This is a genomic window from Salmonella sp. SAL04213 (genome assembly GCF_046550535.1).
Taxonomy (GTDB): Bacteria; Pseudomonadota; Gammaproteobacteria; order Enterobacterales; family Enterobacteriaceae; genus Salmonella; species Salmonella enterica.
In genome coordinates, this window is the sequence record NZ_JBGDXS010000001.1 from 284,638 (window position 1) to 342,308 (window position 57,671).

The window sequence follows — 57,671 nt, forward strand, 5'->3', positions numbered from 1 at the left end:
ATCGTCGACCATCAGGGAAAGTGGTTAGCACGCGGCGCCTGGTCGCCAGCATCTCAGATCCGCGCGCGCGTCTGGACATTTGATAAAGCAGAATCCATTGATATTGCGTTTTTCACCCGCCGCCTGCGCCAGGCGCAGCAGTGGCGCGACTGGCTGGCGAAAAAAGACGGCCTGGATAGCTATCGTCTGATCGCCGGTGAGTCCGATGGCCTGCCTGGCGTCACTATCGATCGTTTTGGTCATTTTTTGGTGCTGCAACTGCTCAGCGCCGGGGCCGAATATCAACGCGCCGCATTAATTAGCGCTCTGCAAACATGCTATCCGGATTGCGCTATTTACGATCGCAGCGACGTCGCCGTGCGGAAAAAAGAAGGGATGGCGCTGACGCAAGGCCCGGTCACTGGCGAACTGCCGCCTGCGCTTCTGCCAATTGAAGAACACGGTATGAAATTGCTGGTCGATATCCAGGGCGGCCACAAAACCGGTTATTATCTTGATCAGCGCGACAGTCGTCTGGCGACGCGCCGCTACGTGGAAAATCAGCGGGTACTGAACTGCTTCTCTTATACCGGCGGTTTTGCCGTGTCGGCGTTAATGGGCGGTTGTCGCCAGGTTGTCAGCGTGGATACCTCACAGGATGCGCTGGATATCGCCAGGCAAAACGTTGAACTGAACCAACTGGACTTGAGCAAAGCCGAATTCGTGCGCGATGACGTGTTTAAGTTGCTGCGCGCTTACCGTGAACACGGCGAAAAATTCGACGTCATCATCATGGACCCGCCCAAATTCGTCGAAAATAAAAGCCAGTTAATGGGTGCCTGCCGGGGCTATAAAGACATTAACATGTTAGCGATTCAACTGCTCAATCCGGGCGGCATACTGCTGACATTCTCTTGCTCCGGACTGATGACCAGCGATTTATTTCAGAAAATCATTGCCGATGCCGCAATAGATGCCGGTCGTGATGTACAATTTATAGAGCAGTTCCGTCAGGCCGCCGATCACCCGGTGATCGCCACCTACCCGGAAGGGCTGTATCTGAAAGGGTTTGCCTGTCGCGTCATGTAACTTGAAAAGTGGAATAGTATCCTCATATAAAGGGTATCTATTTCCCGGGAGGTGACTATGATAGCCAGCAAATTCGGTATCGGCCAACAGGTCCGCCATTCCCTGTTAGGTTACCTCGGAGTGGTCGTCGATATCGACCCGGAATATTCGCTTGATGAGCCGTCGCCTGATGAACTGGCGGTTAACGACGAACTTCGCGCCGCTCCGTGGTACCACGTGGTAATGGAAGATGATGATGGTCAGCCAGTGCATACTTATCTGGCCGAGGCCCAGTTGCGAAGCGAAATGCGGGACGAGCATCCAGAACAGCCATCGATGGATGAACTGGCGCGTACCATTCGCAAGCAGCTTCAGGCGCCGCGACTACGTAACTGATTGTATTTAAAAGGCCGGAGAGCGATATCCGGCCATTTAAACTTTTATTTCGCCAGCCCCAGGCGAGGGATCTCAATCGCCGGGCAGCGATCCATCACCACGGTCATGCCTGCATCCCGCGCCAGTACCGCCGCCTGTTCGTTGATCACGCCAAGCTGTAGCCACAGCGTTTTTGCGCCGATGGCGATAGCTTCCTGCGCGACGCCCCATGCAGCTTCAGAGTTGCGAAAAACATCCACCATATCGACTTTTTCGGGAATGTCCGCCAGCGTGGCATACCCCTGTTGCCCCAGCAATGTCTTTCCCGCGACTTTTGGCGCAACCGGAATCACATGGTAGCCCTGTTCAAGCAGGTATTTCATTACCCGATAACTTGGACGATCGGGTTTATCGCTCGCACCTACCAACGCGATAGTGCGAGTGGACGTCAAAACATCAGCAATATCGGTCTCTTTCATCATCTTTCTCCTGGCTGTTTTGCAAAGTGTACGACAAACCTGACATAGCAACCATTCATCCCATACCGATGTATGAGAGCAAAACGCCAAAATATGTCTATATGTTAGTAAACATGATCTAAGAAAAATTTCGATACATTATTAGCCAGACGGCCTTTGGACAGGAGAACCTTATGAAAACCGGCGCGCTAACCACCTTCCTTGCTCTCTGTTTGCCGGTGACTGTTTTTGCCACAACGCTCCGTTTGTCTAATGAGGTTGATCTGCTGGTGCTGGACGGCAAAAAGGTATCCAGCTCTTTATTACGCGGTGCAGAGAGCATTGAACTGGAAAACGGGCCGCATCAGCTTGTTTTCCGGGTGGAAAAAACCATCCGCCTGCCCGGTAATGAAGAGCGGCTTTATATTTCTCCGCCGCTGGTGATAAGTTTCGATACCCAACTGATAAGTCAGGTCAATTTCCAGCTCCCGCGGCTGGAAAACGAGCGCGAAGCCTCGCATTTTAACGCGGCGCCGCGTCTGGCGCTTTTGGACGGCGACGCCATGCCCATTCCGGTAAAACTCGATATTCTGGCCATTACTTCTACGGCTAAAGTGGTCGATTATGAAATAGAGACCGAGCGTTATAATAAATCGGCGAAACGCGCCTCGCTTCCTCAGTTCGCCACGATGATGGCAGACGACAGCACATTACTTTCCGACGTCTCAGAGCTTGATACCGTACCGCCGCAATCACAAACTCTGACAGAACAGCGGCTGAAATATTGGTTCCGACTGGCCGACCCGCAGACACGCAATCATTTTCTGCAATGGGCGGAAAAACAGCCGCCCTCTTGATATGAGTTGTCCCAGCGCGCAATTTTTTTGTCTTTCTCTTGCAGCATCAAGCGCTTCCAGTAATCTGTAGACAGGTTAACTACGGAATCGAATTATGGAACTGACGACTCGCACCTTGCCGACGCGCAAACATATCGCGTTGGTTGCTCACGACCACTGCAAACAGATGTTAATGAACTGGGTGGAACGCCATCAGCCGTTGCTGGAAAAACACGTTCTTTATGCAACCGGCACCACGGGGAATCTGATCCAGCGCGCAACCGGTATGGACGTTAATGCGATGCTGAGCGGCCCGATGGGCGGCGACCAGCAGGTTGGCGCGCTCATTTCAGAAGGGAAAATCGACGTGTTGATTTTCTTCTGGGACCCGCTTAACGCGGTACCGCACGACCCCGATGTCAAAGCGCTACTGCGTCTGGCCACCGTATGGAATATCCCTGTCGCCACTAACGTCTCAACGGCGGACTTTATCATCCAGTCCCCGCATTTTAATGACGCTGTAGATATTCTTATTCCGGATTATGCGCGTTATCTGGCCGAGCGCCTGAAATAACCGCTACGCGGGCGGGATGCTGTACCGCCCGCGCTTTAGGGCTTCCTCGCCACCGGCACATCCAGCTGTTTAAGCGCCTCCACAAAGCGCGAGGGATTATCTTTATTAAAAAGCAGCCAGACCCGCGCACGCGCGCGCGTCAACGCCACATATAACAAACGCCGCTCTTCAGCGTCCGGAAAATCCTCAACCTGAGGAAGAAGCGCACTTTCCATAATGGATTCGCGCGCCGGGGCGGGGAAACCGTCGTTACCCTCCTGCAATCCGACAAGAATCACGTAATCGGCCTGTTGGCCTTTGCTGGCATGGATAGTCATGAAGTCTATCTGTAACTTCGGCCAGCGAGTCGCCGCTTTTTGTAGACTCGCGGGTTTCAGATGGTGATAGCGCGCCAGCACCAGGATACGTTCATCTTCCTTCGCATAGCCGGATAATTTATCCAGTAACGCATCCAACTGGCTTTCATCCAATAACGTCACCGCTTTTTTATCGCCTGGGGTCAGACTATTTAACGGTTTTTTAAGCTGGTGCGGATTCTGCTGTACAAAGCGATTGGCAATATCGCCAATCCGACTGTTAAAGCGGTACGTGGTGTCCAGGTGGCAATGCTCGCCCTCGCCGAACGTCTGATGAAACGCCGTCGTTAAGGAGAGCTGCGCCCCGCTAAAACGGTAAATCGCCTGCCAGTCATCGCCAACGGCAAACAGCGTAGTCTGGCTATTCTGCTTGCGCAGCGCCTCTAACAGCGCCGCCCGTTGCGGGGAAATATCCTGAAATTCATCGACCAGAATATGCTTCCACGGGCTGATAAAACGCCCTTTTTCGAGGATCACCATTGCCTGATGGATCAGCCCGGAGAAATCAACGGCATTTTCCGCTTTCAACGCGCTTTTCCAGGCCTTTAGCAGCGGCGCCATCAGCTTAATGCGTTTGCCAAACAGCTCGCGGCACTCCTCTGGCGCGCCAGCAATCATTTCTGCCTGCGCGCCGCCGTGCATACGCATCAAACTGACCCAACGATCCAGGCGAGGGGCCAGACGCCGCTGCAATGTCTCATCGTCCCAGAAATTACCTTCCGGCACTACCCACTGCATCTCCTCTTCCAGCCACTGACGCCAGCCTTTGGCCTGCGCTTTTTTCTCGCTACACTGCTGACGCCAGGTGCGCAGAAATAGCTGATGCCGCGCGGTGGCGTCACTTTCCAGCTTACTGACAACCGGCGCTTTTTTACTGCCTTGCTGAATAATATACAGCGCCAGCGAATGGAACGTACGGGCAGTAATCTCTTCCGTATGTAAGCGCTCGCGGATACGCTCATCCATCTCCTCTGCCGCCTTGCGACCAAACGCCAGTAAAAGAATTTGCCCCGCATCTGCTTGTCCGCGCGCCAACAGCCAACCCGCGCGCGCCACCAGCACCGAGGTCTTACCGCTTCCCGCGCCCGCCAGTACCAGTAACGATGATTCGCCGTTAACCACCGCCCTGGCCTGGGAAGGATTAAGCGGAGAAGATTCTATCTGCGTAAAAAAGTCGGCATGCGCTTCCAGCATGGCATCAGCATACGCCTGATTATGCTGCTGCCGACTTCCCTCGCTATCCTGTAACCATGCCAGACATTTACGCCATATCTCGCGACAGTGAGCAAACTCCTCCAGACGTGAGACCGGCAGCGGCAAGGCGGCAAACGTCTGGCGAATTTCGTGTTCCAGCCCCCGAACGCGTTCACGGGTAAGCCATTGGTTTTCGCCCGTTCGCTCACTAATACGCGCCCATTGCTCTTGTAATGCCTGCGCGGCGACATCACTCATCTCCTGGCTCCAGCGACGCCAGTGCGCGTCCAGATAGCGATGGAATTGCTGGGTTTCCGACCACTCGGTACCGTGCAAACGCACGACTTTATCCTCCGGGAGGACAAACTCCAGCTCGCCCCATACCAGCCCACGCTTACAGTGAATCGCCAATAACTGATTGAATGGAATAAGATATTCATGCCTGTCGCCAGACACTTTCACCCCAGCGTTGAGGATCACGGCACGATCATACGGGTGTTGCGCCAGACGTTTTCCAAGAGAAGTTGCTTTCAGTTCCATGACTCAGCGAATCCAGACGTAAAGATGTGCTTATCAGTGTAACCGCCAGAGAAAACGTGCTCCAGTCTAAAAAAACGTTACAATTGCCCGCAGTGATAGAAAACCGGAATGAACTGAGGGTTTATGCGTACCGTTCTGAATATTTTAAACTTTGTACTGGGCGGCTTTGCCACTACGCTGGCCTGGCTGCTGGCGACGCTGGTCAGTATTGTGCTTATTTTTACCCTGCCGTTGACCCGCTCCTGCTGGGAGATAACCAAACTGTCCCTGTTCCCTTACGGTAATGAAGCCATTCACGTTGACGAACTTAATCCGGCGGCGAAAAGCGTATTAATGAATACTGGCGGTACCTTGCTGAATATTTTCTGGTTACTTTTTTTCGGCTGGTGGCTATGCCTGATGCACATTGCCTCCGGTATCGCGCAGTGTGTCACTATCATCGGGATACCTGTCGGTATTGCGAACTTTAAAATTGCCGCGATTGCGCTTTGGCCTGTCGGTCGCCGCGTCGTCTCTGTAGAAACCGCTCGCGCCGCGCGAGAAGCTAACGCGCGCCGCCGTTTTGAATGATCGGGACAAATAGCCTTTATGTTAAGTCCGTTGATTCGCCGTTATACCTGGAACAGTACCTGGCTGTATTACATCCGCATTTTTATCGCTCTGTGCGGCACCACCGCCCTGCCCTGGTGGCTGGGCGACGTCAAACTGACCATCCCGCTCACGCTCGGTATGGTTGCCGCGGCGCTAACCGATCTCGACGATCGCCTTGCCGGACGCTTGCGTAATTTAATCATTACCTTAATTTGCTTTTTTATCGCGTCTGCTTCTGTGGAGCTGCTCTTTCCCTGGCCGTGGCTATTTGCGTTGGGCTTAACGTTATCCACCAGCGGATTTATTCTGTTGGGAGGACTAGGGCAACGCTATGCCACCATCGCGTTCGGCGCGTTACTCATTGCCATCTATACGATGCTGGGTACCTCTTTATATGCGCACTGGTATCAGCAACCACTGCTCCTGCTGGCAGGCGCAGTATGGTATAACCTACTGACGCTAACCGGGCATCTGCTATTTCCGATCCGCCCGTTGCAGGATAATCTGGCACGCAGTTACGAACAGTTGGCGCACTATCTGGAACTGAAATCACGTCTGTTTGATCCTGATATTGAAGATGAAAGCCAGGCGCCGCTCTATGATTTAGCGTTAGCGAACGGGCAGTTAATGGCGACGCTGAACCAAACGAAGGTGTCGTTGTTGACTCGACTGCGCGGCGATCGCGGTCAACGCGGTACGCGCCGCACCCTCCATTACTATTTTGTGGCGCAGGATATTCATGAACGCGCCAGTTCTTCGCATATTCAATACCAGACGCTGCGCGATTATTTTCGCCATAGCGACGTCATGTTCCGCTTTCAGCGTCTGATGTCGATGCAGGCGCAGGCCTGTACGCAGCTGGCGCGCTGTATCTTACTGCGTACGCCGTACCAGCATGATCCGCGCTTTGAACGCGTCTTTACCCACATTGACGCCGCGCTTGAACGTATGCGCGCCAGCGGCGCTTCTTTAGAGCTGTTAAATACGCTTGGGTTCTTATTAACCAACCTACGCGCTATTGATGCGCAACTGGCGACGATCGAGTCGGAGCAGGCCCAGGCAATGCCGCGCAATGAGTCAGAAAACCAGTTGGCTGACGATAGCCTGCACGGGTTTAGCGACATCTGGCTGCGTCTGAGCCGTAATTTTACCCCGGAGTCCGCTCTCTTTCGCCATGCGGTACGCATGTCGCTGGTATTGTGCATCGGTTATGCTCTCATCCAAATTACCGGGATGCGCCACGGGTACTGGATATTGCTCACCAGCCTGTTTGTTTGCCAGCCTAACTATAACGCGACCCGCCATCGCCTTGCGCTCAGGATTATCGGTACGTTGGTAGGCGTTGCGATCGGCCTGCCGATTTTATGGTTTGTCCCTTCGCTTGAAGGACAGTTAGTTCTGCTGGTGATTACCGGCGTGCTTTTCTTCGCATTCCGTAATGTGCAGTATGCCCATGCGACGATGTTCATCACCCTGCTGGTATTACTCTGCTTTAACCTCCTGGGCGAAGGCTTTGAGGTAGCGTTACCGCGCGTCGTCGACACGTTAATTGGCTGCGCTATCGCCTGGGCTGCGGTCAGCTTTATTTGGCCGGACTGGCGCTTTCGCAACCTTCCCCGGGTACTCCAGCGCGCCACCGATGCTAATTGCCGCTACCTTGATGCGATCCTTGAGCAATATCACCAGGGACGGGATAACCGCCTGGCCTATCGCATTGCCAGACGCGACGCGCACAACCGCGATGCAGAACTGGCATCCGTGGTTTCTAATATGTCGAGCGAACCCGACGTCACGGCTGAAACCCGGGAGGCGGCGTTCAGGCTGCTTTGCCTCAATCACACTTTTACCAGCTATATCTCCGCCCTCGGCGCGCACCGCGAAAAGCTCAGTAATCCGGACGTGTTGGGGCTTCTGGATGACGCGGTCTGCTACGTTGATGATGCGCTTCATCATCAACCTGAAGACGAACAGCGCGTACACCAGGCGCTGGAGGGTTTAAAGCAGCGAGTTCAGTCGCTGGAAACACGTCCGGACAGCAAAGAACCTCTGGTTGTTCAACAAATTGGTTTGCTCATTGCCTTACTGCCCGAGATTGGACGCTTGCAACGGCAAATTTCACCGCCGACTTCTACATTAATTACCCAGCCGTAAGCGAATGAGCCCAGTCGGCAAGCTCCTGGCGACGACTCGCCGGGAGCGCCGCTTCATGTACGCCGACAATTGCGCCTTCCAGGGCATACAAAACTTTCACCGTCAGCAAGGGATTGCTTTGTCGCAACCTTAGCCAGCACATTTTCGCGCCCAGTATGCGTAACATATTTTCGTCCTTTATCCCTGACTCATTGAGCAATGTTTCCAGATGGAAGGTCATATTGGGGAGATCTTTGAGTCTGTGCTGTAAAATACGGCTGTGTTTTTCCTTCATTGCCGCGTCAAGAGAATACTTCGATAAACGCACCAGCTGCTGCTGATCGCGCCACAGGCTTTCATCCACCCGGTAATAGTTGAGCATAACGGGACGTCCACATTTCATAAACATGAGCCAGGCGGGAGGATGCTTCACACAGTAGGGTACGCTTTCTTCACAGGCGCGGAGATAAAGCTCGCCATTAGCCACCATCGCAAAGACGGTATCCTCCACGGTCAGACTATAGCTACCGAATAAAGATCGATACTGGATCGTCCCCAAAGAGGCCAAATATTCTTGCGATTTATAGATCCTGTCATAAGAGAGTGCTCTCATAAAATTCCTTTTAAATCATAAAGTAAAAGAATGATTTGCAGTAACGGATCCGTTAATGACGAAAATAGGCAACTTATACTCCGCGAGCAAGATGATTTTTATTTTTGACGCCACTAAGAATAAAAATTGCGAGACAGTTTCCGAAAATAGAGTTGATCTTTCATCGCCACAGGGGTACTGTATGAATATACAGTAACTCACAGGGCTGGATTGATTATGTACACTTCAGGTTATGCAAATCGTTCTTCGTCATTTCCTACCACTACCCACAACGCTGCGCGCACCGCTACGGAAAATGCCGCGGCAGGACTGGTCAGTGAAGTTGTCTACCACGAAGACCAGCCCATGATGGCGCAACTCCTGCTTTTGCCTTTACTCCGTCAGTTAGGCCAACAATCACGCTGGCAGCTCTGGCTCACGCCGCAGCAAAAGCTCAGCCGTGAATGGGTACAGTCTTCAGGTTTGCCATTAACGAAAGTGATGCAAATTAGCCAGCTTGCGCCTCGTCATACGCTGGAGTCGATGATCCGCGCTTTGCGTACAGGAAATTACAGCGTGGTAATTGGTTGGATGACTGAAGAACTGACAGAAGAAGAACATGCCAGCCTGGTTGAAGCAGCGAAGGTAGGTAATGCGGTAGGGTTTATCATGCGCCCTGTACGTGCGCACGCTTTACCCAGGAGACAGCATTCCGGGCTAAAAATTCACTCTAATTTGTATCATTAAGTAAAATTAGGATTTATCCTGGACTTTTTTTTACGCGAACGTATCTCCTTTGAGTGCTAACGTTTTTTTTGCGAGAACGCTTGTCAGAAGCGGTTTCCGCAATTTTTGCTGTACGATTTATCATCTGAAACTGTTAAATGATGTGTATATCCGTCATGTTTTTTTCACATGTCTGACGGAGTTCACACTTGTAAGTTTCCAACTACGTTGTAGACTTTACATCGCCAGGGGTGCTCAGCATAAGCCGTAGATATCGGTAGAGTAACTATTGAGCAGATCCCCCGGTGAAGGATTTAACCGTGTTATCTCGTTGGAGATATTCATGGCGTATTTTGGATGATAACGAGGCGCAAAAAATGAAAAAGACAGCTATCGCGATTGCAGTGGCACTGGCTGGTTTCGCTACCGTAGCGCAGGCCGCTCCGAAAGATAACACCTGGTACGCTGGTGCTAAACTGGGCTGGTCTCAGTACCATGACACCGGCTTCATTAACAATGATGGCCCGACTCATGAAAACCAACTGGGCGCAGGTGCTTTTGGTGGTTACCAGGTTAACCCGTACGTTGGCTTTGAAATGGGCTACGACTGGTTAGGCCGTATGCCGTACAAAGGCGACAACATCAATGGCGCTTATAAAGCTCAGGGCGTTCAGTTGACCGCTAAACTGGGTTATCCAATCACTGACGATCTGGACGTTTATACCCGTCTGGGTGGTATGGTATGGCGTGCAGACACCAAGTCTAACGTCCCTGGCGGCCCGTCTACTAAAGACCACGACACCGGCGTTTCCCCGGTATTCGCGGGCGGTATCGAGTATGCCATCACCCCTGAAATCGCAACCCGTCTGGAATACCAGTGGACTAACAACATCGGTGATGCCAACACCATCGGCACCCGTCCGGACAACGGCCTGCTGAGCGTAGGTGTTTCCTACCGTTTCGGCCAGCAAGAAGCTGCTCCGGTAGTAGCTCCGGCACCGGCACCGGCTCCGGAAGTACAGACCAAGCACTTCACTCTGAAGTCTGACGTACTGTTCAACTTCAACAAATCTACCCTGAAGCCGGAAGGCCAGCAGGCTCTGGATCAGCTGTACAGCCAGCTGAGCAACCTGGATCCGAAAGACGGTTCCGTTGTCGTTCTGGGCTTCACTGACCGTATCGGTTCTGACGCTTACAACCAGGGTCTGTCCGAGAAACGTGCTCAGTCTGTTGTTGATTACCTGATCTCCAAAGGTATTCCGTCTGACAAAATCTCCGCACGTGGTATGGGCGAATCTAACCCGGTTACCGGCAACACCTGTGACAACGTGAAACCTCGCGCTGCCCTGATCGATTGCCTGGCTCCGGATCGTCGCGTAGAGATCGAAGTTAAAGGCGTTAAAGACGTGGTAACTCAGCCGCAGGCTTAAGTTTCCGTCTGATAAAAAACCCCGCGTCGCGGGGTTTTTTGCTCTGGTCTGGATGACAACGCCTTTCAGCGTTACTTCTTGCCTAATAACGCCTGTAAATCCTGCTTTAACGTGGTCATTTGCGTGGCATATTTCTCTTTATGCTCCGCGTCTTCTATCAGTTGCACTATCGTTTCGGATAATGTTTTACCGCGTCGCTGCGCAAGGCCCGCCAGACGCTGCCAGACCATAAACTCTAAATCGATAGATTTTTTGCGCGTATGCTGATGTTCCGCATTGAAGTGTCGTTTGCGTCTTGCCCGAATGGTTTGTTTCATCCGATTAAGCAAGGCAGGATTCATATGCCTGTCTATCCAGACGTTTACCCGCACCGGTTCATTTTCGAGGGCCAACAACAAATTGACGGCTTCCTGGGCAGCACTGGCTTCCACGTAGCGGGTGATCAACTCCCCTTCGCGATGCTTTTTCACCAGATATTTCCATTTCCAACCGCTTTCAAGATTTTCAAGTTGTTGATATTTCATTGCGATCCCAATGTTACCGTGTAACTGTTATCAGAATATCAGTTTTTTAGCCATCTGAAGAAAAGAATCTCGAACCTGTGAATGGTTACACGTCTTCATATTACTTTGCATTCGCTTTCCGCGTGTGCAGCGTGACGGGTTAGGCTATAATCCCCCCTTTTACAACAGACTAAAAAACCTCAACTTTGACCATTACGAAACTTGCATGGCGTGATCTGGTTCCGGATAGCGAAAGCTATCAGGAGATATTTGCACAGCCACACGCGACTGACGAAAACGACACCTTACTCAGTGATACTCAGCCACGACTGCAATTTGCGCTTGAGCAACTTATACAGCCGTGGGCATCATCCTCTTTTATGCTGACTAAAGCGCCTGAAGAGCAAGAGTATCTCACTTTACTTTCAGATGCCGTCCGCGCTCTGCAAACCGATGCCGGACAATTAACCGGCGGACATTATGACGTTTCCGGGCATACTGTTCATTACCGCGCCGCGCAGAATGCGCAAGACAACTTTGCCACCGTCACACAAGTCGTCAGCGCGGACTGGGTCGAAGCCGAGCAGCTCTTTGGTTGCCTGCGGCAGTATAACGGCGACATTACCCTGCAGCCGGGACTGGTTCATCAGGCGAACGGCGGCGTGCTGATTATTTCCTTACGAACCCTTCTGGCGCAGCCGTTACTGTGGATGCGTCTGAAAGCCATCGTTAGCCGCGAGCGTTTTGACTGGGTGGCCTTTGACGAGTCGCGTCCATTACCGATCTCCGTGCCATCAATGCCGCTCAAACTGAAGGTGATTCTGGTTGGCGAACGTGAATCACTGGCTGATTTTCAGGAGATGGAACCGGAGCTCGCGGAGCAGGCTATCTACAGTGAATTTGAAGACAATTTACAGATAGCGGACGCAGAAGCTATGACCCTGTGGTGTCAATGGGTGACGCGTATCGCTTTACGCGATAATTTGCCCCCTCCGGCTCTGGACGCCTGGCCCGTTCTGATACGCGAGGCTGTGCGCTATACCGGCGAACAGGATACGCTGCCTCTTTGCCCACTGTGGATAGCCCGCCAGTTTAAGGAGGCGTCGCCTTTATGCGAAGGCGATACCTGCGGCGCAGAAGCGCTCAGCCTGATGTTTGCCCGACGCGAATGGCGAGAAGGCTTTCTGGCGGAGCGGATGCAAGACGAGATTCTGCAAGAGCAGATCCTGATTGAAACCGAAGGCGAACGTGTTGGACAAATCAATGCGCTTTCCGTCATTGAGTTTCCCGGACATCCGCGCGCCTTTGGCGAACCGTCGCGAATTAGCTGTGTTGTGCATATCGGCGATGGCGAATTTAACGATATTGAGCGCAAGGCCGAACTTGGCGGGAATATCCACGCTAAGGGAATGATGATTATGCAGGCCTTCCTGATGTCGGAGTTGCAGCTGGAGCAACAAATTCCCTTCTCTGCCTCGTTAACCTTTGAGCAGTCCTACAGCGAAGTGGATGGCGATAGCGCCTCAATGGCGGAATTATGTGCGCTCATCAGCGCGCTGGCCAATGTGCCAGTGAATCAAAACATTGCGATTACTGGCTCGGTCGATCAGTTTGGTCGCGCGCAACCGGTGGGCGGGCTAAACGAAAAAATTGAAGGTTTCTTCGCCATCTGCGAGCAGCGGGAATTAAACGGTAAACAGGGCGTAATTATCCCTGCAGCCAATGTCCGCCATCTCAGTCTTAAATCTGAACTGCTGCAAGCGGTTAAAGAAGAGAAGTTCACTATCTGGGCGGTAGACGACGTGACCGACGCCTTACCGTTACTGTTAAATCTGGTGTGGGATGGCGAAGGTCAAACGACGTTGATGCAGACTATCCAGGAGCGTATCGCGCAGGCGACGCAACAGGAAGGCCGTCATCGTTTCCCGTGGCCATTACGTTGGCTGAACGCTTTTATTCCGAACTGATCGGACTTGTTCAGCGTACACGTGTTAGCTATCCTGCGTGCTTCAATAAAATAAGGTTTACATAAAACATGGTAGATAAACGCGAATCCTATACAAAAGAAGACCTTCTTGCCTCTGGTCGTGGTGAACTGTTTGGCGCTAAAGGGCCGCAACTCCCTGCGCCGAACATGCTGATGATGGACCGCGTCGTTAAGATGACCGAAACGGGCGGCAATTTCGACAAAGGCTATGTCGAAGCCGAGCTGGATATCAATCCGGATCTATGGTTCTTCGGATGCCACTTTATCGGCGATCCGGTGATGCCCGGTTGTCTGGGTCTGGATGCTATGTGGCAATTGGTGGGATTCTACCTGGGCTGGTTGGGCGGCGAAGGCAAAGGCCGCGCTCTGGGCGTGGGCGAAGTGAAATTTACCGGCCAGGTTCTGCCGACAGCCAGGAAAGTCACCTATCGCATTCATTTCAAACGTATCGTAAACCGTCGCCTGATCATGGGTCTGGCGGACGGTGAGGTTCTGGTGGATGGTCGTCTGATCTATACCGCTCACGATTTGAAAGTCGGTTTGTTCCAGGATACTTCCGCGTTCTAAGTGTTGAATTGATATTCCGCGCTATCGGTATCATGCTTGCAAAGCCAATAAAGGCGAAACCTCCGCACTGCGGAGGTTTCTTTTTCTAAAGAGACAGAATCAGGCCATTACCGCCCTGTCCTCCATGGCTTGTCGCCAACCTCCCAACCAGTATGACCGTTGATTCAGCGTCTGATAGGGACACATTTCTTTTGATCGTCCGGCGATGCCGGCCTGATATCCACGTTGATGTGCCCGTTCCAGGCGATCTCGTTTTTGTCTCTTCATGCCTCGTTTCCCTCATATTTGTATCTGGTGGAAAAGAAAACAGTGATTACAAAATGTGCAATCACACTACACGAATACCTCTAAATGGATCGCCCGTCAATGCGCAAAATTCACACCAATGTCATATTTGTGAGCTATACGGTAAATCATTTGTACAAAAAATGTGAGCCATAACAACTATTTTTCCGGTGTCAAAAATAAAAAAACCGCCTCAGGCGCACGACCTGAAGCGGTTAAATTTACATTACTTTTATCTCAGGGAAGGCGCTTTATCTCATCTGCGATAGCGGCTGCTTCCTGACTCCATGCGCTTGCCAGTACTTTGACCATCTCATCATAGCCATCTTTCTGCTGGCTGGCTTCGATATGGAAAGGCCGCTTAATCAGTTGTCCGTTGTGGTTTAATAACCACTCCCCGCTGACGATAACCTTACCATCGTAACGTCCATGGAATCCGGTTACGGTAACGTTCAACGTATCCTGGGTGGTTCCCAACGGCTGGGAAGCGACGACCCAGCCAGGAAGCCGGGCGCTAAGATTCGCCACCAGCGTGTTACGCAATTGCTGATCCAGCGGGCTGGCCCACAGATTGTTATTGGCAATCACATACTGGACATCACTGGTTTGATACACCACGCCGTTACCTGCCAGATAGTCAGGTACGGAAACCTGCTCTACCCATAAGAGACGGTTGCCCTGGCTTGCGGTGCTTTGCACACCGCTTTGCGCTATCGGGAGCTGATAATAGCTTTTATTCTCTCCGCCGGAGCTACATGACGCCAGCCAGAACGCCATTATCACGACTAGCCATTTTTTCATTGTTTCGCCCTCTTAGGCTCAGGATCTTTTTTATCCTTCGCTTCAAATACCAGCGCGTTGCTCTTCTCGTTCAGAGTTTTCAACACCGGTTGTAACTCACGAAGCACCTGATCGAGACGCTGCATATCCGCCACCATTTTGTTATACGCCGCCGATCCAGGCTGGAAGCCTTGCATACTGCGGTTAAGTTCGCGTAACGTCGTTTGCATATCTGCCGGAAGCTGCTGCATCGACTGACTGGAGGTAATCTTGTTCATATTATCCAGCGTGGTTTGCAGCCGACGCATAGTACGCTGGCTTTCAGACAGCGTATTGGTCGCTTGTTCAATCATCGGATTCAACGGCAGGTTGTTGATTTTATCCAACGTTTCCACCAGTCGCTGTTGAATTTGCGCCAGACCGCTGCTGACGGTGGGAATAATTTCATAACCATCAAATTCGCGTAGCCCGGTAATCGGCGGCTCCTTAGGATAAAAGTCCAGATCGACATACAGCGCCCCGGTCACCAGGTTACCGGTTTTAAGCGAAGCGCGTAAACCGCGCTTAAGCAGTTCCGTCAAATGCGCGCCAACATCCGCATTTTCTCCCAGTTGCGCTTTCAGACGCTCCGGTTCAATGCGCACCAGCACAGGAATACGGTAATCGTCGTTAAATACCTGGCGCATTTTAGACGCAAAGAAAGGCACTTTGCTTACCGTCCCCAGACGAATACCGCGGAACTCCAGCGGCGCGCCGGGTTGTAATCCGCGCACCGAATCTTTAAAGAACATCAGGTAATCGATATGATCGGTATACAGCGAATCCTGAATACTTTTTTGATCGTCGTAGAGATTAAACGCCGTTTTTTCGGCGACGGGTTGCCCCTGCTCAAGTCCTTCCGGCACATCAAAACTCACGCCGCCGCCAAACAACGTCGTCAACGATCCCATTTCCACGCGCATTCCCGCCGATGTCAGATCCACAGCGATACCGCTATCTTTCCAGAATCGGACATTACTGGTGACCAATCGATCGTTTGGCGCCTTAATGAACAACTGATAACTCATTGTCCGTTTTTGCGGATCGAAAGAGCTAGTTTCAACGGATCCTACCCGATAGCCCCGGAACAGAACGGGATCGCCAGGACTGAGCTGACCGGCCTTTTTGCTGTCCAGAATCACACGAATACCTTTGGCATCGGGCGGCGCCAACGGCGGTGAGTCAAGAAGCTGATAGCTTTCCGGCTGACTGCCCTTACTTCCTGGTTGTAGTTCAATATACGCGCCTGATAACAACGTCCCAAGCCCGCTGATGCCTTCACGCCCCACCTGCGGTTTTACGACCCAAAATACCGAGTCTTTATGCAGCAACTTTTCCATACCGGAATGAAGCCGCGCTTTGATTTGTACATGGGTCAGATCGTCAGTCAGCGTCGCGCTTTCAACCACGCCGACATCCACGCTGCGACTTTTGATCGTCGTTTTTCCGCCTTCAATGCCTTCCGCATTGGTGGTAATTAAGGTAACTTCCGGTCCCTGGTGGCTGTAGTGATAAAACAGAATCCAGGCTCCGATAAGCGCAGTAACAATCGGGAATATCCAGACAGGCGACCAATTTTTCACCTTTTGTACTTTGGCTTCCCCTTTTTTAGGTTCCATGCTATCAGGACTCCTCATGGCCTGGTTCGTATTCACGATCCCACGACAGACGCGGATCAAAGGTCATCGCAGAAAACATTGTCATTATGACGACTAAAGCAAACATCAACGCACCCATCGCAGGATAAATATTCATTAACCCTCCCATGCGCACCAGCGCAGAGAGTACGGCAATGACAAAGACATCAATCATTGACCAGCGCCCCACAAACTCCACTACTTCATAAATAAAATGCATCCGTTCACTGTCGCGCTTACCGTGGCCTTTCGCATCCCAACAAAGCCAGGCAATGGCGATCATTTTTAGCGTCGGCACCATAATACTGGCGAGAAAGATAACCGCCGCCACCGGATAAGACCCCTCGCTCCACAGCAAAATCACGCCAGCCAGAATGGTCGACGGCATTTTCGAGCCCAGTAAGTCAGTAATCATAATCGGCAAAATATTGGCGGGCAGATAAAGCATGATCGAGGTAAATAATAACGCCAGCGTCCACTGCAAACTGTTTTTACGCCGGACATAGCCTTTCGTATGGCAACGCGGACAGACGAGACTCTCCGCAGGCAGGATCGCCGTACAGCAGGCGCAAGAACGCAAAGACTGCCGGATACCGGTAATCCCCGGCGTTAACGGCTGCGCCAGTGCAGGCTGCGGGGCGATATCATCCCACAACCAGCGGCGATCGACACACTGGAACGCCCGCAGTTGAACGAGACAAAATAAGCACCAGGGAATAAAACTGCTGCCGATGCCGATATCGCCGTAGGCCATCAGCTTAACAAAACTGACCAACACCCCGGCGAGAAATATTTCCGCCATTCCCCACGATTTGAGGAGGAAAAAGATCCTTGCCAGCGTTTTTTTTACCGACAACGGCAGACTGGCGCGGTTGACAAGTAATAGAATGGTCACCAGGCAAAATGCCGGCACCAGTTGGACAAATAATAAAAAGAACGTGCCGAGGCTGGCGTAATCTTCAGAAAACATGACGCCGGGGATTTCCAGAAGCGTGACTTCGCTGGTGACGCCCGCGACATTCATATTCACGAAGGGAAAAAGGTTAGAAAGCAGCAACATAAATAGTGCCGCTAACGCATAGGCGGTAGGACGCTGCCGGGGCGCGTCCCACTCGGTCGTTAACGTTGCGCCGCATCGTGGACATGCTGCTTTTTGCCCATGCGAGAGGCGGGGTAAAGCCACCAGCATGTCGCATTGCGGGCACAATATGTGCTTCGCAGCATGGTGATGTTCACACATAGGCGCTCCTTTCGTTATGCCCCGTTTTTCAGGCCTTCAAGATACTCCCAACGTTCGAAGGCTTGCTCAAGTTCTTGCTCCGCCTGACTTAAATCGGCCAGAACTTTCTGCGTTTGCTCATGGGGTTGGCTAAAAAAGGCCGCATCCGCAACCTGCGCCTGTAGCGCTTCCAGCTTCGCTTCCAGGTCTTCAAGCTGACCGGGTAACTGCTCCAGCTCGCGCTGCAGTTTATAGCTTAGTTTGCTACTGCCACGTTTTACAATTTCTGCTTTAGGGGCAATAACTTCCTCATTTTTTTTCGCCATCGGCTGTTTCGTCGCCAGATGCTGCTCTTGCTGCGCACGCGCATCATGGTAGCCGCCGATATAACGTCCGATTTTGCCGCCGCCCTCGAAAATCCAGCATTCCGTCACGGTATTATCGACAAATTGCCGATCGTGGCTGACCAGTAGTACCGTGCCCTGATAGCCATCAATTAATTCTTCTAATAGTTCCAGCGTTTCGACGTCAAGATCGTTCGTTGGTTCATCGAGAATTAAAAGATTGCTCGGCTTGAGGAACAGTCGTGCCAGCAGCAGACGGTTACGTTCGCCGCCGGAAAGCGCGCGGACGGGCGTCATCGCCCGTTTGGGGTGAAACAGGAAGTCCTGCAAATAGCCCAGTACATGGCGCGGCTTACCGTTTACCATCACCTCTTGCTTGCCTTCCGCAAGGTTATCCATCACGGTTTTTTCCGGATCCAGTTCGGCGCGATGCTGATCGAAGTAGGCGACTTCCAGCTTCGTTCCCACGTGAATGCGCCCGCTGTCAGCCTGAAGCTGTCCCAGCATCAGTTTCAGTAGCGTGGTTTTACCGCAGCCGTTCGGGCCAATTAACGCAATCTTGTCGCCGCGCTGTACCTGAGCGGAGAAATCTTTTACCAGTTGTTTTCCTTCTACCTGGTAATCGACGTTTTCCATCTCAAAAACGATTTTACCGGAGCGCGTCGCCTCTTCGACCTGCATCTTCGCCGTGCCCATCACTTCCCGGCGCTCGCTGCGTTCACGACGCATCGCTTTTAACGCCCGCACGCGCCCTTCATTACGGGTGCGGCGCGCCTTGATACCCTGGCGAATCCAGACTTCTTCCTGCGCCAGTTTGCGATCAAATTCCGCGTTTTGTAATTCTTCTACGCGCAGCGCTTCTTCTTTCTCCAGCAGGTATTGATCGTAATTTCCCGGATAGGTGACCAGTTTGCCACGATCGAGATCGACAATGCGGGTTGCCATATTGCGAATAAACGAACGATCGTGAGAGATAAAAATAATCGTTCCGTTAAAGGTTTTCAGAAACCCTTCCAGCCAGTCGATAGTTTCGATATCCAGATGGTTAGTCGGTTCATCCAGTAACAATACGCGCGGATTGCTGACCAGCGCCCGACCCAGCGCGGCTTTACGCAGCCAGCCGCCGGAGAGCGACGACAGCGCGGCGTTAGGATCGAGTCCAAGCTGCTCCAGCACTTCATTAATACGGTTTTCCAGCTGCCACAGATTATGATGATCGAGCTGTTCCTGTACGCGCGCCATTTCATTGAGGTTTTTCTCGCTGGGATCGGTCATTACCAGACGGGAAATCTCATGATAGCGCTTGAGGTATTCCGCTTGTTCTTCGATACCTTCGGCGACAAAGTCATAGACGCTGCCCGCAATATTACGGGGCGGGTCCTGTTGCAGACGCGCGACGATCAGATCCTGCTCATAAATAATACGCCCATCGTCCAGACCCTGTTCGCGGTTGAGGATCTTCATCAAGGTGGATTTCCCGGCGCCGTTACGCCCCACCAGACAGACGCGTTCGTTATCTTCGATATGCAACTCTGCGTTATCGAGAAGCGGCGCGTCGCTGAACGACAGCCATGCGCCATGCATACTGATTAATGACATTTACTTTTCCTTTCAGGCGGCGCGGATCAGCCAGCAGTTATGAATCTGACGGTTACGGGCAAAATCCGGGGAGAGCGTTTTTTGCGTAATTTCTTGTGCGGTAAGCCCCAGTTCCGCCAGCCCTTCCAGATCCATACGGAATCCGCGCTTATTATTTGAGAACATGATGGTGCCGCCTTTACGCAGCAGGCGTTTTAAATCTTTCATTACCGCGACATGATCGCGCTGAACATCAAACGACTCTTCCATACGTTTTGAGTTAGAGAACGTCGGCGGATCGATAAAGATCAAATCGAACTGTTCATTCGCTTCGCGCAGCCAGCCCAGGCAGTCGGCCTGAATCAGGCGATGCGCGCGGCCGCTCAGTCCGTTCAGACGCAAATTACGTTCGGCCCACTCCAGATAGGTGCGGGACATATCCACCGTTGTGGTGCTGCGCGCGCCGCCCAGACCCGCATGTACACTGGCGCTGCCGGTATAAGAAAAGAGATTCAGGAAATCTTTGCCTTTGCTCATTTCTCCCAGCATTCTGCGGGCAATACGGTGATCGAGGAACAGACCGGTGTCGAGATAATCCGTCAGATTTACCCATAAGCGCGCATTATATTCGCTGACCTCAAGGAACTCGCCCTTCTCGCTCATTTTCTGATACTGGTTTTTTCCTTTTTGCCGTTCGCGGGTTTTTAACACCAGTTTATTCGGCGCAATACCGAGCACTGACAAGGTTGCCGCAATAATATCGAACAGACGTTGCCGCGCTTTTTGCGCATCCACCGTTTTCGGCGGCGCATATTCCTGAATCACCGCCCAGTCGCCGTAACGGTCTACCGCCACGTTATATTCCGGCAGGTCGGCATCATACAAGCGATAGCATTCAATCCTTTCCTGGCGCGCCCATTTCTCCAGCTTTTTAAGATTTTTACGCAGGCGATTAGCGTAATCTTCCGCCACCGTCGCCGGCTTACTGTCCGCCGTGGTTTCCGCAATATGATAGTTTTTCTGCACGCAGTCCAGCGGGCCATTCTTGGCTTTAAACTGTTTGTCGGCACGTAATTGCAGGCTGCCCAGCAGATCGGGCGAAGCGCTGAACAGCGACAGGTTCCAGCCGCCAAACTGATTTTTCATGGTACGGCCCAGCAGGCTGTGCAACGCAATCAGCGCCGGTTCGCTGTCCAGACGTTCGCCGTAAGGCGGGTTACTGATCACCGTACCATACGGGCCTTTCGGCAATGGATTACTCAGTTGCGCCACATCTTTCACTTCAAAGGTGATAAGCTCGCCGATACCGGCGCGACGGGCATTGCTGCGCGCCCGCTCAATGACGCGCGCATCGCTGTCGGAACCGTAGAAATGAGAGGAATACTCCGCCAGTCCCTTACGCGCCCGGGTCTGCGCTTCGGCTTTCACTTCCTGCCAGATAGTTTCGTCATGCTGCGCCCAGCCGCTAAATCCCCAGTGACCACGGTGCAGTCCCGGCGCGCGATCGGTCGCCCACATCGCGGCCTCAATCAACAGTGTCCCCGAACCACACATAGGGTCGAGCAGCGGCGTACCTGGTTGCCAGCCGGAGCGCATAACAATCGCTGCCGCCAGCGTCTCTTTAATTGGCGCCAGCCCGGTGCGATCGCGATAACCGCGCAGGTGCAGGCCATCACCACTGAGATCCAGCGCAATGCTGGCAGTTTCTTTATTCAGCCAGACGTTAATACGGAGGTCCGGCGATTCGCGGTCCACATTTGGACGCGGAAGATTTTTCCGCGTAAACGCATCGACAATCGCGTCTTTAACTTTCATCGCGCCATACTGACTATTACGGATGGTGTCGTTCAGGCCGCTGAAATGCACCGCAAACGTCGCGCCAGGATTAAAAATCTCTGTCCAGTTTATCGCCTGAACGCCGAGGTAAAGATCGAGATCGCTGTAGACCTTGCACTCACCCATCGGCAGGATAATACGCGAGGCCAGGCGGCTCCACATCAGGCTCTGGTAAATAAGCCGCGTGTCGCCCTGAAAATGGACCCCACCCTGAACAACCTGACACCCTACGGCGCCCAGTTTTTCCAGTTCAGTTTTTAACAGCTCTTCCAGCCCGCGGGCCGTACTGGCAAACAGAGAATTCATATTGTCACTTTTACGCTAAGAAAATTGTTGCGCATTATAGCTAATCTCACGCCCATGTCATAAAGTTGAAGGCTTATTTTCATTTGAGGGACTGTACGGTGGCGACGTTATCACGGCTCTTTATTCATCCGGTCAAATCCATGCGCGGCATTGGCCTGACTCATGCGCTGGCAGATATCAGCGGCCTGGCTTTTGATCGCATCTTCATGGTGACCGAGCCTGACGGCACATTTATTACCGCCCGCCAGTTTCCACAAATGGTACGTTTTACCCCTTCTCCCTTACACGACGGCCTCCATTTGACCGCGCCAGACGGCAGTAGCGCGCTGGTTCGCTTTACGGATTTCACCCCGCAGGATGCGCCGACCGAGGTCTGGGGAAACCATTTTACCGCTCGCGTCGCCCCGACGGCGATTAATCAATGGTTGAGCGGCTTTTTCTCCCGCGATGTCCAGTTGCGCTGGGTTGGGCCGCAGTTGACGCGCCGGGTCAAACGACATAACGCGGTGCCGCTGGGATTTGCCGATGGCTACCCGTATTTATTGACCAACGAAGCCTCGCTGCGCGATCTGCAACAGCGTTGTCCGGCAGGCGTACAAATGGAACAATTTCGCCCAAACTTAGTGGTTTCCGGCGTAGCGGCCTGGGAGGAAGATAGCTGGAAAGTGCTTCGCATTGGCGATGTGATTTTTGACGTCGTGAAGCCCTGTAGCCGCTGTATTTTTACAACCGTCAGCCCTGAAAAGGGGCAAAAACATCCTTCCGGAGAACCGCTGGCGACACTGCAAGCTTTTCGTACCGCCCAGGACAATGGCGATGTGGATTTCGGTCAGAATCTGATTGCCCGCAATAGCGGCGTCGTTCGCGTCGGCGATGAAGTGGAGATTCTGGCGACAGCTCCGGCAAAAGCTTATGGCGCCACAACGGTCGACGACAGCGTTACGCCAGATAAACACCCGGACGCGAGTGTAACCATCGACTGGCAGGGGCAAACCTTCTGCGGGAATAATCAACAGGTACTACTGGAACAGTTGGAGAATCAGGGGATTCGTATTCCGTATTCTTGCCGGGCTGGTATCTGTGGTTGCTGCCGGATACGTTTGCTGGAAGGCGAAGTAAGTCCGCTGAAAAAATCGGCTATGGGTGACGATGGTACGATTCTGAGCTGTAGCTGCGTGCCTAAGACCGCGTTACGACTGGAAAATTAAACCGCTTGTTCAAGGCTGAAACTGTGACAGTGAACCTGCGGTTTCAGCCTGTCGTTCATAATTTTAATCGCATCGCCAAGCTGCATGGTTCGGCCTGCTATCACCACACCCGGCTGGGCCAGCAGACACAACGCGGCATTTTCTCCCGGCTCAACGACCAGCAAATTAACCTGTTCCGCCGTATCGCTTAACCAGACGCTTGCGGCATCACCCGTTCCTGGGGTCCACATTTCGCCATGCGCTACAAAATGCCAGCTTTTTGGCATCTGCGGTTTGAGATAGCGAATCGCCACCAGCGCATTCAACACCAACTCCGCGCGTTGCTCTTTGGTTAATTCGAAATCCCGGCATTTTTCTTCAAAGGAAAAATAGAGCGCGGCATCATCCACACAAAAACCGGTCGGGCAAAACGCGTCCGGCGTAAGCATTTTACGAGAGAAGCGCGAGCGAAAAAGCATACCATTGGCGAGATCGAGCATCATACGATCGTGCTCTTCATCATAATACCAGCGCCAGTTATCGTCAGGTTTAATTCGCATTACCTCTCTCCCGCTTTTAAGCAACTCGTAACAGCATTGTCCTTTTGCCGCTTCGTTTATTACCCCAATAATAAAAGCCTAAAATGTCTAAATAAGCAACAGTGGAGAAATATAAAACAACCAGCGCCGGAAATAAAGCCCTGGTTGTCTGATAAAGGCTAAAGTTTAGATGTGCGTTACGATTTCTTTAATCAATGGCGGGCCTTTAAAAATAAAGCCGGAATAAATTTGTACCAGCGTAGCTCCTGCCGCTATCTTCTCGCGCGCGGCGATAACTGAGTCAATGCCGCCGACGCCGATAATAGGCAATTGTCCTTTTAACTCCTGGGATAAACGGCGAATAATTTCTGTGCTTTTTAATTGTAATGGCCGGCCACTTAATCCCCCCGTTTGCTGGCAATTTTTCATTCCTTGTACCAGAGAACGATCGAGGGTGGTATTTGTCGCAATCACTCCATCAATATTATGACGAAGCAGGCTATCGGCAACCTGGATCAATTCCTCTTCACAAAGATCCGGCGCGATCTTTACTGCCACCGGCACATATTTATGGTGGATCGCCTGAAGATCGTTTTGCTTATTTTTAATGGCAGTTAACAGATCGTCCAGCGCATCGCCATACTGGAGCGTCCGTAGCCCTGGCGTATTCGGCGAAGAAATATTAATGGCGATATAACCCGCATAAGCATAGACTTTTTCCATACAAATCAGGTAGTCATCTTTGCCATTTTCGACAGGCGTATCTTTATTTTTACCGATGTTAATTCCCAGAATACCATCAAAATGGGCTTTTTTAACATTCTCGACCAGGTTATCGACGCCCAGATTATTAAAGCCCATCCGATTGATCAGACCTTCAGCATCCACCAGACGAAAAAGACGCGGCTTATCGTTACCCGGCTGTGGGCGCGGCGTCACGGTGCCGATTTCCAGGGAGCCAAACCCCATCGCGCCTAACGCGTCGATGCACTCCCCGTCTTTATCCAGACCGGCAGCCAGCCCCAGTGGATTTTTAAAGGTAAGTCCCATGCAGGTAACCGGCTTTGTCGGTACTTTCTGGCGCACCAGCGCTTCCAGCGGCGTACCTGTAATGCGGCGTAATTGTTGAAATGTAAATTCATGAGCGCGCTCTGGATCGAGCTGGAAAAGGGCTTTACGAACGAAGGGATAGTACATGAACTCTCCTGGATTCCCGGTGTGCAAACCGGGGGCGTATTATGGGCGATAACAAGGCAAAAGGGAATTGACCTACGGCAATAAATAGCAATCGTTTTCCTTCATTCTCACTTCACGTTTCGCCAGCGAGCGTCATCGTCCGGCAAAAAAATGCCCGGCAGCGCTAACGCTTACCGGGCATGTCTTACCTCTTTATAACGGATACTGTCAGGCTAACGCTTTAGTTATCTTCTCGTACAGATCGCCGGAAAGATTCTCCAGCCCTTTTAACTGCTCCAGCGCCGCGCGCATTTTCTCCTGACGCTTATCATCATAACGTTTCAGACGAATCAGCGGTTCAATGAGGCGAGATGCTACCTGCGGGTTACGGCTATTCAGATCGGTCAGCATCTCGACCAGGAACTGGTATCCGCTACCGTCTTGCGCATGGAACGCCGCCGGGTTGCTGCCAGCAAACGCGCCAATTAATGAACGGATGCGGTTCGGGTTGCTCATACTGAAAGAACGGTGTTTGAGCAGGCCGCGTACGGTTTCCAGTACATTTTCCGCCGGGCTTGTGGATTGCAGGATAAACCATTTATCCATCACCAGGCCGTCCTGATGCCACTTATCGTCATACTCCTGCATCAGCGTATCGCGGCACGGCAATTGCGCCGCCACCGCAGCAGACAGGGCCGCCAGCGCATCGGTCATATTATTGGCGTCGCGATACTGTTTGCTGACCAGCGTATTAGCCAGCTCCGTCTCGCCGAACGCCAGGAAGCGCAGGCAAGCATTGCGCAGCGTGCGCTTACCGATATCGCCGTGATCAACACGATACTCATCCACATGATTGGCGTTATAGATAGCCAGGAACTCATCCGCCAGTTCTGCCGCCAGCGTACGCGTTAGCGCTTCACGAACTTGCGCAATGGCGATCGGGTCAATGACCTCAAACAGCTCCGCAATTTCATTGGCCGAAGGCAGCGTTAAAATTTCTGCGGCCAACGCCGGATCGATTTTCTCATCCAACAGTACTGCGCGGAACGCATCAGCGACATGCACCGGAAGCGATAGCGGTTGCCCCTGCTGATGACGCGCCACATTCAGTTTAATGTATGTGGCCAACAGACTTTGCGCCGCATCCCAACGGGAGAAATCATTGCGCGCATGGCGCATCAGGAACGTCAACTGCTGATCGCTCCATTTATATTCCAGTTTCACCGGCGCTGAAAACTCGCACAGCAAGGCCGGAACAGGCTGGAAGTAAACATTATCGAAGGTAAATGTCTGCTCCGCCTGAGTGACGTTCAGCACGGCGTTGACCGGGTGACCACCTTTTTGCAACGGAATGACGTTGCCTTCGTTATCGTACAGTTCGATGGCGAATGGAATATGCAGCGGCTGCTTCTCCGCCTGATCCGCCGTCGCCGGAGTGCGCTGGCTGATGGTCAACGTGTACTGCTCGGTTTCCGGATTATAATCATCTTTTACCGTTACAATCGGCGTGCCGGACTGACTGTACCAGCGGCGGAAATGGGACAAATCGACATTAGAAGCATCTTCCATCGCCTGTACGAAGTCATCACACGTCGCGGCGCTGCCGTCATGGCGCTCAAAATAAAGCTGCATCCCCTTCTGGAAATTTTCCTCACCCAGCAACGTGTGGATCATGCGAATGACTTCCGCACCCTTTTCATAAACGGTGAGGGTGTAGAAGTTATTCATTTCGATTACTTTATCCGGGCGGATAGGATGCGCCATCGGGCTGGCGTCTTCCGCGAATTGTAAACCGCGCATGGTACGCACGTTACTGATGCGGTTCACCGCGCGTGACCCCAAATCAGAGCTAAACTCCTGATCGCGGAACACGGTTAGCCCCTCTTTCAGGCTCAACTGGAACCAGTCGCGGCAGGTGACGCGGTTGCCGGTCCAGTTGTGGAAATACTCATGACCTATCACGCGCTCAATATCGAGATAATCTTTATCCGTCGCGGTATCGGTTCGCGCCAGCACGTATTTGGAGTTAAAGATATTGAGACCTTTATTCTCCATCGCGCCCATATTAAAGAAATCCACCGCGACAATCATATAGATGTCGAGGTCATATTCGAGCCCAAAACGCGTTTCATCCCATTTCATGGAATTTTTCAGCGAGGTCATTGCCCACGGCGCGCGATCCAGATTGCCACGGTCAACGTACAGTTCTAATGCGACTTCACGCCCGGAGCGGGTGGTAAAGGTATCGCGCAGCACGTCAAAATCACCGGCCACCAGCGCAAACAGATAACACGGTTTCGGGAACGGATCTTGCCACTGAACCCAGTGACGGCCATTCTCCAGTTCACCCTGCGCAACACGGTTGCCATTGGAAAGCAGGAACGGATATTTGCTTTTATCGGCAATAATTTTGGTGGTAAATCGCGCCAGTACGTCCGGGCGGTCAAGATACCAGGTAATATGGCGGAAGCCCTCCGCTTCACACTGGGTACAGAGCGCATCGCCGGACTGGTACAATCCTTCCAGCGCCGTATTCGCCGCCGGACTTATCTCGTTGACAATGCGTAACGTAAAACGCTCTGGCAGGTCGCTGATGATAAGCGCGCCCTCTTCTTCCTTATATGCTGTCCACGGCGCATCGTTGACGTGGATAGATACCAGCGTTAAATCTTCCCCATCAAGGCGAAGAGGCGCATCAGGCGCGCCATGACGAACAGCCTGGCTTATTGCGGTGACCACGGTTTTTTCGGCATCGAGGTCAAAGGTCAAGTCAATATCAGTAATCTGGTAATCCGGCGCGCGATAGTCATGGCGGTATTTGGCTTGTGGCTGTTGTGTCATAAAAAACCTTTCGCATCTTTGTGTAGAGTGTCGACTCCAGTCTATTCCTGTTGCGCAAATCGCGCTACGCAGAATGTTCATCTTTTCAGGCACAAACGGCCTATTTGCTACATTTTTATAACATGGGGCACGAAATGCGCTCGACCCTAAAGACAGCTTATGGTGTGATCGGGGTTCAATAAATCGCTAAACAAGGTATACTCCAGCGGTTTTCTTAGTTGTTTATTGTACTAAACGCTCCCGTGAGAGGACGCAACAGCGCACCTATGACACAATTCGCTTCTCCTGTTCTGCACTCGTTGCTGGATACAGATGCTTATAAGTTGCATATGCAGCAAGCCGTTTTTCACCACTACTATGATGTGCAGGTAGCGGCTGAGTTTCGTTGCCGTGGCGACGACCTGCTGGGTATTTATGCCGATGCTATTCGCGAGCAGGTGGACGCGATGCAGCACCTGCGCCTCCAGGAGGACGAGTTCCAGTGGCTCTCCGGCCTGCCCTTTTTTAAACCGGATTATCTGAACTGGTTACGCGAGTTTCGCTATAACCCGGCTCAAGTCTGTGTCACCAACGATAACGGCAAGCTGAATATTCGCTTAACCGGCCCGTGGCGTGAAGTCATTATGTGGGAAGTGCCGCTGCTGGCCGTGATCAGTGAGCTGGTTCATCACTACCGCTCGCCAAACGCGGGTGTTGATCAGGCGCTCGACGCGCTGGAAAGTAAGCTGGTTGATTTCACTGCGTTAACCGCCAATCTCGATATGTCCCGCTTCCACCTGATGGACTTCGGCACCCGCCGCCGTTTCTCTCGTGAAGTGCAGCAGGCGATAGTTAAACGTCTCCAGCAGGAGTCATGGTTCGTCGGCACCAGCAACTATGATCTCGCGCGTCGCCTGGCGCTGACGCCGATGGGCACTCAGGCGCACGAATGGTTCCAGGCGCATCAACAAATCAGTCCGGACCTGGCGACCAGCCAGCGTGCCGCGTTGGCCGCCTGGCTTAACGAATATCCGGACCAGCTTGGTATCGCATTGACAGATTGCATTACAATGGATGCGTTTTTACGCGATTTCGGCATTGAATTCGCCAGCCGTTATCAGGGGTTACGCCACGACTCAGGAGACCCTGTCGCATGGGGCGAAAAGGCGATTGCCCATTATGAAAAGCTGGGGATTGATCCGCTGACAAAAACGCTGGTCTTTTCAGATAACCTTGATCTGCCAAAGGCGGTCGAGCTCTATCGCCATTTCGCGTCTCGCGTGCAGTTAAGCTTCGGCATCGGTACCCGCCTGACCTGTGATATCCCTCAGGTAAAACCGCTCAATATCGTGATTAAGCTCGTGGAATGTAACGGAAAGCCGGTGGCTAAACTTTCCGACAGCCCCGGTAAAACGATCTGTCATGATAAAGCGTTTGTGCGCGCGCTGCGTAAAGCGTTCGATCTCCCGCAGGTGCGTAAAGCAAGTTAACCATGCCTGTGCGAAGCGCCCGGAAAGTGGGCGCTTTGTTACTCTTCTGACCATCTTACCTGTTCTGGCCGCGATGGTTACTCCTCTTTCCCTTCACTCTTCGACATATTTACGTGCGTGATTTGCGTTGTTTTTACAGAATTAGTGTCCCGCTGTGTACGCGTTCTGAATATATTGAATTCGCTAATAAATTCTTTACGCAGCAAGAACAGAGCAATTACGTTGGGGATAACCAGAAAACCGACAGCAATATCAGCCATTAACCAGATTACCGGGATTTCCATATTAACGGCAATCAGTGGCGGCAAAAAATATAGCCATTTAATGATGCGTTCTAGCTTATCGCCAAAGATATAGTTTATTGAAGTGCGAAATTTAATATATGAACCAAGATAAGAAGTAAACAGAATCAACACCACACCGAGACAGAGAACCTGAACAATAATCGGATGCCATGTTTCTTTTAAGGCGGCAAAGATAATCTGAATACCTTGATAACTGGCGTCTGTCCACATACCAGAAGCAAGTACAGCAAATGCGGTAAAGTTACAGGTAATCATTGAAACAAAAAATACTTCCACTGCCCCCCACATTCCCTGACGGAAAGCATAATCCACGTTGGCAGTAGCATGTACTGTGGCCGAGGTACCCATGCCGGCTTCGTTAGTGAATATTCCGCGACTGGCTCCTTTACTGATGGCCATCATGATGGTTGACCCGACAAAGCCACCGGCTGCTGGCGCAGGGGCAAAGGCATAATAGAAAATACTTTTTATAACCTGTGGGATAGCCTCGATATTCAATACCACTACACCAGCGGCACCAATGAAATAGGCAATGGTGATCGGTGGAAGTGCAATCGTACAGAATTTACCAAGACTGGCGAGTCCTTTTAAAATAACCAACGCGCCTACGATGACAATAAATCCCCCAATGACGCTTGTTGGGATGTCAAACGTATAGTGAATGACCGCCGCCATCGTATTAGTTTGCACAAAACAGGCATCCGTAATAACCAGAATCATTAATGCAAACGCATATAATCCTGCCAGGGGATGCCATTTTTTATTGAGCCCTTTCTTAATATAATGCATTGGGCCGCCATAATATTCGCCATTCTCACCTTTACTTCGGTATTTCACCGCCAGCGTCACTTCAACCATTTTGGTCATCATACCCACGACCGCAATGATCCACATCCAGAAAATTGCCCCAGGTCCGCCAACCGCAATAGCCGCAGCAACACCTGCGATCGTTCCCGCGCCTAATGAGCCGGATAGCACAGTGGCAGCCACCTCTATTGATTTTAAGGATTTTTTAGACGCTGCCTCGCCAGTAGTGTTTTGTTTATTTTTTCCGGCAAGTGTACCAATTGTATTACGGTAAATTTCTTTTAAATTGATAATCTGGAAAAATTTGAGGCGTACTGTAAAATAAAAGCCAATGCCGATGACACACAAAAATAATGGGCCACCCCATAGAAATTCAAAGAGTTGTGAAAGTTGCTCTAACATAATGACCTCGGATTTAAATTAATTCGTTCAGTCTCAGAAATAATCTTTCCAGTTCAGCGTAATCCTGAATTTTGCCAAAAACACTAAACTGGAAAGTCAGCGGGTAGGAGCATCCCTTACTCACTAAATGCCGTTTTAATGGTATATTGTTATGAAGTTTTGCTTCCTGCATTAGGTTTATTATGCGTATAAAAAACGCGTTTTTTACATGCTGCCTTTATTATCTAATTTTTTAGTCGTAATGTTTAAGCACTGCGTCCGTTCCAGACTATATCTTCATAAATATCTGGGGACGTATCGCCTTCGGTGCTAATAAGCAAAACATGAGCACTGGCATCAAGCTGTAAGCGATTAGCAAGATCCTGATAATGCATATTGTTCATCAACTCATAAAGTAACCCTACGCCAATAGCTCCGGACTCGCCGGAAATAAAAGGCGTATCCGTACCTGGACGCGGCGCGGCAGAAATGCGCATACCCTTAGCCGCCAGACAGTCATCAGCGGAAATAAAACAACTGGTGTTGTCCCGAATAATAGGCCAACTGATAATATTCGGCTCCCCACACGCAAGCCCGGCCATTATCGTCGCCATATCGCCAGTGACGCAGTGAGGTTGACCATCATCCATAACTGCGGATTGATAAAGACAGTTGGCCTGATGCGGCTCAACCACAATAATATTGGGGATATTTTCCTGCATTTTTTCAACAAAATAACCCATAACACTGCCAGCAAACGATCCCACCCCCGCTTGTAAAATAAGATGGGTTGGCAACGGACTGTTTGTTTCTGCGAGCTGCTCATAAGCTTCAACCGCTAGTGTCATATAGCCTTGCATAATCCACGTTGGGATCTCTTCATACCCTGTCCAGGCTGTATCCTGCAAAAGTACCCAGCCTTTTGTTTGCGCCATTCTATGGGCCAGTCGCACTGCATCATCGTAGTTCAGATCGGTGATGGTGCATTCAGCTCCATGATGGCGAATATTCTCTGCCCGGATTAACGATGATCCCTTAGGCATATAAACGACGGCTTTTAGACCTAATTGCTCCGCCGCCCACGCCACACCACGGCCATGATTGCCATCCGTCGCGGTAACAAAAACACAATCTTTAATTTTTTCTTTAATCTCAGGAGTGTTAAGGGCAGCAAAACTTAACGAGTTAATATCACATTGCAATTTATCAGCGAGATATTTTCCTACAGCATAAGAGCCGCCCAGACCTTTAAAAGCATTCAGGCCAAAACGCCAGGACTCATCTTTAATATGGATGGACCCTAGTCCAAGCCGCCGGCTTAGATGCGCCAGATTATGTAACGGCGTAACGGCATAATTGGGTAATTTTTTATGAAATGCTAACACCTCACGCCCAACATTTCCGTTAAGCAAACTTAAGGCCGCTCCTGTACCATATTTTTTCCGACGTGTATTAAACTGGTATTTAATAAGCTCATGCATAATGATACCTTTTGTTAAAGTTTATTTATTGAAATAATACGTTTTTGACAATTATTGAGTAGAAACAAGTAAAGAACTCGCGTTTTGTGGCTGTAGTAGTGGTTATCCTCACTTTAATAAACGTACTGATAAAAGAGTCGCACAATATCTATTACGTCCTTTTCTTTATTCCACTGATTATGATAGTACTATGCTTATTGCTGTTAAATGGCGCGAAAATGCCCATCGTCGTGCAATTTTCACCTTTTTTTAACGGCCTGGACGCGGCAAAATTGCGCACAGTGATAGTCATCACATTAAAGAGGTTATTTGCGATATGAAGCTTGACGCCTGGGATAAAAACATTCTGACATTATTGCAGCGCGATAATCGTCTTTCTCAGCGGGAAATCGCCGAACAGGTCAATCTTTCACCTTCGGCAGTGAATCGTCGTATCGCGGCACTGGAGGAGGCGGGCATAATTAAAGGCAATGTCAGCCTTATTGATGCTGGCAAAGTGGGACGCCCGGTCACGATTGTGGTGCAGGTGGTGATCGAAAACGAGCGATTCAATTTACTGGAAGAGGCTCGTCAACGGTTTGTCAGTTGCCCGCAGGTGCAGCAGGTCTACTACGTAACGGGCGATTTCGACTTTTTACTGGTGCTCAATGTTCGTGACATGGCGGAATATGAAGCGCTTACCCGTGAGCTTTTCTTTTCCTCAGGCAATATTAAGTCTTTTAAAACGATTGTCGTGATGCAAAACGCCAAGCAAGAGATGCGCGTCCTGATCGAGTAACGTGCGCAAAGCTTGTAAAACCAGCCTAAATTCTCAATGGTTCGCGAGCAGGTGCGAACTTTTTACAGGTTTCTTTCTGAAAACCTGCTTCCAGATGCGATTTCTGCTTGTCTGATTGCAGATGCCAGGTAACATAGGAATACCCCCATTTCGGGTGGACAAGTGTTTATTTTTTCCGACTATTAACTAGAGAGAATATTATGAGCGTTGTGCCTGTAGCCGACGTACTCCAGGGCCGCGTAGCCGTTGACCAAGAAGTCACCGTGCGCGGATGGGTGCGTACCCGCCGAGATTCAAAAGCTGGCATCTCCTTCCTCGCCGTTTATGACGGTTCCTGCTTTGATCCTGTACAGGCTGTCATTAATAATTCTCTGCCCAATTATAATGAAGAAGTATTACACCTGACGACAGGCTGCTCCGTGGTAGTAACAGGTAAGGTTGTCGCGTCGCCGGGACAGGGGCAAAGTTTCGAAATCCAGGCCACGAAAGTAGAGGTCGCAGGCTGGGTGGAAGATCCGGATACCTACCCGATGGCGGCAAAACGCCATAGCATTGAGTATCTGCGTGAAGTCGCGCATCTGCGCCCGCGCACCAACCTGATTGGCGCGGTAGCGCGCGTCCGCCATACTCTGGCGCAGGCGCTGCATCGCTTCTTCGATGAGCAGGGTTTCTTTTGGGTCTCTACCCCGCTGATTACCGCTTCCGATACCGAAGGCGCTGGCGAAATGTTCCGCGTTTCAACGCTGGATCTGGAAAACCTGCCGCGTAACGACCAGGGCAGAGTAGATTTTGACAAAGACTTTTTTGGCAAAGAATCATTCCTGACCGTCTCCGGCCAGCTCAATGGTGAAACCTATGCCTGTGCGCTGTCCAAAATCTATACTTTTGGGCCGACCTTCCGCGCGGAAAATTCCAACACCAGCCGCCACCTGGCGGAGTTCTGGATGCTGGAGCCGGAAGTGGCGTTCGCCGATCTGGAAGACAACGCCCGTCTGGCAGAAGCCATGCTGAAATATGTCTTCAAGGCGGTTCTGGAAGAGCGTGCGGATGACATGAAGTTCTTTGCCGAACGCGTGGATAAAGACGCTATCGCTCGTCTGGAGCGTTTTGTCTCTACCGACTTCGCTCAGGTGGATTACACCGATGCGGTCGCCATTCTGGAACGCTGTGGTAAGACATTTGAAAACCCGGTGTTCTGGGGCGTCGACCTCTCTTCCGAACACGAACGTTATCTGGCGGAAGAGCATTTCAAAGCGCCGGTAGTGGTGAAAAACTATCCGAAGGAAATTAAAGCGTTTTACATGCGCCTTAACGAAGATGGCAAAACCGTGGCGGCTATGGATGTGCTGGCGCCGGGAATCGGCGAAATCATCGGTGGTTCCCAGCGTGAAGAGCGTCTGGATGTGCTGGATGCCCGTATGGCCGAAATGGGGCTGAATAAAGAGGATTACTGGTGGTATCGCGACTTGCGTCGCTACGGTACTGTACCGCATTCCGGCTTTGGCCTGGGCTTTGAACGCCTTATCGCTTACGTCACGGGTGTGCAAAACGTGCGCGATGTTATTCCGTTCCCACGGACCCCACGCAACGCCAGCTTCTGATTTTTACGTCACACTCAAGGCCAGCTATGCTGGCCTTTTTTTTCGCCTGAATGTCAGTTTTATTCTCAATAAGTAAATAAATTTAATTACAACCCTCTGAATTACAACATCTTGTTACTGTATATTTCACGAAAATATTTACACATAAAAATTAATCCTTAATTTTATTGCGGATTAGATTTTTCTGCTCTAATAGCACAATTTTTCACCACAATTTCGGACATCAAGACTTCTAAATGGCTATTTTTATGAAATAGCTCGTCTGCTGCTTTTTCAGGCACAACGGTGCCACAAGCCAATAATTACAATAAAATCATAGTGATAAAAGAAAAACGATCAAATCAAAGCGAGAACTCAGGGGAAGTTTGACGTTGTTCACAAAGTTCCGCGAAAATAACATTTGTTTACATATTTTTTCCTTTTGAAACTAAATCTTTATATTTGTAGCACTTTCACGGTAGCGAAACGTTAGTTTGAATGGAAAGATGCCTGTCAGACACATAAAGACACCAAACTCTCATCAATATTTCTGTAAAGTTTTATTGACGGAATTTATTGACGGCAGTGGCAGGTGTCATATAAAAAAACCAATGAGGGTAATAAATAATGATGAAGCGCAAAATCCTGGCAGCGGTGATCCCTGCCCTGCTGGCTGCTGCAACCGCAAACGCAGCAGAAATTTATAATAAAGATGGTAATAAGCTGGATCTGTACGGTAAAGCCGTGGGTCGTCACGTATGGACAACGACCGGCGATAGCAAAAATGCCGACCAGACTTATGCCCAGATTGGTTTTAAAGGGGAAACGCAGATTAACACCGATCTGACCGGTTTCGGTCAGTGGGAATACCGTACTAAAGCAGACCGCGCTGAAGGCGAACAGCAGAACTCGAATCTGGTCCGTCTGGCTTTCGCGGGTTTGAAATACGCGGAAGTGGGTTCAATCGATTATGGTCGTAACTACGGTATCGTTTATGATGTTGAATCCTATACCGATATGGCCCCCTACTTCTCCGGCGAAACCTGGGGCGGCGCCTATACCGATAACTACATGACCAGCCGTGCTGGCGGTTTGTTGACCTACCGTAACTCTGACTTCTTTGGTCTGGTGGACGGTCTCTCTTTCGGTATCCAGTATCAGGGTAAAAATCAGGACAACCACAGCATTAACTCTCAGAATGGCGATGGCGTAGGTTACACCATGGCATATGAGTTCGACGGCTTTGGCGTCACCGCAGCGTACAGCAACAGCAAGCGTACTAACGATCAGCAGGATCGCGATGGTAATGGCGATCGCGCAGAATCGTGGGCCGTTGGCGCGAAATATGATGCAAACAACGTCTACCTGGCTGCCGTATATGCTGAAACCCGCAATATGAGCATTGTTGAAAATACGGTTACCGATACCGTGGAAATGGCAAACAAAACGCAGAACCTGGAAGTGGTCGCTCAGTACCAGTTTGACTTCGGCCTGCGTCCGGCAATCTCGTATGTGCAGAGTAAAGGTAAGCAGTTGAACGGCGCCGACGGCTCGGCCGATCTGGCGAAATATATTCAGGCGGGCGCAACTTACTACTTCAACAAAAACATGAACGTATGGGTTGACTACCGTTTCAACCTGCTGGACGAAAACGACTACAGCTCCAGCTACGTTGGCACCGACGATCAGGCGGCTGTCGGTATTACTTACCAGTTCTGATCAGCAGACCCCTTTGTTTTATGCCTCAAAAACAGGACTTCGGTCCTGTTTTTTTATCTCTCTTAGAGAAAATGTGCGTCTTTCAAAAACAGGCGGGCTTTTTAGCGCTAACGGTTGGCATTTTGTAAATCTGCCGTTAACCTGATAGCGGATTTCCCTTCTGTAACTATAATGGAACCTCGTCATGTTTGAGAACATAACCGCCGCTCCTGCCGACCCGATTTTGGGCCTGACCGATCTGTTTCGCGCCGATGACCGTCCAGGGAAAATTAACCTTGGCATTGGCGTATATAAAGATGAAACCGGCAAAACACCGGTGCTCACCAGCGTTAAAAAAGCCGAGCAGTATTTACTGGAAAATGAAACGACGAAAAACTATCTCGGCATTGACGGGATTCCAGAATTTGCTCGCTGCACTCAGGAACTGCTGTTCGGCAAAGGCAGCGCGCTGATTAACGATAAGCGCGCACGCACGGCGCAAACGCCGGGCGGTACCGGCGCGTTACGCATTGCCGCCGATTTTTTGGCAAAAAATACTCCGGTAAAACGGGTGTGGGTGAGCAACCCCAGCTGGCCGAACCATAAAAGCGTGTTTAACGCTGCCGGCCTGGAAGTTCGGGAGTACGCTTACTACGATGCGGAAAATCACACGCTGGATTTTGAAGCGCTACAAGCCAGCCTGAGCGAAGCACAGGCCGGCGATGTGGTTCTGTTCCACGGTTGCTGTCATAACCCAACCGGCATTGACCCTACTCTGGAACAGTGGCAGGTTCTGGCTGAGCTTTCCGTTGAAAAAGGGTGGCTGCCGCTATTCGATTTCGCCTACCAGGGCTTTGCCCGCGGCCTGGAAGAAGATGCGGAAGGTCTGCGCGCCTTTGCCGCGCTGCATAAAGAGCTCATTGTCGCCAGCTCCTACTCCAAAAACTTCGGCTTATATAATGAGCGCGTCGGCGCCTGCACCCTCGTTGCCGCCGATGCGGAAACCGTGGATCGCGCTTTTAGCCAGATGAAATCCGCCATTCGCGCTAACTACTCCAACCCACCAGCGCACGGCGCGTCCATCGTCGCGACTATCCTGAGTAATGACGCCCTGCGCGCTATCTGGGAACAGGAACTGACGGACATGCGCCAGCGTATTCAGCGTATGCGTCAACTGTTCGTGAATACCTTGCAGGAAAAAGGCGCGAACCGTGACTTCAGCTTTATTATCAAGCAGAATGGGATGTTCTCATTCAGCGGTCTGACCAAAGATCAGGTGCTGCGTCTGCGTGAAGAGTTTGGCGTTTATGCCGTGGCTTCTGGTCGCGTAAACGTGGCGGGCATGACCCCGGATAATATGGCGCCGCTATGCGAAGCCATTGTTGCGGTACTATAAAAAACTGTCGACTGGCGTGACCGATAAAAAAGCCTGCACATTGCAGGCTTTTTCATTCTGCTTACCAGACCGGCATCTCATCTTGCAGGAAGGGATTATGCAGACGCTCGTACCCGAGCGTAGAGAGCGGGCCGTGGCCAGGAATAAAGGTCACATCATCGCCAAGCGGCAATAATTTACGCTTAATAGCGTCAATCAACTGGGTGTGATCGCCGCGAGGAAAATCGCTGCGCCCGACGCCACCTTTGAAAATCACATCGCCGGAGATCAGCAGTTGCGACTGTTCATCAAAGAAAACCACGTGTCCCGGCGTGTGTCCCGGACAATGTAACACCTGTAACGTCACATTCCCCACGCTGACGCGATCGCCGTCGTTCAACCAGCGATCAGGCGTCAGCGGCTGACACTCATCCAGACCAAACATGCGGCTTTGCGCCGGCAGTCCTTGCAGCCAGAACTCATCTTCTTTTTCCGGACCGATAACAGGAACGCCGTAATGCTGCGCCAGTTCACTCGCCGCGCCGACATGATCGAGATGCCCATGCGTGAGTAAAATTTGCATCAACGTCACGCCGCTGGCGTCCACTTCCTGTTTAATTTTTTCCGCGTCGCCGCCCGGATCGACCAGCGCCGCCAGCCGGGTTTGTTCGCACCAGATTAATGAACAGTTCTGGGAGAACGCGGTGACCGGAATAATACGATAGTTCATACTGCTCCTTTGATTAAGCCTCGCTGATTACCAGTGCCGCGCCGGCCCGGTATCAATATGCACAAAGTTACTACGTGGGTAATATCCTACACCACCTGCGCGCATAGATAACGCCGCTTTGCGAATATTGCTCAGCGCCACGCCTTCAATATGAAAATCCATCGCCTGCCCTTTTGTATGGTAGCTTTTTTTCGCTACGCCGCTGCTACGGGCGCGTAATTCATTATTGGTATCAAGAGAACGGTAGCCTGAGATGAGCTGCACAGGTTTACGCGTCCCTAACAGCCCCTGAAGTCGGTAAAGTTGGTCAAACAGGCGGGGATCGATTGATCGGACTTTATTCGCGCGATAGTCACGGAAAAAATGGTTTAACTTTGCTAATTCATCCTGAATGTAGGCTCTTCCATCGAAAAACTCCGCCTTGATTGACTCTCCGGTATGGAGATTGTTTAACGTCAAAATGCGCGGGCGTGGGGTCGAGAGTGTGGCAAACGCTGGCGCGGGCAGGATGGCGGCGCCGAGAGCGACACCACCAAGCGCCAGCAGCTTGCGGCGATTAGCGTCAAATTTGTCCATGATAATCAGGTCTACAGGTCAATGTTATCGTTAATACACTTCTACCTTTAAGCAGACATGATACCGGCTGGCACAGACTTCTGAACGGCCCGGTCGACTTAAAGGTTGTTGTATATGCACTTCTGGCGCACGAAAGGCACCTTAACTGCCGATAAAGCCCGCGTCAAGATGGCCCTCCCCCAGCCACAACGGGGGTCTACAGCGAAACGCCCCGTTGAAGCCAAACATTAGGACAACATATTTACCAGAACTTCTTCATTTACCTGATTAATTGTTCAACCTTTGGCACAATTTGTGCGCTGGATCGCGCTGTGAGATCGTAATTGTAAATATCTGTACGATATTGCATACGTCCATCTGCGCCGACAAACGCGGTCAGATAGTAAAGATTTACTGGAATGTTCTGCCGGATATTGACATACCGCGTGTCGCCTTGCTTCAGGGCGCCTGAGATCCGCGCATCGTTCCAGCCAGCATCCTGCAAGAGCATATTCGCCAGCTCAGAGGCCTTATTGACCCGCACGCAGCCGGAACTTAACGCCCTGGCGTCACGCTGAAAGAGAGTATGGTTAGGCGTATCGTGCAGATAGATCGCATCTGAGCTCGGCATATTAAATTTATAACGCCCCAGCGAATTGTGCGCGCCTGGCGCCTGCTGGAAACGGAACGGAAGATTCGATGGCGTAATGGTGGTCCAGTCAACCTGCCACGGATCGATCGCTTCTTTGCTGTTCCAGCCGCGCATCACGGTGTAGCCATGGCGCTCCAGATAGCCTGGGTCATTCCACACCTTCGGTAAAATGTCTTTACGCGCAAGCGTGGGCGGAACGTTCCACGGCGGGTTCACCACCACATTATTCAGCGCGCTGCTCATCATCGGCGTTTTACGATCGGGACGCCCGACGATCACCCTTGAAGCCAGCACCTGGTTGCCATTCTGATAGTAGACCAGCGAATAAGCGGGAATGTTTACCATAATACCGGTAGAGAGTTCCGCCGGCAGCAGGCGTAAACGCTGGATATTCAGTGCCAGTACGCCTGCGCGTTGCGCGGGGGTCATATTAAGCCAGTTACGCGTCGCCGGGCCAATAACGCCATCCGCCCCCAGCCCTTGCCATGCCTGAAAACGCTTTACCGCCTCGACCAGTTCACGATCGTAGGCGCGTGCCGCCGGAACCGACTTACTACGGCGGGCCGTTTGTTCGTCGACCGGCTGCGCCACCGATGTTTCGTCGACCACGGCGGAGGGGCTGACGACGGCGCTATCAGCAGTGTTATCGCCGGGTAAGGCTATCTTTGGACCGCCATCCAGCATCCCCGTACGCTGTAATATTTCGCGCAGCGCAGGCACATCGTTACTCCATTGCCCCGGGCGCAGCGTCGCGGTATTGGCCAACTGCGGCCACGGGCGAGAGTCCGCCACCAGCTTCAGCAACGCGTCATGCATGGGCGCATACTGTGGATGCTGCGGCGCCAGGCTGGCGACAAACATCGGCAACTGGCCCTCTTCCAGCGCGATTTGCCACTGGTTAATCACCGAGACTGGCGGCGTCGCCAATGCGTAAGGTTTGTTGCTATATAACCAGCGCTGGCCTTTGACGGGGATATTCGCAATGAAATGGAGATAGCCCATCATGGCGTCTGACAACACAACATCGCGCGCCATACCGTTTACGGCGGGATCGGTCAACAATGCCACCCAGGCGGTAAACTGCGGCTGGAATCCGGCAATCGCCACCTCCGCCAACTGTTGCTGGAAGGCTTTCACCGCATCGCGATTATCCCACATGGGCTTCATGTCGCGCGCGGCATACAGCAATGTCAGCTGGCTCATATAGACCGGCGTATAGCCGGAAGGAAGCTGCGACTGTAAATCAGCCCGGACTTTCTCGGCTGAAACGCCCTCCGGCAGCGGCTGAATCCCGGCCATAATCGCCGTCGCGGCGGATTGCTTCTGCGGCCCAGCCTGATCCGTCGCGGCAACGGCGCTATCGCCAGGTATCATTTCAGGCTCATCGGCCTGCGCATTGAACAGTGGAGCGAATGTTACGGCCAGGCATAAACTGATTGCCGACAGACAACGACCACACATCTTATTAAGCAACATCCCTTGCCCCCTGTTTTCGTTATCATACTCCGCATGACTGCGCTGCCCGCAGCGCGGGTCAACCGCAACCAATGCTTTTGTTTAGTATGACGAGTCAGCCTGCTCACTCGTCAGGCTTAACTCCAGTATATAAAGTTCGTTACGTTTTTGCCTAACCTAATGTAAAGAAGTTTAAAGAAAATGCACTACCCGGAGAGATTTTTCAGATAAAGAAAAAGGCGGCTTTCGCCGCCCCAGGCTAATGATAAAACAGAACTTGTTGTGCCGGATGGCGGCGTAACCGACTTATCCGGCCTTGCCTGATAAGCGAGGCGCCATCCGGCACGTCATCGTTTCTGCCGTGTTTAACTCGCTTCTGAAGGCGTATCTTCCGTTTGCGTACCGGGAAGCGTTTCCGGAAGCTGCGGCGCAAAGCCACGCAGCCCGACAACATGAACATGCTCAGTATTCTGAAACACTTTACGCACCAGTTTATAGGTCGTGCCCTTCTCCGGACTGATGTTTTCCGGCGCGGCAATGATGAGCTGCATCTGCAAACGTTCACATAGTTCAAACAGCGTGGCGATAGAGCGCGCATCCAGACGCGCCGCTTCATCGAGGAACAGCAGGCGACATGGCGAAATATCTTTCCCGCGCAGTCTGCGCGCTTCGTCTTCCCAGCTTTGCACCACCATCACCAGAATTGACATCCCGGTCCCGATAGCTTCCCCCGTTGATAGCGCGCCGGATTCCGCACGCAGCCAGCCGTCGGACCCACGGTTAACTTCAACTTCCATTTCCAGATAGTTACGGTAGTCCAGCAGCTCCTCGCCGATGGTCTGCGGCGTGCGTTGCCCCATATCGATCTGCGGATTCAGACGCTGGTACAGTTTCGCCAGCGCCTCGGAGAAGGTCAGACGATTGCTGTTAAACAGATCCTGGTGCTGCTCCTGCTGTTCTGAAAGCACATCCAGCAAGGTGGCATGCGTTTCACGCACGTTGACGTTTAACCGCACGCTATTCACCTGGCCAAACGAGACGCTTTGCAACCCCTGGTTCAGCATACGGATACGGTTCTGCTCACGCTGGATAGTCTTGCGGATGATGTTTGCCACGCTACGGGAACTGATCGCCAGCTTTTGCTCACGCGATGTCAGCTCTTCCGTCAGACGGCTCAGCTCAATCTCCATTTGTTCAATGGCTTCAACCGGATCGTCGGTACGAATAATATCCTGACGAATACGTTCGCGCAGATGCTGGTAAACGGCCACAAAGAACTGGATTTTACGTTCCGGGCGTTTCGGATCTTCCGACAGGCGCAATACGTCGCGCAGATGTTCGTTATCCGCGACGGCCAGGCGCAGCGCGCCCAACGCCTTATCCGACATGGAGCGCAGTTCATCCGCCGACAGATAAGCCAACTCACGACGGTGCAGACGGCGTTCCACGCCATTGTCTTTCACCATCCGCATGACTGCGCACCAGCCGGCTTTCGCGGTCACAACCTGCTCGCGCATTTCATGATAATCGCGCTCCAGCTTGCGCAGCTTACGGGTCAGGTTCTCCATCTCCGCTTCGCAGAAGGTGAGCGCTTTCTCAAGCTGATTGCGACGCGAACGGTTATTGCTCAACTGGGCGTGCAGTTCATCGCGACGCTGGCGGGCACGCTCTTCCGCCCCGCTGTCGGCGCGAACGCCAATATCCTGTAATTCGCGCTGCAAATCGTTAAGCAGCTCTTTTTTCGTGTCGTAAGAGCTTTTTAGCGAGGCCAGGACCTGGCTGTACTGACTTAACTGCGCGGCATGGCTGCGCAGCGCTTCGCGGGCGCGGGTACGCTCGGCTTCCGCCTGCTCCAGCCGCTGGCGCAGCTTTTCATTGAGATCGCTGTTGCCGCTCAGCATTTCCGCTGAGTCGGAATAGCTGAAATGCGCCCGACGTTCGACGACTTCAGCCAGCGCAAAAGCCTGCTGGCGCGCGTCGCGCTGCATTTGCTGCGACCATGCATAGTCTTCTTTTAACTGCTCAAACTGTTCCGGATCGCTTTGCAGAACGGAAACCACCGGCTCCAGTTTGGCTAACTGGTTGCCATATTGCTGCACAAATCGCGCCGCTTCCTGCGCCTCATCCAACCGTTCCTGAATTTCATCGACCCGATCGGCCAGCGTTTCATCGGCCAATAAATTCAGCCGCGGCAGCAAACGGTTAAGCGCGGAAACGCCCTCTTTCGCCTGCTCAAACTGAAGGCGCTGCTGCTGGTTGTCGTTTTCATGCGTCGCCAGCGCGCGCTCCAGCTCGACGCGACGCCCGTTCAGTCGGCGAATTTCCGCTTCCGGATCGTCCTCAAAGGCAACGGAAAGGTGGCTGCCGATGAAACGGCTGAACGCCTGGTGCAAACGCTGGGTTTTCTGCACGTCAAACGAGAGCGTGGCAAAGCGCTCGGAAAGCACTTCCCGTTCCGCATGGAGACTCTCAATACGGTTCTCGCGCGCCGCGCGGCCAAAAATAGGCAGCGATGGGAAACGCGAATAACGCCACTGACGGTCGGCAATTTTCACGACCACCGCCTTTTCCAGCTCGTCAACGCTGAATACGCTGTCATCAAAAGACTGCGGATCGCCTTCGATCAGGTACAGATCTTCCGGGCAGTCGGTCAGACCTTCAAGCTGTTCGGCTATTTGCGATAAATCCGGTACGACGATCGCATGGCGCGACGGGCCATACAGTGCGGAAAAGTACGGCGCATCTTCAAGACTGACATCATCGTAGATTTCCGACAGCAGTACCCCGCCAAAACGCTCCGCCAGCGCATTCAAACGCTGATCTTCCGCGCCGCCCGGCTGGCTTAAACGTTCGATCTCTTCATCAACCGCATTTTTACGCGCGCCCACTTCGTCGCGTTCGACAATGGCTTCGCGCTCACGCTCCAGTAGCTGTTGCAGGAATTCGGTCACTTCCTGGCTGGACGTAAACTCCTCGCCGCACTGTTCGCTAAGCTGGTTCAGACTGTTTTGCGCCGCCAGCCAGACGGGCGCACGCCGCATCAGATGTTGAATACGCGACTGAAGCTGCTCCTGCTCCTGACGCAAGGCCATACGCTGTTCGCTGGCTGACGACACGCTATCAGACAAGGACGCGATGCGGGCTTCCAGCTCCTGATGCAGCGCTTCCAGTTCGTCAATATCAAAATTTTTGCCCTGTCGCTTACAGAACTCCGCCAGCAGACGTTCCGCCTCTTGCTGCTCGCGCAGCCGCTGTTCCAGTTCGCTCAGGCGCATCCGCAGCGGCTGTACCTGTTCCGCCAGATGACGCTGGTTCACGCCGTCCCGTAACAGCTCGCGCGCCACGTCCCAGGCTTCGCTACGCGCCAGCGGGCCGTTGATCGCCGCCACCAGCTGGTAAGCCTGCTCAAACTGGCTGTGCGCGGTTTGCGCCACGCTCATTTTTTGTTCCAACGACAGCAGTTTTTCCGTAGCTTCCTGCTCTTTTGCCTGGAAAGTATCCAGCCATTCGGCGGCGCTTTCCGGCGTTAGATCAGGCAGATGGCAAAGTTCTTTAGCGCGGGCAAGCGCTGATATCGCCTGGTTATACTGAATCGCGCGCGTTTGCTGTACATCCAGCGCCTGCTGGTAATCCGCAAGCTGGCTTTTGAGTTCATCGACTTCCAGCTCGGCGGCTTCGGCACGCGCTTCATTTTCGTCCTGCATTTCGGCGGCTTCCGCCACCACTTCGTTTTGCTCTTCGAGTCGAATCTGCAGCTCTTCAAGATCCGCTTCGTAGCGTTCAATTTTTTCCTGCTGGCGCAGCGCGGTTTGCACCAGATTCAGGTGATCGCTCGCCGCCTGATAATCCGCTTCAAGAGAACCTTCGGCGCCGTTATGTTCGCCCAACTCACGGGCCATATCGACGTGCTTATACTGCTCTGCCGCCAGCTGCTTGCGCGATGTGTACAGTTCGCGTCGAAACGCCAACGCCTGATCAAGGTGAACCCGACGCTCATTGGCGTGGCGCATATAATCCGCCGCCACATAATCGGTGGCTTCGCTGATCAAATGCTTAAACAGATCGCGATCGGATTGGGTAACACGAATCGCTTCCAGCGTGAGTCGGTTCTCGCGCAGCGCCGCTTCCATATCCTGGAACGCCTTGCGCACGCCGCTGTTTTCCGGCAATAAATAATCGCGTAGCGATCGGGTAATGGCGCTGGAGATCCCGCCGTACAGCGAGGCCTCTATCAAACGATAGAATTTACTACGATCGGAAGCGGAGCGCAGACGACGGGCGATAATCCCTAAGTCAAACATCAGCGAATGATAATCGGTGATGGAGTTAAACTGCTTAAACTGCACGCCTTCCATCTCGTCAAGCTTGTCTTTCAGCTCAGCAAGCGACAGTACGCGCGCCTGACGTTCGTTTAATGTCTCCGTCACCAGTTGTGTCGGCTGTACCGACATCGGCAGCCCCTGGATAGCGAACGGTTTGATGTCCACTTTGCGATCGCGCCCAGCGACCTGCTGCAGACGCACGCCGACCACCACCCGCTGATGGCGGGAATTAATGGTGTCGAGCATGGAGTAACAGACGCCCGCCTTCAGCTTACCGTGCAGACCTTTATCGCGCGAACCGCTGGTGGCGCCGGCTTCCGTGGTGTTACGAAAGTGCAGTAATGTGAGATCCGGGATCAGCGCCGTGACGAACGCCGCCATCGTCGTGGATTTCCCGGCGCCGTTGCCCCCGGATAACGTCGTGACCAGTTCATCCAGGTCAAAAGTGCGGGCAAAAAAACCGTTCCAGTTAATCAGCGTTAGCGAGCGAAATTTACCGCGTTCAATCATTATTCTTCCTCTCCACTGTCCGGCTGACTCTCTTCGGTCTCATCATTAAGTTGCAGATGGTTTTCAATGGGCATCGCTTCCCCGTCGCGGATGAGACGACGCTGCGCCTCGCGAGGATCGTCGCCGGCGCGGACATCCGCGCCAAAGCGGAAGACCGATTCGGTAATGCGGAATTTGCTGCTGTCGTGGCCCATAAACCATACCATGCCCAAACGACGCAGGCGGTTTAAAGAAGAACGCACCTTTTCCTGCAGTTTCTGACGATCAACGTCAGATCCCGTCGAGCGGTTATTCACCAGCTTTAGCAGTTTGGCTTCGTCCGCAAGGGTAAGCAGCTCGTCGTACAACTCTTGCTGAGTAAAGATCCCTTCGTTGGCCAGACGCTCCGGGCTAAGATAGAGGTAGCAGAGAATTTTACCGACCATCATATCCAGTTCGGATAACACCGAGCGCGGGATAAGCGTAGTAGAACGCGGACGCAGGTAGAAGAATCCCTCCGGCGCGCGAATCAGCTCCACGTTATAACGCGCGTAAAACTCTTCCAGGTATTCCTGAAAATCCATCAGAAAGGCATGATTATCCAGTTCGTCCAGCCCGATGTGGCGGCCCGAACGTAATGCGCTATCCAGCGCCGGAAATAACGGATTCGCCAGCGCCTGCGCCAGCTTAACCGGCATCACTTGTTCAATATTTGTCAATGACATGCGCCTGTACCTTGGCTCCGTAATCATTAATCGGCTGCCATTTGGCTGGCAGTCCGGTGAAATCTGCTTGCGCTACGCCAAGACGTACCGCTTGATCGATAACAATACGCGCCACGTCGAAATGACGCGCGCGCGGGTATTGCGCCAGATACTCGCGCACCACCAGCCCAAGATCCAGTGGCGTTTGTCTGGTTTTGTAGATAGCCAGCTGTTCTTCAATGATGGCCGCTAACTGCTCGCGGATCTCGTTAAACTCTTCATATTCCAGATCCGGCGGCAACTCCCCGGTGACTTCATCGTCACGCAACGCCATCTCTTCATCGCGCATATCCAGCAGACGATCGGCATTCGCGTAGGTTAGCGCCCACGGATCGTCAAAATAAGTCTGCACGGACTGGCGCAACCGCTGGGCAAAGACACGATTTTTATCCATATCGATCGCGGTACGGATAAATTTATGCACGTGACGATCGTAACCGATCCATAAATCAATAGACTGCTGACCCCAACTGATAATGCGGTCGAGTTTACTTTGTAAGTCAAACACCAGCCTGTCGACAAAATGCAGATCGTCGTGCGTCATCGTGGCATCCTGAATGCGCAGCAGGTTAGCCTGCAGCTTATCGCCCGCCGCCTCCAGCGTATCCTGCAACTCGCGCAGCGTACCGGACGTTTCGGAAAGCAGCAGTTCACAGCTGGAAATCGCCGCCCGCCAGTCTTTATTCAGCAGTTGTGCGATATCGTCTTTCACCTGCTGCTGCTGTTCATCCATGATGCGCTGGGTGAGATCGATACTGTCGAAAATCTCCGCCACCGAATATTTCAATGGCGCGTAAACGTTGCGATGCCAGTGGAACTCATCGCCACCCTCCGCTGCCGCATCCGCCGCGCGCTTCAATTCGCCGGCCACAATCGACAACTGCATAGAAAGACGCAGCGTAGAGAATTCGCGTTGACGAATGTAGTAATCGGTGATGCCAATCCCGAGCGGGGTTAATCGGTAAATCGCATTGCCTTCAGCCTGCTCGCTGGTAAAGCGGTTCAGCAGACGTTGACGCACCATATCGTTAATCGCGTTGTTCGCGCGCACGCCGATGGTTTCGCTGGTTTGCTCAAACGCATCACTCACATGGCGGAATGCATCCACCAGCTCGCCTTCACTCATCTCGCCGTCAAGGCGTTCGCCGTTCAACGTGGCGACCGCCAGCAGAAAGGAAAGTCTGTCTACCGGCAGCGAGATGGAAAAGTCGTTTTTTCTGGCCCAGGCAACCAGTTCGGGGACTGTCTGGGAAAATTCACTCATAGGTTATCCTTGCATCTGCGGCTAGCGCCGGGCTTTTAATCGCGGTGACATGAATGTAGCGCCCAAGGCTAATATACGGCTCCTGGCGGCAATAACGCGTTTCCAGTTCGACCAGGGTCTCATAACAGTCACGCTGCTGGTGTTTTTCACGCAGATAATCATGAAACACACGCACGCCGGTTTTACCGGTAATCTGCCAGCCAATCGCCTCCAGCCACTGGTACACCTGCGCGGGGTCGCGCGGGTAGTCAGGCGACAGCGTGCGCTTCTTGCGTTTAGGCATCCCCGCCTGCACGTAGTCAAAATTACCCGCCACCATATTGTGCATCAGCAAACCGTTAGCGTTATAGAACATCAACGACAGCGCGCCGCCAGGGCGCAATACTGACCAGAGCGTTTCTAATACGCCGACAGGATCGGCTACCCACTCCAGCACAGCATGAAACAATATCAGATCAACCGGGCTTTCCAAATGCGAAGCGACGTCCTGAGCCGGGCATTGTATAAAATGCATGTCTTTGCTCACACCTTTTGCCTCGGCCGCCTGCTGCGCGCGGGCGATCATTTCGCCAGACAGATCGCATAACGTCACCTGATGGCCGCGTTCCGCCATCTTAATCGCCGTTTGCCCTTCGCCGCCGCCGGCATCCAGCACCCGCAGTTTTCGCCCGCCAATCTCCTCCAGCACGCGGTCCAGGTCTTGCCACAGAATGGCTTGCCGCAGTTGTCCTTTGGTCGTGCCGTAAATGTTACGGGAAAACTTTTCAGCGATGTCATCAAAATTGCGATCCTGCATCGGACTCTCCACAGGCTGGCTCAGGCGTTATCTGATAAAACCGCTATTTTGTCACAGCCGCGGCGAGAATGAACCTGTCTGGTGTAATATCACCGTTAATCCTCCGCTATATGGTTAAAAAAGGAACCCAAAAGGATGCTTTTTACACTAAAGAAAGTGATTGGCGGTATGTTATTGCCGCTTCCGCTGATGTTGCTGATCATTGGCGTCGGCCTGGCGCTGCTCTGGTTTAGCCGCTTTCAGAAAACCGGAAAAGTATTTATCAGCGTAGGTTGGCTGGCGCTATTGCTATTAAGCCTGCAACCCGTTTCCGACCATCTGCTGCGTCCGATAGAAAACCGCTACCCTACCTGGCAGGGTCCGCAAAAGGTGGAATATATTGTGGTTCTCGGCGGCGGCTATACCTGGAACCCGCAGTGGGCGCCGAGCTCTAATTTAATTAACAACAGCTTGCCGCGGCTGGCGGAAGGCATCCGGCTGTGGCGCGCGAATCCGGGAGCCAGGCTGATTTTTACCGGCGGCGTAGCAAAAACCAATACGGTAAGCACGGCGGAAGTCGGTGCGCGGGTGGCGCAGTCGCTGGGCGTACCGCGTAGCGATATTATTACGCTGGATAAACCAAAAGATACGGAAGAAGAAGCCGCCGCCGTTAAGCAGGCCATCGGCGACGCGCCTTTCCTGCTGGTAACCTCCGCCTCGCATTTGCCGCGCGCGATGATTTTCTTTCAGCATGCCGGGCTGAATCCGCTTCCCGCGCCGGCGAATCAGTTGGCGATCGATTCGCCGCTCAATCCCTGGGAGCGGGCAATTCCGTCCCCGGTCTGGCTGATGCACAGCGATCGCGCTGGGTATGAAACATTAGGGCGACTTTGGCAATGGCTGAAAGGCATATCAGGCAAGCCAGGGGAGTAATGATTTCGCCGCCAGATCAAAATTGGTACGGTTAAAACGTCCGGTATTGACCAATTGCGCAACCTCGTCCCACAGCACATAGAGCCAACGCCGCCAGATGAAGGACTCCGCCACTGGCGCGCGTTGCAGATAATGCCAAAGCAATCCCTCCGCCAATGGATTATCCATCAGGCGAAACAGTTCGAACTCTCTCGGCGCCCACAGCATCAGCCCGGGGCCGACCATCGCCAGAAGCTGATCGCTACGGGCGTCTTTAAGCATACTGCGCAGGCAGAAGTTGCCATGCACCAGTACGCAGTTGTCGTTAAACCCTTCAAATAACGAAGGAAGACATTCTCTGGTACGAAACAGAATGCGTTTGTCCTGCATCGTCAGGCCGGTATTGCTGAACTGATTTAGCGTCGTCCACAGCACCTCCACCCGCTGACGATACCAGGAAGGCCAGATATTCTCCTGAGTATGGTCTACGGCGCCAACGCAACCGCGGCTATCCTGCCGATGCCAGGCTAACAGCCCTTCGACAATCTGATCTTTTAGCTGTTCCCAGCGTTCCGGAGTGCGCGCCGGCGCCTCGACCGGCACACCGCGCAGCCGTTCCAGCAGCAGCACATCCGAACCAGGATGCTCTTCATGCGTCAATACGCCATAGATTACCGGCATCCTCACCGTACCGCTACGCGCCAGCATTGAGGTTTTCCATGCCAGTTGCTGCGCAACGCCGGGAGTGGTAAAACTTCGCGCCATCAGCGGCATCGGAATGCCCTGGCTGTCATATAATGACCACAATGCGGAATCCGCTTTCTCATTCACGCACTCTATACGGCTAAGTTTTTCACCCAACAAATGACTGAGTTCGGCCCGCAACTGTTCCATTCCAGATTACCCCCATTAGTGCTACTGCTTTAATAATGAGCGTCGTATGGACAGATGTCACCCGTATCAGATCAAGGGAAGAAAAGAAAAATGAGGAAAATCGTAACGGTACGAGAAAGCCGCCACTGATGAGCAGACGTGAGTATTCATCTTTGCGCTATCATACCGCGCTGTTCATGACCGTCTAAGACGATCATGAACAGGATCATGTTAACGCATTTCAGCGCGTACGCGCTCCAGGTCGTCGGCGGTGTCTACGCCCGTGCCGGGCACCGCTTTGGCGACGGCGACATGAATTTTTTCGCCGTACCACAGCACACGGAGTTGCTCCAGCATTTCAATATGTTCCAGCGGGCTGGGTTGCCAGCTCACGTAACGGCGGATAAATCCCGCGCGATAGCCATAAATGCCCAGGTGACGAAGGCAAGTATCCCCTACCGTTTCCAGACTTTTTGCAAAGCGATCGCGATCCCAGGGAATCGTCGCCCGGGAAAAGTAAAGCGCATAGCCTTCAGCATCCAGCACGACTTTTACCGCATTCGGGTTAAACGCTTCTTCGGCGCTGTGAATCGGCACCGCCAGCGTCGCCATGCCAACCTGGCGCTGCGCCAGATTTTCCGCGACCTGGCGAATAATAACCGCCGGGATCATCGGCTCATCGCCCTGAACGTTCACAATAACGGTATCGTCGCTGAATCCGCACTTCTCTACCACTTCCGCCAACCGTTCGGTGCCGGACTGGTGATCGGCGCGCGTCATGCACACTTCGCCGCCAGCCGCTTCTACCGCACGAGCCACGTCTTCATGATCGGTCGCGACAATAATGCGTTCCGCGCCAGATTCGCGCGCCCGCTCCAGGACATGAACAATCATGGGCTTACCATTAATATCCACTAATGGTTTGCCTGGCAGTCGGGTAGATGAAAAACGGGCCGGAATGATGACGACGAAACTCATGATTTACTCTCATCAGATGTCAGGGCGCGAGCTTCATTTTCCAGCAATACAGGAATGCCGTCGCGTAACGGGAAAGCGAGATTATCCAGTTTGCAAATTAATTCTTGCTGTTCCTGGTTATACCAGAGTTTGCCGTTACATACCGGGCAGGCGATGATTTCAAGCAGACGATGATCCATAGTTCCTCCAGATGGACCGGATTGTGAATCCTTCAATATTAACATAATCGGTTAGGGTGCAGGGTCTATTTCCCAGCCATGACGCATGGCGCTAAACAGGCCTGGCGGACATTGTCCCAGCGTCACGCGCGATGCCCGTTGCCAGGCAGCAAACGCGCTAATCGCCTGCCAGATTCCTTTTTGCAGACTAACGCCAGGGCGGATATCGTCCTCCAGATACAGCGAGATAACCTCAAGCACCCCCGTTTTACGGTGCATTTTGGCATCCATTCGCCCGACTAAACGGCCCTGGTATAATAGCGGCAGCACAAAATAACCGTACTGGCGCTTCGCCGCGGGCGTATAACATTCCAGCCGATAGTTAAATCCGAAGAGCTGCGCTGCCCGCTTGCGATCCCATACCACAGGATCGAAAGGCGACAGTACTGCGCTATGGGTCGCCTTTAAGGCGTTATTTAGCGCCGGTTCAAGCTGCGAAAGAAGATCGGCATGAAGCCACATCCGCCCCAACGTTTCCACCTCGACCGGAATAATCTGCTGCTGTTCCGCCCGGCTCTCCCGCCATCCCTTCAGGTCAGGACGTTTCAGGCGGTAGTAATCCGCCAGCCACTGTTCACGGAAAATCCCCAGACTGCGCGCGCTATTATCCAGCATCAGGTTTTCCGCCTGCGACTGTGACAGTCCATCGCGTTCATCATCCCAGTGCGGCATCACACGGGGCGTTAAATCATATACACGTTGAAAATTACGCCGCTCAACAACCATGACTTTCCCGGCGGTAAATAAACCCTCAAGGTGGCGTTTATGTGGTTTCCATTCCCACCAGCCGCTGACGCCTTTCTGCGCATGTTCAAAATCGGCAGAACGCACTGGACCGTGCTCCTGAATATGCCGCACTAGCTGTTCTATTTCTTCCGCGTGCTCATGCATCCATGCCGCGCGATATTTCCAGCCCATCTTTTCCGGCGACAGCATACGATGGCGGATAAGTTTAAAGTCGCGGCGTGGTAAGAAACAGGCCTCATGCGCCCAGTATTCCATTAACTCGCCGCGTCGCAGCGCCTCATCCAGCCAGGCCTGCGGGTACGAACCGAGACGGCTAAACAGCACCAGATAGGGGCTACGTGCGACAACATTGATGGTATCAATTTGCAGCAACGCCATGCGTGAGATGGCGGCAAGAACATCGCCAGGCAGCGCGTTACGGCGCGGCTTTTTCAATAGCCCCTGCGCAGCAAGGTGAAGACAACGGGCCTGGGAAAGAGAAAGGTACGGCAATGACATTCATGACTCCATAAATTCATCACTGCCGCTGCATTGGGGTACGCTAGCGAACCAGCGAGGTGATATGTTCAAGCAACTTATCAGGCTGCTCACCGGACAAACGCGCATCAACCGGTAAGAACCACCAGTTATCTTCGGCAAAAGCACGGCATTTCACCGCGTCTTTTTCCGTCATTACCAGGGTCTGCCCTTCACCGACCAACGCCTGAACGTCAGCAGGGGCGAGCGTTTGATGATCGGCCAGCGGAACGCACTTTTGCGGATGCGCGCCACAGGCTTCCAGCGTGGCGAAAAAGCGCGGCGGATGACCGATGCCCGCCATCGCCACAATATTGCTCAGTTGCGCCACATCGCAACGCGCTCCCGTACGTAAGTTCACCGCCAGTCCAGGCGCTAGCTGCATGGGGATTTCGCCTGCCCGGGCGACGCCGCCATTCACGATAGCGGCGTCTACGGTTTTCAGGCGACTGGCGCGTTCGCGCATAGGACCGGCAGGAAGCCACCAGCCGTTGCCAAAACGGCGCACGCCGTCAATCACCACAATTTCAATATCTCGCGCGAGCCGGTAATGCTGCAACCCATCGTCGGTGATAATAATCTGCACATTATGCGCCGCCAGAATCGCTTTCACCGCCGCGGCGCGTTCAGGCGCTACCGCGACAGGCGCGCCGGTCCGTTGATAAATCAATACCGGTTCATCTCCCGCTTCTGCGGTTGTCGTCTCCGGCGTCAGAAGTAGCGGATAAGCGGCAGCTTTCCCGCCGTAGCCGCGGGAAACGACCCCCACGCGCACGCCACGCTGTTGCAGCTTTTCCACCAGCCAAATGACTACGGGGGTTTTACCGTTACCGCCAGCCGTAAGATTCCCTACCACAACCACCGGTACCGGCGCTCGCCAGGCGCGTTTAAAACCAAGCTTATAGCTCAGACGAATCGCCCCGCTCACCAGGCCATACAGCCAGGAGAGCGGCAACAGTAACCGCCATAGCGGGGATTCACCCGACCAGATACGCGCAATCATTGGCCAAATTGCATCTTATGTAGCTGGGCGTAAACGCCGTGTTGCGCCAGCAGCTCGCTATGAGTGCCGCGCTCAACGATAATGCCGTCTTCGACCACAACGATCTCATCCGCCTGTTCGATGGTGGAGAGACGGTGTGCAATCACCAGAGAGGTACGGTTTTTCTGCAGCTCATCCAACGCTGCCTGAATCGCACGTTCAGATTCGGTATCCAGCGCGGACGTAGCTTCATCAAGGATCAGAATCGGGCTGTCGCGCAGTAAGGCGCGGGCAATTGCGATACGCTGGCGTTGACCGCCGGAAAGCAGTACGCCGTTTTCGCCGATGATGGTATCCAGGCCATTATCCATCTTGTTGATAAAGTCCATGGCATAGGCCATGCGCGCCGCCTCTTCAATCTGCTCGCGGCTATATTCTTCCGTCCGGGCATAAGCAATGTTATTGGCGACCGTGTCGTTAAACAGATGCACGTTTTGCGAAACCAGCGCCACCTGATTACGTAGAGAGGCCAGAGTGTATTCGCGTAGATCGTGACCATCCATCAGGATGTGTCCTTCATCAATATCGTAGAAACGGGTGATCAGACTGGCGATAGTTGATTTACCCGATCCGGAACGCCCCACCAGCGCCACGGTTTTCCCGGCAGGAATTTTCAAATTGATGTTACGCAATGCCGGCACTTCACGGCCCGGGTAAGTAAACGTCACATTGCGGAATTCGAGATCGCCGGTCGCGCGGTCAATGACACGTTTACCTTCATCTTTCTCCTGTTCGCTATCCAGAATCGCAAACAACGTTTGACAAGCCGCCATCCCACGCTGGAACTGCGCGTTAACGTTTGTCAGCGACTTTAATGGACGCATCAGCGCGATCATGGAGGAGAACACCACGGTGATGGTCCCAGCCGTCAGGCTATCCATTACGCTTGGGAAGCTCGCAGCATAGAGGACAAACGCCAGCGCCAGCGAGGCAATGAGCTGAATGATAGGATCGGAAATTGACGAGGCAGAGACCATTTTCATGCCTTGCAGTCGCATCTTATTGCTGACTTTATCAAAGCGTTTAGTTTCGACTTCCTGACCGCCGAAAATCAGTACCTCTTTGTGTCCTTTCAGCATTTGTTCAGCGCTGGTAGTCACTTGTCCCATCGTGTTCTGCATATTTTTACTGATGCTGCGGAACCGCTTTGAGACAACGCGAATCGCAATCGACACAATCGGCGCTAAAACAACCAGGATGATCGACAGCTGCCAGCTGTAATAGAACATCATGATAAACAATCCGATGATCGATGCCCCTTCACGCACCACGGTAATCAGTGCGCCAGATGAAGAAGAGGCAACCTGTTCTGAATCGTAAGTAATACGCGACAGCAGCGTACCGGTAGACTGTTTATCAAAGAAGGCGACGGGCATTCCCATCATATGGCCAAACAGGCGACGGCGCATGGTCATTACCACCTTGCCTGACACCCATGAAATACAGTAGCTGGAGATATAGCTAGTGATGCCTCGTAATATCATCAGCCCAATAACCACCAGCGGCATCCACAGCAACACTGAGCGATCCGTTTTACCGAAACCATCATCCAGTAATGGCTTGAGGAGCGATAGCATGAAGGTATCGCTGGCTGCGTTGAGAATTAACGCTATGCCCGCCACGATCAGACCTGCTTTAAAAGGCGCTATGGTTGGCCACAGTCGGCGGAAGGTCTGCCACGTAGAGAGATCTTTATCGTTATGCATTCAAAAAACCAGCATTTGTTGAAATAGCCGCATATTCTACCCGTTATCCTCGGACACGCCAAACCACTGATGATACCAGCGAGGTAAAATTTGATCCCGTAAGCCTTGTATGCGCCAGCCCTGCGGAGAAAACAGCAGCGAAATTTGCCCCTGGTGGGGTGTATCAAACCACTGATACGCCTGCTGTCGGTAGCGCTGTTTTACCTTGCGGGACGGCAGCCGCCATGCGTTATAGCGCGATGCGGACGCCAGCGCCGCTTCACCATGTACGCGCTGAATAAATGGTAGCGACGACGACGTATTACTACCATGATGCGGCACCTGGATAAACGTCGCCGCAAGATGTCGCCAGTAACGACTTAGCATTTTTTGTTCAGCGCCCGCTTCGATATCGCCCGTGAGCAGGATGCTATGTACACCGTCATCCACTTTGACCACACAAGAACGGTTATTTCCTCGATCGGCACTTTCGCGTAACGGCCAGTGCGCCTGAAACGTTAGCCCCTGCCATTGCCACTGCTCGCCGCGAAAACAGGGCAAATGTCCCTGCCAGCCTAACGGGCTGCGAATCCACATTGACGGCCAGACCTGCTGTAGCGAACGCAGCCCGCCCCGATGATCCAGATGCTCATGACTCAAAATAACGCCCTCCGGCGTCAGATTATGCCAGCGCAACCAGGGAATAATAACCTGTTGCCCGCTGTCGCCCTCCGGCCATGCCCGACCGGTATCGTAGAGTATTACTTTATCGCCCCTGACGATCGCTATCGCCAGCCCCTGACCGACATCCAGCATATGCACCTGCCATCCGCTGGCGTTTATCGGCCGCCAGAGTGGCCAGCTCATCAACAATAACCCGCATAAACAGACCGCCGGCCAGGTACGCCAGACGTTTAATCGCCACGCGATAAGCGTTGGCCAGGGTAAAAGCGTCAGCCACTGCCAACGGTTATCAATATTCACCCAGCCCTGCGGTAAAGCATTCAACAGGTAAAATAGCGCGGCTAACGCGCGATCGGTCAGGTACCATACCCACTCTTCAAGAAAAAACGGCCCGGTTAAATGCAGAATCATTCCCGCCAGGATGAGCGGAACCGTCACAAATGTGACCCAGGGTACGGCAAAAAGATTCGCCAGCATTGCGGTAGCGCTTATGCCATGAAAAAGCGCCACCTGGAGAGGCAAAAGCAGAAGTGTAATGCCTGCCTGTAGGTGAAGCAGGTTAAGCAACCAGCGTACGCCCCGTGGAAAATTCCCGTTTGGCGCAGGAAACCACTGATACCAGAATAACAGGCCGGCAACCGCAAATGCTGACAGCCAAAGACTTTGTGATATAACCGCCACAGGATCGGCGAAAATAATCGCGGCCAGACAGCAGCACCAGACTTGCCAGCCGCTCCACTGTCGTCCGCTTAATTTTAATCCTCCCCAGACGCTCAGTGCCGCCACCGTGCGCAGCGCAGGCGGTTGTAAACCGGTAAGCCAGGCATAACATATCGCGCAAAGAATGCCGCCCAGCAATGGCGTCTGCCAACGAATCCATCTGACCGGCAAAAAGAATTGTCCGCCACGGATTAATCCGGCAGCCAATAACGCGGCAAAAGCGATATGCAGGCCGGAAATCGCCATCAAATGGGCCGTCCCCGTATCGCGCATAACGGCCTTCACCTCCTGCGACACCTCTCCCCGCTCCCCCATTCCCAACGCCAGAATAACCTGTTGCCACGGATAAGGCGCAAGCGTAGCGCGAAGCGAAGCAAGATAGCGCCCACGCAAACTACACTCAGGGTTAATCGCTTTAGCCTGTAGAAAACGCCCGGTCAATGGTTGGTGCTGCGCCAGCGCGTAACGTTGGCTATCAAAACCGCCTTCGTTAAGCTGTCCGTGTACCGCTCTGACCTTCAGCGTCATCGCCCACTGTTGCCCGGCACACACTTCCGTGGGTAAGTACTGGCCATGCAGGACAATCCCTACAGCAGGAAAGAGCGGCTTTCCGCGCAAATGGGTGATTCGCCCATAATGAGTGGTCATATGATCGGTGGCAGTAATGACGACTGCCGCCTCCTGCGTCGCGGCGGGCAGGACGTTTCCCGCCCAGATGGCCTGCCTGGCGGCAAATATCCCCC

The 57,671-nt window shown here is 52.6% G+C and carries 46 protein-coding genes (2 of these 46 only partly in view); 17 read left to right on the forward strand and 29 right to left on the reverse strand.

Annotation, left to right across the window (positions count from 1 at the left end; genetic code table 11):
* On the forward strand, positions 1–1,068 hold the 3' portion of the coding sequence (gene rlmI / locus ACLJPQ_RS01515) for a 23S rRNA (cytosine(1962)-C(5))-methyltransferase RlmI (protein ID WP_000140480.1). Its footprint begins 144 nt before the window's first position; only the last 1,068 of its 1,212 coding nucleotides appear in the window; its start codon lies beyond the left edge, outside the window; its stop codon occupies positions 1,066–1,068.
* Between the two features lie 57 nt (positions 1,069–1,125).
* Positions 1,126–1,443 (forward strand): heat shock protein HspQ, encoded by a 318-nt coding sequence (gene hspQ, locus ACLJPQ_RS01520; protein WP_000561983.1) that lies wholly within the window; start codon positions 1,126–1,128, stop codon positions 1,441–1,443.
* Between the two features lie 44 nt (positions 1,444–1,487).
* On the opposite strand, the gene ACLJPQ_RS01525 is transcribed toward hspQ, so the two are convergent.
* Complete coding sequence (locus ACLJPQ_RS01525) at positions 1,488–1,901, reverse strand: CoA-binding protein (RefSeq protein ID WP_001537782.1); 414 nt, start codon at positions 1,899–1,901, stop codon at positions 1,488–1,490.
* A 173-nt stretch (positions 1,902–2,074) separates the two neighbouring features.
* On the opposite strand from ACLJPQ_RS01525, the gene ACLJPQ_RS01530 reads away from it, so the two are divergent.
* Together ACLJPQ_RS01530 and mgsA are read left to right on the forward strand one after the other, a co-directional pair.
* Positions 2,075–2,737: a DUF2057 family protein gene (locus ACLJPQ_RS01530; protein ID WP_000847733.1), complete on the forward strand. Its 663-nt coding sequence runs from the start codon at positions 2,075–2,077 to the stop codon at positions 2,735–2,737.
* A 94-nt stretch (positions 2,738–2,831) separates the two neighbouring features.
* Positions 2,832–3,290 (forward strand): methylglyoxal synthase, encoded by a 459-nt coding sequence (gene mgsA / locus ACLJPQ_RS01535; protein WP_000424187.1) that lies wholly within the window; start codon positions 2,832–2,834, stop codon positions 3,288–3,290.
* Between the two features lie 35 nt (positions 3,291–3,325).
* On the opposite strand, the gene helD is transcribed toward mgsA, so the two are convergent.
* On the reverse strand, positions 3,326–5,380 hold the full coding sequence (helD, locus tag ACLJPQ_RS01540) for a DNA helicase IV (RefSeq protein WP_000420517.1): 2,055 nt from the start codon (positions 5,378–5,380) through the stop codon (positions 3,326–3,328).
* A gap of 123 nt (positions 5,381–5,503) precedes the next feature.
* Here helD and ACLJPQ_RS01545 point away from each other — a divergent pair, with 123 nt between their 5' ends.
* Together ACLJPQ_RS01545 and yccS are read left to right on the forward strand one after the other, a co-directional pair.
* A complete protein-coding gene (locus tag ACLJPQ_RS01545) occupies positions 5,504–5,950 on the forward strand; it encodes a YccF domain-containing protein (protein WP_001261222.1) in 447 nt (148 codons plus the stop codon).
* 18 nt (positions 5,951–5,968) lie between these two features.
* Complete coding sequence (gene yccS, locus ACLJPQ_RS01550; RefSeq protein ID WP_001726973.1) at positions 5,969–8,122, forward strand: YccS family putative transporter; 2,154 nt, start codon at positions 5,969–5,971, stop codon at positions 8,120–8,122.
* On the opposite strand, the gene ACLJPQ_RS01555 is transcribed toward yccS, so the two are convergent.
* A complete protein-coding gene (locus ACLJPQ_RS01555; protein WP_001202375.1) occupies positions 8,109–8,714 on the reverse strand; it encodes a TfoX/Sxy family DNA transformation protein in 606 nt (201 codons plus the stop codon). The genes yccS and ACLJPQ_RS01555 overlap by 14 nt on opposite strands.
* 216 nt (positions 8,715–8,930) lie before the next feature.
* Here ACLJPQ_RS01555 and sulA point away from each other — a divergent pair, with 216 nt between their 5' ends.
* Together sulA and ompA are read left to right on the forward strand one after the other, a co-directional pair.
* Complete coding sequence (sulA, locus tag ACLJPQ_RS01560) at positions 8,931–9,440, forward strand: SOS-induced cell division inhibitor SulA (RefSeq protein WP_000288732.1); 510 nt, start codon at positions 8,931–8,933, stop codon at positions 9,438–9,440.
* 356 nt (positions 9,441–9,796) lie between these two features.
* Entirely contained in the window at positions 9,797–10,849 is a 1,053-nt protein-coding gene (gene ompA, locus ACLJPQ_RS01565) for a porin OmpA (protein WP_001670727.1), read from the forward strand.
* Between the two features lie 71 nt (positions 10,850–10,920).
* Here ompA and matP read toward each other — a convergent pair whose 3' ends face one another.
* Complete coding sequence (gene matP, locus ACLJPQ_RS01570) at positions 10,921–11,373, reverse strand: macrodomain Ter protein MatP (protein ID WP_000877172.1); 453 nt, start codon at positions 11,371–11,373, stop codon at positions 10,921–10,923.
* Positions 11,374–11,558: 185 nt separating this feature from the next.
* On the opposite strand from matP, the gene ACLJPQ_RS01575 reads away from it, so the two are divergent.
* Together ACLJPQ_RS01575 and fabA are read left to right on the forward strand one after the other, a co-directional pair.
* Positions 11,559–13,319: a Lon protease family protein gene (locus ACLJPQ_RS01575; RefSeq protein ID WP_080184689.1), complete on the forward strand. Its 1,761-nt coding sequence runs from the start codon at positions 11,559–11,561 to the stop codon at positions 13,317–13,319.
* Positions 13,320–13,387: 68 nt separating this feature from the next.
* Positions 13,388–13,906: a bifunctional 3-hydroxydecanoyl-ACP dehydratase/trans-2-decenoyl-ACP isomerase gene (gene fabA, locus ACLJPQ_RS01580; protein ID WP_000227928.1), complete on the forward strand. Its 519-nt coding sequence runs from the start codon at positions 13,388–13,390 to the stop codon at positions 13,904–13,906.
* Between the two features lie 99 nt (positions 13,907–14,005).
* On the opposite strand, the gene rmf is transcribed toward fabA, so the two are convergent.
* From rmf to rlmKL, 6 genes are all read right to left on the reverse strand, one after another.
* Positions 14,006–14,173 carry a ribosome modulation factor gene (gene rmf, locus ACLJPQ_RS01585; RefSeq protein WP_001537784.1) on the reverse strand — a complete coding sequence of 56 codons (168 nt, stop codon included), beginning with the start codon at positions 14,171–14,173 and terminating at the stop codon, positions 14,006–14,008.
* Positions 14,174–14,428: 255 nt separating this feature from the next.
* Positions 14,429–14,992 carry a membrane integrity-associated transporter subunit PqiC gene (pqiC, locus tag ACLJPQ_RS01590; RefSeq protein ID WP_000759136.1) on the reverse strand — a complete coding sequence of 188 codons (564 nt, stop codon included), beginning with the start codon at positions 14,990–14,992 and terminating at the stop codon, positions 14,429–14,431.
* Complete coding sequence (gene pqiB, locus ACLJPQ_RS01595) at positions 14,989–16,629, reverse strand: intermembrane transport protein PqiB (protein ID WP_000433414.1); 1,641 nt, start codon at positions 16,627–16,629, stop codon at positions 14,989–14,991. The genes pqiC and pqiB overlap by 4 nt, the downstream gene beginning before the upstream one ends.
* A gap of 4 nt (positions 16,630–16,633) precedes the next feature.
* Positions 16,634–17,887, reverse strand: a complete 1,254-nt coding sequence (pqiA, locus tag ACLJPQ_RS01600; protein WP_000333152.1) for a membrane integrity-associated transporter subunit PqiA — start codon at positions 17,885–17,887, stop codon at positions 16,634–16,636.
* Positions 17,888–17,901: 14 nt separating this feature from the next.
* Entirely contained in the window at positions 17,902–19,809 is a 1,908-nt protein-coding gene (locus tag ACLJPQ_RS01605) for an ABC transporter ATP-binding protein (RefSeq protein ID WP_000053051.1), read from the reverse strand.
* A gap of 12 nt (positions 19,810–19,821) precedes the next feature.
* Positions 19,822–21,930, reverse strand: coding sequence for a bifunctional 23S rRNA (guanine(2069)-N(7))-methyltransferase RlmK/23S rRNA (guanine(2445)-N(2))-methyltransferase RlmL (rlmKL, locus tag ACLJPQ_RS01610; RefSeq protein ID WP_080184690.1), 2,109 nt, complete (start codon positions 21,928–21,930; stop codon positions 19,822–19,824).
* 98 nt (positions 21,931–22,028) lie between these two features.
* On the opposite strand from rlmKL, the gene ACLJPQ_RS01615 reads away from it, so the two are divergent.
* Complete coding sequence (locus ACLJPQ_RS01615; protein ID WP_000224079.1) at positions 22,029–23,138, forward strand: YcbX family protein; 1,110 nt, start codon at positions 22,029–22,031, stop codon at positions 23,136–23,138.
* On the opposite strand, the gene zapC is transcribed toward ACLJPQ_RS01615, so the two are convergent.
* The 3 genes from zapC to pepN form a co-directional block, all read right to left on the reverse strand.
* Positions 23,135–23,677 (reverse strand): cell division protein ZapC, encoded by a 543-nt coding sequence (gene zapC / locus ACLJPQ_RS01620; protein ID WP_001220671.1) that lies wholly within the window; start codon positions 23,675–23,677, stop codon positions 23,135–23,137. The two genes, ACLJPQ_RS01615 and zapC, sit on opposite strands and share 4 nt — an antisense overlap.
* A 165-nt stretch (positions 23,678–23,842) precedes the next feature.
* Complete coding sequence (gene pyrD, locus ACLJPQ_RS01625; RefSeq protein WP_000291723.1) at positions 23,843–24,853, reverse strand: quinone-dependent dihydroorotate dehydrogenase; 1,011 nt, start codon at positions 24,851–24,853, stop codon at positions 23,843–23,845.
* A gap of 207 nt (positions 24,854–25,060) precedes the next feature.
* Positions 25,061–27,673: an aminopeptidase N gene (pepN, locus tag ACLJPQ_RS01630; RefSeq protein ID WP_080184691.1), complete on the reverse strand. Its 2,613-nt coding sequence runs from the start codon at positions 27,671–27,673 to the stop codon at positions 25,061–25,063.
* Between the two features lie 266 nt (positions 27,674–27,939).
* Here pepN and pncB point away from each other — a divergent pair, with 266 nt between their 5' ends.
* On the forward strand, positions 27,940–29,142 hold the full coding sequence (gene pncB / locus ACLJPQ_RS01635) for a nicotinate phosphoribosyltransferase (RefSeq protein WP_000191404.1): 1,203 nt from the start codon (positions 27,940–27,942) through the stop codon (positions 29,140–29,142).
* A 77-nt stretch (positions 29,143–29,219) separates the two neighbouring features.
* On the opposite strand, the gene ACLJPQ_RS01640 is transcribed toward pncB, so the two are convergent.
* Together ACLJPQ_RS01640 and dpaL are read right to left on the reverse strand one after the other, a co-directional pair.
* Complete coding sequence (locus ACLJPQ_RS01640; protein WP_080184692.1) at positions 29,220–30,656, reverse strand: alanine/glycine:cation symporter family protein; 1,437 nt, start codon at positions 30,654–30,656, stop codon at positions 29,220–29,222.
* A gap of 245 nt (positions 30,657–30,901) precedes the next feature.
* Entirely contained in the window at positions 30,902–32,116 is a 1,215-nt protein-coding gene (gene dpaL / locus ACLJPQ_RS01645) for a diaminopropionate ammonia-lyase (protein WP_000544857.1), read from the reverse strand.
* A gap of 316 nt (positions 32,117–32,432) precedes the next feature.
* Here dpaL and ACLJPQ_RS01650 point away from each other — a divergent pair, with 316 nt between their 5' ends.
* The 4 genes from ACLJPQ_RS01650 to aspC all read left to right on the forward strand — a co-directional run bounded on the left by ACLJPQ_RS01650 (position 32,433) and on the right by aspC (position 37,568).
* Positions 32,433–32,894: an Lrp/AsnC family transcriptional regulator gene (locus ACLJPQ_RS01650; RefSeq protein ID WP_000762342.1), complete on the forward strand. Its 462-nt coding sequence runs from the start codon at positions 32,433–32,435 to the stop codon at positions 32,892–32,894.
* A gap of 200 nt (positions 32,895–33,094) precedes the next feature.
* Positions 33,095–34,495, forward strand: coding sequence for an asparagine--tRNA ligase (gene asnS, locus ACLJPQ_RS01655; RefSeq protein ID WP_000117867.1), 1,401 nt, complete (start codon positions 33,095–33,097; stop codon positions 34,493–34,495).
* A gap of 606 nt (positions 34,496–35,101) precedes the next feature.
* On the forward strand, positions 35,102–36,193 hold the full coding sequence (ompF, locus tag ACLJPQ_RS01660; protein ID WP_000977709.1) for a porin OmpF: 1,092 nt from the start codon (positions 35,102–35,104) through the stop codon (positions 36,191–36,193).
* Positions 36,194–36,377: 184 nt separating this feature from the next.
* Complete coding sequence (aspC, locus tag ACLJPQ_RS01665; RefSeq protein WP_000462706.1) at positions 36,378–37,568, forward strand: aspartate transaminase; 1,191 nt, start codon at positions 36,378–36,380, stop codon at positions 37,566–37,568.
* 61 nt (positions 37,569–37,629) lie between these two features.
* Here aspC and ACLJPQ_RS01670 read toward each other — a convergent pair whose 3' ends face one another.
* From ACLJPQ_RS01670 to cmoM, 7 genes are all read right to left on the reverse strand, one after another.
* On the reverse strand, positions 37,630–38,277 hold the full coding sequence (locus tag ACLJPQ_RS01670; RefSeq protein ID WP_001109471.1) for an MBL fold metallo-hydrolase: 648 nt from the start codon (positions 38,275–38,277) through the stop codon (positions 37,630–37,632).
* Between the two features lie 27 nt (positions 38,278–38,304).
* Positions 38,305–38,853, reverse strand: a complete 549-nt coding sequence (locus tag ACLJPQ_RS01675) for a YcbK family protein (protein ID WP_000357052.1) — start codon at positions 38,851–38,853, stop codon at positions 38,305–38,307.
* Positions 38,854–39,112: 259 nt separating this feature from the next.
* Positions 39,113–40,960, reverse strand: a complete 1,848-nt coding sequence (gene ldtD / locus ACLJPQ_RS01680; RefSeq protein ID WP_080184693.1) for a L,D-transpeptidase — start codon at positions 40,958–40,960, stop codon at positions 39,113–39,115.
* Positions 40,961–41,304: 344 nt separating this feature from the next.
* Entirely contained in the window at positions 41,305–45,771 is a 4,467-nt protein-coding gene (gene mukB / locus ACLJPQ_RS01685; protein WP_000572741.1) for a chromosome partition protein MukB, read from the reverse strand.
* Positions 45,771–46,475, reverse strand: a complete 705-nt coding sequence (gene mukE / locus ACLJPQ_RS01690; RefSeq protein ID WP_000060025.1) for a chromosome partition protein MukE — start codon at positions 46,473–46,475, stop codon at positions 45,771–45,773. Before mukE ends, mukB begins: the two co-directional genes overlap by 1 nt.
* Complete coding sequence (gene mukF, locus ACLJPQ_RS01695) at positions 46,456–47,778, reverse strand: chromosome partition protein MukF (protein ID WP_001288828.1); 1,323 nt, start codon at positions 47,776–47,778, stop codon at positions 46,456–46,458. The genes mukE and mukF overlap by 20 nt, the downstream gene beginning before the upstream one ends.
* A complete protein-coding gene (cmoM, locus tag ACLJPQ_RS01700) occupies positions 47,771–48,574 on the reverse strand; it encodes a tRNA uridine 5-oxyacetic acid(34) methyltransferase CmoM (protein WP_080184694.1) in 804 nt (267 codons plus the stop codon). The genes mukF and cmoM overlap by 8 nt, the downstream gene beginning before the upstream one ends.
* 135 nt (positions 48,575–48,709) lie before the next feature.
* Here cmoM and elyC point away from each other — a divergent pair, with 135 nt between their 5' ends.
* Complete coding sequence (gene elyC, locus ACLJPQ_RS01705) at positions 48,710–49,486, forward strand: envelope biogenesis factor ElyC (RefSeq protein ID WP_000899554.1); 777 nt, start codon at positions 48,710–48,712, stop codon at positions 49,484–49,486.
* Here elyC and ACLJPQ_RS01710 read toward each other — a convergent pair.
* The 7 genes from ACLJPQ_RS01710 to ACLJPQ_RS01740 form a co-directional block, all read right to left on the reverse strand.
* Complete coding sequence (locus ACLJPQ_RS01710; RefSeq protein ID WP_080184695.1) at positions 49,466–50,359, reverse strand: YcbJ family phosphotransferase; 894 nt, start codon at positions 50,357–50,359, stop codon at positions 49,466–49,468. The genes elyC and ACLJPQ_RS01710 overlap by 21 nt on opposite strands.
* A 210-nt stretch (positions 50,360–50,569) precedes the next feature.
* On the reverse strand, positions 50,570–51,316 hold the full coding sequence (kdsB, locus tag ACLJPQ_RS01715) for a 3-deoxy-manno-octulosonate cytidylyltransferase (RefSeq protein ID WP_000011576.1): 747 nt from the start codon (positions 51,314–51,316) through the stop codon (positions 50,570–50,572).
* On the reverse strand, positions 51,313–51,495 hold the full coding sequence (ycaR, locus tag ACLJPQ_RS01720) for a protein YcaR (protein WP_000350061.1): 183 nt from the start codon (positions 51,493–51,495) through the stop codon (positions 51,313–51,315). Before ycaR ends, kdsB begins: the two co-directional genes overlap by 4 nt.
* Positions 51,496–51,546: 51 nt before the next feature.
* Positions 51,547–52,779, reverse strand: a complete 1,233-nt coding sequence (locus ACLJPQ_RS01725) for a winged helix-turn-helix domain-containing protein (protein ID WP_061424497.1) — start codon at positions 52,777–52,779, stop codon at positions 51,547–51,549.
* Between the two features lie 43 nt (positions 52,780–52,822).
* Positions 52,823–53,800: a tetraacyldisaccharide 4'-kinase gene (gene lpxK / locus ACLJPQ_RS01730; protein ID WP_000561679.1), complete on the reverse strand. Its 978-nt coding sequence runs from the start codon at positions 53,798–53,800 to the stop codon at positions 52,823–52,825.
* Positions 53,797–55,545 (reverse strand): lipid A ABC transporter ATP-binding protein/permease MsbA, encoded by a 1,749-nt coding sequence (msbA, locus tag ACLJPQ_RS01735; RefSeq protein WP_000551246.1) that lies wholly within the window; start codon positions 55,543–55,545, stop codon positions 53,797–53,799. The genes lpxK and msbA overlap by 4 nt, the downstream gene beginning before the upstream one ends.
* Positions 55,546–55,581: 36 nt before the next feature.
* Positions 55,582–57,671 carry the 3' portion of a ComEC family protein gene (locus tag ACLJPQ_RS01740; RefSeq protein WP_080184696.1) on the reverse strand. It continues 175 nt past the right edge of the window, so 2,090 of the gene's 2,265 nt are visible here — the last part of the coding sequence; its start codon lies off the right edge, out of view — the gene reads right to left on this strand; it ends in the stop codon at positions 55,582–55,584.

Bases quoted from the DNA above. Each gene is read 5' to 3' on its own strand.
- rlmKL (WP_080184690.1), bottom strand. From the start codon at position 21,930: ATGAATTCTCTGTTTGCCAGTACGGCCCGCGGGCTGGAAGAGCTGTTA.
- kdsB (WP_000011576.1), bottom strand. From the start codon at position 51,316: ATGAGTTTCGTCGTCATCATTCCGGCCCGTTTTTCATCTACCCGACTG.
- pqiC (WP_000759136.1), bottom strand. From the start codon at position 14,992: ATGAAAAAATGGCTAGTCGTGATAATGGCGTTCTGGCTGGCGTCATGT.
- ACLJPQ_RS01675 (WP_000357052.1), bottom strand. From the start codon at position 38,853: ATGGACAAATTTGACGCTAATCGCCGCAAGCTGCTGGCGCTTGGTGGT.
- cmoM (WP_080184694.1), bottom strand. From the start codon at position 48,574: ATGCAGGATCGCAATTTTGATGACATCGCTGAAAAGTTTTCCCGTAAC.
- dpaL (WP_000544857.1), bottom strand. From the start codon at position 32,116: ATGCATGAGCTTATTAAATACCAGTTTAATACACGTCGGAAAAAATAT.
- ACLJPQ_RS01640 (WP_080184692.1), bottom strand. From the start codon at position 30,656: ATGTTAGAGCAACTTTCACAACTCTTTGAATTTCTATGGGGTGGCCCA.
- pqiA (WP_000333152.1), bottom strand. From the start codon at position 17,887: ATGTGTGAACATCACCATGCTGCGAAGCACATATTGTGCCCGCAATGC.
- ACLJPQ_RS01650 (WP_000762342.1), top strand. From the start codon at position 32,433: ATGAAGCTTGACGCCTGGGATAAAAACATTCTGACATTATTGCAGCGC.
- pepN (WP_080184691.1), bottom strand. From the start codon at position 27,673: ATGACACAACAGCCACAAGCCAAATACCGCCATGACTATCGCGCGCCG.
- ompF (WP_000977709.1), top strand. From the start codon at position 35,102: ATGATGAAGCGCAAAATCCTGGCAGCGGTGATCCCTGCCCTGCTGGCT.
- mgsA (WP_000424187.1), top strand. From the start codon at position 2,832: ATGGAACTGACGACTCGCACCTTGCCGACGCGCAAACATATCGCGTTG.
- mukB (WP_000572741.1), bottom strand. From the start codon at position 45,771: ATGATTGAACGCGGTAAATTTCGCTCGCTAACGCTGATTAACTGGAAC.
- elyC (WP_000899554.1), top strand. From the start codon at position 48,710: ATGCTTTTTACACTAAAGAAAGTGATTGGCGGTATGTTATTGCCGCTT.
- ldtD (WP_080184693.1), bottom strand. From the start codon at position 40,960: ATGTTGCTTAATAAGATGTGTGGTCGTTGTCTGTCGGCAATCAGTTTA.
- helD (WP_000420517.1), bottom strand. From the start codon at position 5,380: ATGGAACTGAAAGCAACTTCTCTTGGAAAACGTCTGGCGCAACACCCG.
- ACLJPQ_RS01605 (WP_000053051.1), bottom strand. From the start codon at position 19,809: ATGTCATTAATCAGTATGCATGGCGCATGGCTGTCGTTCAGCGACGCG.
- ompA (WP_001670727.1), top strand. From the start codon at position 9,797: ATGAAAAAGACAGCTATCGCGATTGCAGTGGCACTGGCTGGTTTCGCT.
- mukE (WP_000060025.1), bottom strand. From the start codon at position 46,475: ATGTCATTGACAAATATTGAACAAGTGATGCCGGTTAAGCTGGCGCAG.
- asnS (WP_000117867.1), top strand. From the start codon at position 33,095: ATGAGCGTTGTGCCTGTAGCCGACGTACTCCAGGGCCGCGTAGCCGTT.
- matP (WP_000877172.1), bottom strand. From the start codon at position 11,373: ATGAAATATCAACAACTTGAAAATCTTGAAAGCGGTTGGAAATGGAAA.
- pyrD (WP_000291723.1), bottom strand. From the start codon at position 24,853: ATGTACTATCCCTTCGTTCGTAAAGCCCTTTTCCAGCTCGATCCAGAG.
- lpxK (WP_000561679.1), bottom strand. From the start codon at position 53,800: ATGATTGCGCGTATCTGGTCGGGTGAATCCCCGCTATGGCGGTTACTG.
- ACLJPQ_RS01545 (WP_001261222.1), top strand. From the start codon at position 5,504: ATGCGTACCGTTCTGAATATTTTAAACTTTGTACTGGGCGGCTTTGCC.
- pncB (WP_000191404.1), top strand. From the start codon at position 27,940: ATGACACAATTCGCTTCTCCTGTTCTGCACTCGTTGCTGGATACAGAT.
- ACLJPQ_RS01525 (WP_001537782.1), bottom strand. From the start codon at position 1,901: ATGAAAGAGACCGATATTGCTGATGTTTTGACGTCCACTCGCACTATC.
- msbA (WP_000551246.1), bottom strand. From the start codon at position 55,545: ATGCATAACGATAAAGATCTCTCTACGTGGCAGACCTTCCGCCGACTG.
- ACLJPQ_RS01530 (WP_000847733.1), top strand. From the start codon at position 2,075: ATGAAAACCGGCGCGCTAACCACCTTCCTTGCTCTCTGTTTGCCGGTG.
- zapC (WP_001220671.1), bottom strand. From the start codon at position 23,677: ATGCGAATTAAACCTGACGATAACTGGCGCTGGTATTATGATGAAGAG.
- fabA (WP_000227928.1), top strand. From the start codon at position 13,388: ATGGTAGATAAACGCGAATCCTATACAAAAGAAGACCTTCTTGCCTCT.
- pqiB (WP_000433414.1), bottom strand. From the start codon at position 16,629: ATGGAACCTAAAAAAGGGGAAGCCAAAGTACAAAAGGTGAAAAATTGG.
- ACLJPQ_RS01670 (WP_001109471.1), bottom strand. From the start codon at position 38,277: ATGAACTATCGTATTATTCCGGTCACCGCGTTCTCCCAGAACTGTTCA.
- yccS (WP_001726973.1), top strand. From the start codon at position 5,969: ATGTTAAGTCCGTTGATTCGCCGTTATACCTGGAACAGTACCTGGCTG.
- hspQ (WP_000561983.1), top strand. From the start codon at position 1,126: ATGATAGCCAGCAAATTCGGTATCGGCCAACAGGTCCGCCATTCCCTG.
- rmf (WP_001537784.1), bottom strand. From the start codon at position 14,173: ATGAAGAGACAAAAACGAGATCGCCTGGAACGGGCACATCAACGTGGA.
- ACLJPQ_RS01710 (WP_080184695.1), bottom strand. From the start codon at position 50,359: ATGGAACAGTTGCGGGCCGAACTCAGTCATTTGTTGGGTGAAAAACTT.
- ycaR (WP_000350061.1), bottom strand. From the start codon at position 51,495: ATGGATCATCGTCTGCTTGAAATCATCGCCTGCCCGGTATGTAACGGC.
- aspC (WP_000462706.1), top strand. From the start codon at position 36,378: ATGTTTGAGAACATAACCGCCGCTCCTGCCGACCCGATTTTGGGCCTG.
- ACLJPQ_RS01725 (WP_061424497.1), bottom strand. From the start codon at position 52,779: ATGTCATTGCCGTACCTTTCTCTTTCCCAGGCCCGTTGTCTTCACCTT.
- sulA (WP_000288732.1), top strand. From the start codon at position 8,931: ATGTACACTTCAGGTTATGCAAATCGTTCTTCGTCATTTCCTACCACT.
- mukF (WP_001288828.1), bottom strand. From the start codon at position 47,778: ATGAGTGAATTTTCCCAGACAGTCCCCGAACTGGTTGCCTGGGCCAGA.
- ACLJPQ_RS01555 (WP_001202375.1), bottom strand. From the start codon at position 8,714: ATGAGAGCACTCTCTTATGACAGGATCTATAAATCGCAAGAATATTTG.